We start from the raw sequence: 57435 nt of genomic DNA on the forward strand, positions 1-57435 counted from the left end.
CGGCTACTATCCGAGCCAACCGAACCTGTTGCATCGACAGCTTGAATCCAAGGGCCTTTCGGGCCGTCTCGGGGTCGGTTTTCAGGGAACTGGTCAGAAGCCAGCCGGTGCGTGGGGGGTGTAGTCGGCCTCGAGCCGTGCCTTCTCCTCCGTCGTGAGGACCACGTCGACCGAGGCGACGGCGTCAGCGATGTGAGCCGGCTTGGTCGCGCCGACGATCGGCGCGCTGACCGTCGGGTGGGCCGCGACCCAGGCCAGGGCCACCTGCGCCCGCGGCACGTCCCGCTCGGCGGCGATGGCGGCGACCGCGTCGGCGATCAACCTGTCGTCGTCGTGGTAGAGCCGCTTCCCGAACTCATCGGTCTCGCTGCGCGCGGTCGTGGCGTCCCAGTCACGCGTCAGCTTGCCCCGGGCGAGCGGGCTCCACGGGATGACCCCGACGCCGAGGTCGGCGCAGAGCGGCAGCATCTCGCGCTCCTCCTCGCGGTTGAGCAGGTTGTAGTGGTTCTGCATCGACACGAACGGGGTGAGACCGGCCGCCCGGGCCACGTACTGCGCCTTCGAGAACTGCCACGCCCACATCGACGAGGCGCCGAGGTAGCGCACCTTGCCCGCCTTGACGACGTCATGCAGCGCCTCCATCGTCTCCAGGATCGGCGTCGAGGGGTCCCACCGGTGGATCTGGTAGAGGTCGACGTAGTCGGTCCCCAGCCGCCGCAGGCTCTCGTCGATCGCGGTGAAGATCGCCTTGCGGGACAGGCCGGCGCCGTTGGGACCATCGGACATCCGCCCGTGCACCTTGGTCGCGATCACGATCTCATCGCGCGCGGTGTACTCCGCCAGCGCGCGGCCGACGATCTCCTCGCTGCTGCCGGCGCTGTAGACGTTGGCGGTGTCGAAGAAGGTGATGCCGGCCTCGACGGCCTGCTTGATCAGCGGTCGGCTCTGCTCCTCCGACAGCGTCCAGGCGTGGTTGCCCTGGTCGGGTTCCCCGAAGCTCATGCAGCCGAGGCAGATACGGGACACCTGGAGGCCGGTGGCGCCGAGATTGACGTAGTCCATGGCCGCCACCGTAGGTCCTCGGCCGAGCGCCGCTAGCGTGGCCCCGTGCCTTCCTCAGCCCCGCCCGGCCTTCGGTTCGTGCTCGCCTCGGCTTCGCCGGCCCGGCTGGCGACCCTGCGTGCAGCCGGGCTCGACCCCGAGGTCGTCGTCTCCGGGGTCGACGAGAGCGGCGTCCGGGCCGAGTCGGTCGCCGAGCTGACCGCGGTGCTCGCCCAGCTCAAGGCCGACGCCGTCGCCGCGACCCTGGACCTCGGCGGCCAGGACACCCTCGTCGTTGGCTGCGACTCGATGCTCGAGCTGGACGGCGAGGCGTACGGCAAGCCGGGGGCGCCCGAACGCGCGGTCGAACGCTGGCGCCGGATGCGCGGCCGGTCCGGGATCCTGCACACCGGCCACCACGTACTGCGGCTGACCGGCGCCGACCGCACCGTGGCGGCTGCGGTCGGCTCGACGGACGTGCACTTCGCCGACCTGACCGAGGAGGAGATCGACGCCTACGTCGCGACCGGGGAGCCGCTCCAGGTCGCCGGGGCCTTTACCGTGGACGGGCTCGGCGGCCCCTTCGTCACCCGGATCGAGGGCGACCACCACAACGTCGTCGGGATCAGCCTGCCCCTGCTGCGCCTGCTGCTGCTCGACGTCGGCGTCAGCTGGCCGTCCCTCTGGGCGACGCCCTGATCGCTGCGGCGTGTGCGCCCTCCATAGCCGCCGCGAGAGCAAGTACCGGCCGCAGGAGCTCCGGACGCCGCTCACGCGATGTCGTGGAAGTCGATCTCGAAGGTCGGGTAGTCGGGCTGTGGACAAGCCTCACCGCGGTGGCCGAGCCGTTCGTAGAACGGAGCGGACCGGGTCTCGTGCGCCTGCCACTCCAGGTAGCGGACGCGCTCCGCCGCCCACTCGGCCACCGTGCTCATCAGCGCCCGGCCCACGCCCTGCCGACGGGCGTCGCGACTGACGAAGAGGTCGTGCAGCCGTGCTGTCCGGTGCAGGTCGCCGTGGCGCAGGTGCGGTCCGTGGTCCTGGGCGGCGGCGTAGCCCAGCAGCGTCGACGCCGGCGAGGCCGCACCGAGCAGCAGCCACCGCGGGTCGGCGATCAGCGCGGCGAACCGGTCCCTGACGTCGATCTCGTCGCCCGTCGTCCCCATCTCAAGCAGGAAGGGCCACAGCTGGGGCCAGTCCGCCGACGTCAGGCGGCGCGTGTCGAGATCCACGATGCGACTCTCCCCGAGGCATCACTCCCCGGCAAGCGCTCGTGCCGACCGAAGGTGAGGTTGCCACCGCTCGAGCGGTGGCAACGCCACTTTCAGGAGGCAGGACCGACGATCCGGACCAGCGCCCGGCAGCCGCTGACACCTCCGAGCGACGGTCAGAGCCGCGTGGTCTCGACGGTGAACGCGTGGGACCGCAGCCGGACGGCCAGCGCCTCGCCCATGGCGGTCATCGGGGTCAGCACCCCGCCTCGGGTGGGCAGGGTGTCGAGGGCGAGGCTGAGCCCGGACTCACCGAGCATCACCGCCGTGGCGTGGTATCCCGGGTCGAGGTCGACCGCGACGACTGTCCGGTAGCGCGCGCCCGAGGACGTTCCCGCGTCGATCTCGAACCTGAAGCGACCGCCGGCCAGGGTCGCCTCCTTCGGGCCGGCACCCGGATCGGGCAGCACCCGGTCGAGCAGCGGCCGCGTCACCTGGTTGCCCATCGCCGCCACCAGAGCCGCCGTGCCGACCGCCAGCGCGGCCGCGCCCAGCACGCCGCGCACCCCCGTGCCGGTGTCGACGACCTCGCGGTAGCGGAAGCCGATGCCGTACCGCTGGCCGCTGAGGGCGTTGCTGCGCAGCACGATCTGGCGGTTGAACCCGCCCATCACGAACGGCGCCTGCCACCGACCGGTCGCGCCGTCCCGCTGTACAGGGCGGGTGCGCCCGGCGGGCCGCATCCGGGTGCTCGAGGGCCGGTCGACCAGCGCGTCGGCCCGGCCGACCAGCACCCGCGCCTCCGGGTCGCCGCTGGTCTCGATCAGCTGCTGACGCAGCGAGTCGATCGTGCTGCCGCCGATCCCACCCCGGCTGGAACGGACGTGCAGCACGGTGTCGGTGAGGGTGCCGGCGCTGTCTGCCTCGGCCCGGACGGCGGTCAGCCCCACGCCCAGGTCGGAGGGCACGGAGTCAAAGCCGCAGGCGACCACGATCCGCGCGCCCGTGGCGACCGCCCGTTCGTGCAGCGCCTCGACGGTCCGGGCGACGAAGAGGGTCTCCCCCGTCAGGTCCGCGTACGCGGTCCCCGCCTCGGCGCACGCCGTCACCAGCGGCGTGCCGTAGCGCAGGTAGGGGCCCACCGTGGTGAGGACGACCCGGGTGCTGGCCGCGAGCTCGGCGACCGCCGCCTCCTCGGCGACGTCGAGCACGAACAGCGGCCAGGTTGCAGCCGTACCGCCGAGCTCGGCCTGCAGGGCGCTCAGCCGTTCCCGTGAACGGCCGGCCAACGCGATCCGGAGACCGCTCGGTGCGTAGCGAGCGAGGTGCTGAGCGGTCAGCCGGCCGACCACCCCGGTCGCGCCGACCAGCACCAGGTCGTACCTGCGGGTGCTCACGAGCCGCTCGACTCCTCGTGCTCGGCGTCGCGGAGCGCCTTCGCCGAGGCCCGGTCGTTGGCCTTCTGCAGCGCGTCGACCAGCTCGGCCTTGGTCATCCGCGACCGGCCGCTGATCTCCAGCCGGGTGGCGAGGGCGTACAGGTGCTGCTTGGACGCGTTGGCGTCGACCCCGCCTGCGGTCTCGCGGTCGGTGTCCCGGTTGCCCGTGGCCTGGGCGTCGGAGGGGCCGTACTCCTCCTTGGGCTCCCAGTGGTCGCCCACCTTCTCGTGGGTGTGCTTGAGCGCCGCGAAGGCGACCTGGTTGGCCGCGCGCTCGTCGCCGTCGTAGGTCTGGAGCGCTGAGTCGTGGGTCTGGGCGTAGGTGTGCTGCGCCTTGTCCTCCGATCGCTGCAGCGTGCTCGGCAGCTCGTCGGGAATGACCTGGCCCGACTTCGTGGTCTTCGGCATGCCGCCTCCTGGGTGCTGGTTGCCCGGTGCTGCAGCCATCCTGCCGCGCCCCCGCGGTGGATCTCGAGGACGGGGGGGAGTAGAGAAGAGGGGAAGTCATCCCCCCGACGCAGAAGGAGCGCTATGACGACCACCGTCGACACGTCCATCGAGGTCAACCTGCCGGTGAGCACGGTCTACAACCAGTGGACCCAGTTCGCAGACTTCCCGCAGTTCATGAACGGCATCACCAGCATCACCCAGCTCGGCGACGACACGATGCTCTGGGTCGCCGAGATCGCCGGCGTGAAGCGCCAGTGGGAGGCGAAGGTGCTGGAGCAGGTACCCGACCACAAGGTCGCCTGGGCGGCCACCGAGGGCGCGACCAACGCCGGCTCGGTCACGTTCGACGACCTGGGCGGCCGCACCCGGGTCAACCTGTTCCTGGAGTACGAGCCCGAGGGCTTGGTCGAAAAGATCGGGGACAGGCTGAACGTCGTCGAGAACCAGGCCGAGGGCGACCTGGAGCGGTTCAAGGCCTTCATCGAGTCCGAGGGCTGGGCGACCGGGGCCTGGCGCGGGAAGGTCGGCGCCACCGGCCACGTGGGAACGCCGGGTGTCGAGCACGCCGCGACCTCCCGCGGCGACGACGGGCACGCCGGGGTGAGCGGCAAGGCCGTCGTCGCCGGGGTCGGCGCCACCGCAGCAGCGGCGGCCGGGATCGCGGCCGTCGCGGCGGCCAGCCTGCGCAAGAGCCAGCCGGCGGCCCCGCCGGTGACCCCTCAGCCGGTGGCGACCCCGCCGTTGCCCACGCAGCCGGTGGACACCGCCTTCGACGCGACGGAGGCCCCCGGCGGTCTGGTCGACGCAGCGGTCGCGGACCCGGTCCCACCGGAGCCAGTGATCCCGGCCGAGGTCGGAACGCCGCCTGAGCACCTCCCCCGCTGAAACGAACGTCCTACCGCACAGGGCGCCCGGGCAACCGGCCGACGGAATAGCCCCTCCGGCCGGCCGGTTGCCCAGGTCGTGACCACGCTGCAGACCCGACCGGAGACCACGACCACCGACGAGCGTCCGAGACGCTTCTCGGTGCTGGACCTGATTCCCGTCCGCTCCGGCCAGACGACCGCCCAGGCGATCCGTGCGACCGTGCAGCTCGCGCAGGTGGCCGAGGTCAACGGTGCGTACCGCTACTGGGTCGCCGAGCACCACAACATGCCCGCCGTCGCCTCGACGAACCCGCCTGTCGTGATCGCGGTGATCGCCGGCGCCACGCAGACGATGCGGATCGGGTCGGGCGGGGTGATGTTGCCCAACCACGCTCCGCTGGTGATCGCCGAGCAGTTCGCGTTGCTCGAGGCGGCCTACCCCGGCCGGATCGACCTCGGCATCGGCCGCGCCCCGGGCAGCGACCCCGTCACCAGCTATGCGCTACGGCACAACGGACCCGAGACCGCCGACGCCAACCGCTTCGACGAGGTGGTCGACAACGTCTTGGCCATGCTCGAGCCCGAGGGCGTCGGCCTGCAGGTGCAGGGCCGGACGTACCCGCTGCGCGCGACCCCGCAGGCGGCCGGCGTCCCCGAGGTCTGGCTGCTCGGCTCCTCGGACTTCTCCGCCCGGCTCGCGGCGGCCAAGGGTCTGCCGTACGTCTTCGCGCACCACTTCGCCGGTGACGGGACCGCCGCCGTCCTCGACCTCTACCGCTCGAGCTTCCGCTCGTCCGGGCCGGGCAGCCAGCCAAAGACCTTCCTCACCGTCAACGTTGTGGTGGCCGAGACCCAGGAGGAGGCTAAGCGCCTCGTCCGGCCGCAGCTGCTGGCGATGGTGGCGTTGCGCACCGGCGGCGAGCTGCGGCCGCAGCTGAGCGTCGAAGAGGCCGAGGCCACGGTGCTGGCCGAGTCGCACCGGGCGATGGCGGAGTCCATGCGGCAGCGCTGGGTCGTCGGTACGCCCGAGTCCGCCCTCGCCGAGCTCACCGAGCTGGCCGCCGCGTACGGCGTCGACGAGGTGATGGTCCACCCGGTGGCCGGCTCGTACGCCGCGGACCCGATCGACCGCTCCCCCGGCCGCGAGCAGACGCTGCGGCTGCTCGCCGGCGCCCTCGTCTGAGCCGGCACACGTCACGCTCGCCGACACGCGCCCCGAGCTTGTCGAGGGCCCCGAAGGGGTAGCGCTGGCTGATGCTGTGAGCAAGCGCAACCTCTTCGAGGCCAACGACCAAGCTTAGGGCGCGTAGGGCGAGGCTCAGCGGCGCCGCCGCCGGCTCCTGCCCCGCGGCACCGGTAGCGGTTGCTTGCGCCGGAGCGTCGACCAGCCCAGGAACGCCGCGATCGTGCCCGCGGTCCCCACGCCGGCCCCGGCCAGCGGGATCTGCCAGGCGCGGCGCCGGTCGGGATCGGCCGCGGCGAGCTCGACCACCCCCCGGACGACGGCCGCACCGACGATCCCGAAGACCACCCGCTTGGAGATCACGTCCAGCCGGTCGACGAGCGGGTCCAGCTCGGCGGCGCGGAGATGCACCTCGGGACCACCCTCGTCGAGCATCACCTGCAGTCGACGGAGCTGCACCGGCAGCTGGGTCGCGATCTCGAACGCATCGACGCCGGCGTCGCTCAGGTGGCGCCGCAGCGAGGAGAAGGAGTAGCGGCCGGCGACCAGCCGCTGGGCGTACGGCTCGAGCACCTCCTCGAGCTGGAAGTCGGGGTCGAGGGAGACCCCCATCCCCTCGGTCATGATCACCATCTTGAGCACCAGCGAGAACTCGCGCGGCAGCTGCAGGTGACGGCGGCGGAGCACCGACAACAGCTCGCGGATCATCTTGCCGACGGAGATCTCGGCGAGCGGCTTGCCGTCGTACAGCTCGATCACCGGTACGAGGTCGGCGCTCAGCTCCTTCAGGTCGACCTGGCTCGAGCTCGTCGACAGCTTGGCCAGGGCGGCCGCGACCCGGTGCGGGTCCTTTCGCGCCAGGGCCACCAGCAGCAGGCCGAGCCGCTCCCGCAGCTCGCCGTCGACCACGCCCACCATGCCGAAGTCGATCAGGCCGATCCGCCCGTCCGGCTCGATGAACAGGTTGCCCGGGTGCGGGTCGGCGTGGAAGAACCCGTCGTCGAAGATCATCTGCGCCACCACCCGGGTGGCGTGCGCGGCCAGCGCCGGCCGGTCGATGCCGGCGGCGTCGAGGGCCTCCAGGTCGTTCACCTTGTAGCCGCTCAGCCGCTCCAGGGTCAGTACCCGCGACGTCGTGGTCTCCCAGTAGACCTTGGGGATGTGGACGCCCGAGTCGGTCGCGAAGTTCTCGGCGAAGCGTTCGGCGTTGCGGCCCTCGGCCAGATAGTCCAGCTCGCCCCGCAGCGTGCGCGAGAACTCCTCGGCCAGTCCCGGCAGGTCGTAGTCGGCGGCCTCCAGCCACCGGCGGTCGGCCTGCGCGGCCAGGTTCTGCAGGATCTCCAGATCGACCTCGATCTGCTCGGTCGCTCCCGGACGTCGCACCTTGACCACCACGTCGGTGCCGTCGAGCAGGGTGGCGGCGTGCGCCTGACCGATCGACGCGCTGGCCAGCGGGGTCAGGTCGAACGTCGCGAACAGGCTCTCCAGCGTCCCGCCCAGCTCAGTCTCGAGCACCTGACGGATCACCGACTGCGGCACCGGCGACAGCGAGTCCTGCAGCAGCGCCAGCTCGCTCACGTACGCCGGCGGCAGTATCTCGGGCCGGGTGGACAACAGCTGGCCGAGCTTGACGAACGTGGGTCCGAGCTCCTCCAGCGCGAGCCGGACGTGCTGAGCGGTGGAATAGCTCTCGGCCCGGTGCGCGTACCGGGCGATCTGGCGGTGGAACGGGATGTAGCGCTCGATCCCGGACGCCCCGAGCAGCACGCCCAGGCCGTGCCGGGCCAGAGTCTCACCGATCACCCGGTAACGGTCCAGGTGCTGGATGACGGCCATGGGCCCCATCCTCTCAGCCGATCCGGCACTGATCAGACTGGAGCACTGTCCCCGACGGTCCGGAGCCGCCTTGAGCATCCCGCTGCGCATCGCCCGCAAACGTCTCGACGTGGGTGCCGCCGACCTGGTTGTCGCGCTCGGCTACTGCCTGCGTCGCCCCTCCCGCGGTCCGACCCTGGCCGCTCTCGAGCAGCTCTGGACGCCGGCGGACGCTGCGCTCGCCTGCCTGTCTGCCCGGAGCGGCTTCGACCTGCTGCTCGACGCGGTCGACTGGCCGCCGGGTTCGGAGGTGCTGTTCTCGGCGATCACCATCCCGCACCTGGCGACGCTGGTGCGCGCGCACGGCTACGTGCCGGTCGCGGTGGACCTCGACCCGGACACCCTCGCGCTCGACCCTGACGACGTCCGGGCGGCCTGCACCCCTCGGACCCGCGCGCTGGTGCACGCCCAGCTCCTCGGCGCCCGCGCCGACCTCGACGACCTTGCGCCGGTCACCCGGGAGGCCGGGCTGATGCTGGTCGACGACCGCGCCGAGTGCTACGACGGGACCGATCGCGACCTCGGACCGTTGGCCGACATCGCCCTTTACAGCTGGGGCACCATCAAGACCGCCACCTGCCTCGGCGGCGGCCTGGTCCTCGTCGGTGACCGCGACCTGGCCGCGCGGATGCGCGTCCGGCAGCGGAGCTGGCCCGTCCAGTCCTCGCGCAGCTACGGCGCCAAGCTCGTCCGCGGGGCCCTGATGGTGCTGATCGGCCAGGCCGCGGTCTACCCGACGTTCGTCCGGCTCGCGGACCGGTGGGCCGGCGACTACGACCGGGTGGTCCGGACGCTGAGCCGCGGGTACGCCGACGCCGAGCTGCTCGCCCGGATCCGGGTCCGGCCGAGCTGCGCGCTGCTGGCGGTGATGCTGCACCGACTGCGCCGCTACGACCCCGGCCGGGTCCGGGACCGCCGACGGGCCGGGGCGCTGCTGGCCGCCGCGCTCAGCCCGGACGTCGTCCAGCTGGGCGGCCGGGCGCCGCGGCACACGTACTGGCTGTTCCCGGTGGTCTCGCGAGACCCAGACGCCCTCGTCGCCGCCGGCCGTGTCGGCGGATTCGACCTCACCCGCGGCTCCTCCACGCTGGTCGCCCTCGACCCGCGCTGCCGTCGCGCCGCCGCCGCGATGGAGTGCATCGTCTACCTGCCCGCCTACGCCGGGATGACCGACGCCGACCTGCACCGCCTCGCGCAGGTGGTCAACGCGGCCGAAGCCCCCGTTCCCTAAGCCTGTCGAAGGGGCCCGATCCCCGAGCAAAGGGACGCCTGCGGCGCGTAGTGGTTGCCGAAGGATGTGAGCAGGCTCAGCCACACGCGCCCTGAGCTTGTCGAAGGCCTCGAAGAGGTTGCGCCGGGGTCGCTGACTGCACCGGCGAGTCCGGCCTCAGTGACGCCTAACGCCGCCCTGCCGACGAGCCTCGGCCTCTTGCCTGAGGTAGCGCTCCGAAAGGACTGTCACCACCCATCCTTCACGCTCGAGCAGGCACACGTCCGGCCGCTGATCCGGGTAGCCATAGCAAGTCCCCGGGTGAAGCAGAATGGTCATCCAATCCCTCGGCGCGTCCTCCCAGACGGCGTGAGAGGCCAGCTGCTGAAGCCGCTGGCGCGCACGCACCTGCGGGACGCGTTCGACACGCTCGCGGTAGCGGAGTACCGCGTGGTCTGAGACCGCGGGGCCGTCCCCCACGGCCCCGCGGAGTCCAGGGGTCCAGGCGAGCTGCTCGAGCTCAGCCCAGAGGGTGACGACGTCAGGCGACGTCATCGCGCACGGCCGTGACCGCGCCGGCCAGCGCCGTACGGGCCTGCGTCAGCAGGCGATTGAGCTCGGTCAGCAGTGCCTCCGCCTCGATGTCGATCGAGGATGCTGAGGCTTTGACCTGGCCGGCGCACTTACGGATCTTGCTAATGCGATCCAGCGTCTGCACGGCGGCGGCGATCCGCTCGTCAGCCACGGCCACCTCGCCATTTTCTGTTCGCACCGCAGCGGACAGAGCGGCCGTCCGGAGCAGCTGGACCACACAGCGCAACAGGTGCACGTCGTCGGTCTCGGGGTCGAAGACCATGACGACCCGGCGCGGACCCAGCGTCAGGACTGGTCCTCCTGGCAGCTGCGAGCCAGAGCGGACCAAGCCGAGCGCAGCCTGGGCGCCGCGGTTGTCCTCTGCCTCCTTGAGGTAGTCCGACCAGGACGACCGGGGCGAGTCCGTCATCTCGACGACGAGACGCGCCTCTGTGTCGGGCACCGTCAGAAGCCCGTCACCCTTCTTGCTCCGCGTCCGCAGACCGACCACGTTCCCGGTCTCCAAGTACTCGTCCCCGAGGCCAGCGGCGATCTGCGCGAGGAGCGCGTGGGTCTGCTCCTCGTAGGTCGCACCTTTGGCTGCGGTCCGCGAGAGGGCGAGACGCGTTGCCTTGGACGCCAGCAGCTCGCTGGTGAGCGCGTCGATCTTGTCGGTCAGGCCCTTCTGCTGTTCGGCGGCCTGGTCGGCGTACCGGGCCTGAGTGTCGCTCAACGCTCGCATCTGCTGCGCCATCGGTGAGGCCGGGTCCGCGGGGTCGAACTGCTTCGACACCTTCTCGACCAACGCCGTGGTCTGGCTCAGGCTGCGCTGCTCGAGCGTGCGGCTGAAGGTGTCCAGCAGGGGCTGGAGCCGGAGCAGCAGCTGCGGCTCGTCGCCGCCGAGAAGGCTGGTGACCTGCGCGAGGAGGTCGTCACGGGCGGCCACCACGGAGGCGGCGAAGGTCGTACGAGCGCTCTGTCCGGCATCGACCACAGCCGTCTTCGTCAGCTGCGATGCCTGCAGGAGGGCTTCGGTGGCCTGGTTCACCGCGGTGTTCGTACGCTCGGCCGCACTCGTCGCTGCCTGGCTGGCTCGCTTCTCCACCTCGGCCACGAGCGACTCGATGCCGTAGGTCTGCTGGACGCCGGCTGCCGCTGACATCGCGCTCGAGCCGATCGCTAGTGCGGCTTCCACGAACGCCGTCAGATCGGCCCCCGCCAGCTCGGCCAGCTCGACAGGCGTGCCGCGGCGGCCCTGCGACCAGTGCCGGCACTCGCTGAGCACGGTGGGGTCCTTGAGCTGCAGCTGCTCGATCACCAGGGCACCAGACTCGGGATCGACCCGAACAGCCTTTGCGTGGTTCATGATGGCTCCTTCCGCTGTGGCTGACGACGTGCCAGCCCCACCAGGGTTGAAGATCCCGCGGTTATGGTCGACTTCCAAACCCGAGAAGTTCCCTTATCGGTTTTATTGATGCGCCACTCCGGAGGGTGTGCTTGTCTGGAGTCATGGACGGAGGTAGCAGCACGACCACCGTCGCCCTCGACCCGACTCTGCTGTCGCTGAGCGACATCGCTCTGCTGGCCGGAGTCCGGAGGTCGTCGGTGACGACCTGGCGAGCACGGCACGCTCGTGGGCCGCAGGCGTTCCCCGACCCGCGGCGGCACGTTGACGGCCAGGAGCGGTTCGACGGGGACGACGTGGTTCGCTGGCTGCGCCTCACGGGCTGCGGCAACAACCCTGAGGCGGAGCAGGACGCGGTCGCTTTCAGCATCCCGGCGGCCGAGGTGGCGAGCGACGAGGTGCTGTTCGCCGGGCTCGGTGCGCTCATCTGTCTACGGGCTGCCACCGGCCCGCTGCCCGTCCAGGCCGACGAGCTGGTCGACGCCGCCGAGACCTTCGACGGCGACGACGAGCTGCTGTTCCGGGAACTGGAGGCGGTGGAGCCCGCGCGGCTCGTGACCCTCGCCCGGTACGCGGAGCTCCTGGTGGCGGGCGCCTTGGATCCGGCCGAGCCTTTCGACGAGCTCGTGCGTCGGCGTCAGGTGGCCACGAGCCGACCGCCGGTCCACCCGGCCCTGCGTCGACTCATCGCACGCGCGGCCGTCACCCTGGCCGACGAAGCAGGTTTCGCTGACCCGACCCTGGTGGTGCGGTCGGTGGACGACGTGGGTCTCGTGGTCGCAGCGGCGGTCCGGAGTGAGCAGCGTGGACCGGTGACGGTGGCCCTCACCGTGTCCGACGACGACCGCGACGCTGCTGACGCCCGCCTCGCTCGGCGTTGGGTGCACGTCCACGGGCTCGCGCAGTCCACGATTCGAATGGACGCTGACGGCACGTACGAGCTGCCGGACGAATCCGTCCTCGTGCTTCGCCTCCCCACCGGTGCGGACAACCGCGAGAAAGCCCTCGATGAGGTGAACAACCTGTGCCTCAACCTGTCCCCAGCCAACCGGGCGCTCGTGCTCGGCCCGGCGCACACCCTGACCGACGCGCTGATCGAACGGCGGGGTCCTGGTCGGCCGAGCGAGGACAGCACGCGCCTGTCCCCCGCTGGGCAGCACCGCTGTGACGCCGTCCGGACCAACGAGGTCCGAGCGGTCGTCCGGTTGCCCGCCGGCCTGTTCCCCGAGCAGTCTCGGACTCGCGCAGCGCTCTGGTGCTTGGGCCCGAGCCGGTCCACCCCGTCCCGCACGCTGTGCTCGGACCTCACCCGGCCGCTGACCGAGGACGTCTGTGACGATCTGCTCGTCGACCTGACCGCAGCGATGCGCGGTCCGGCGAGCGAGGTGGCCCATCAGCTGAGCACGGCCCGCTTCCGCCCGACGTCCGACCTCGCTCTGAGCACGAGCGACCTGGTGGCGCCCGTCGTCCGCGAGGTGCACCTCGGTCCGGCTTCGGTGATGACCGAGCTGGAGGCGTCGCTGAAGCGCCTCTCCGCTCCGGTCCCGGGCATTCCTCGGAGCACGGTGACGGCGTCAGCGCTCCCCGTTGCGCTGAGGCGAATCTCGCTCGACCAGGCGCTGCGTGAGCACAAGATCTTCCTCGTCCCGGGCGTTCGGGTGGAGGCGGCCGACACGGACCCTCGTGGGCCGGTACCCGTCGTCGGACACCCCCAGGAGCTCGACCGCCGAGAAGGTCTGCTCGGACTCAGCGCCCTCCAGCTCGCCACCACCTACGCCCACGCCACGACCACCCTGCCCGGGGACGTCGTCGTCACCACCGTCGGCGGCCCGGCCGCAGCCGTGGACCACCTCGGGGGTGCGGTGGTCGCGTTTCCTGCTCGTGTGCTGCGCTGCCACCGGCCACGCCCGTCGACCGAGCAGGAGCGCACCCTGCTGGCGAGCCGCGGCCAACACCCGCCCGACCTGGCTCCGCAGACCTTCACCCCCGAGGCCCTGGCCGCCGACATCAAGGCGCAGCCCCGAACGGCGACCGCCTGGAAGGCATGGCCGCTGACCGTGCTGCCGACCGACGAGGTGGCGACGACCGAGAGACTGTTGTCGGAGGTCGCCGAGCGGCGCCGCGCGCTGCTCGAGGCTCTCGACGACGTCGACACCGCCATCGTCCTCGTGACGCAGGCCGTCGGTTCCCAGATCTGCACCTTGCGCCCAACCCCGAGCAGCACCCCCGAAAGGATCGTCCTATGAGCACCCTCGTCCCGGACCCGCCGCGACGCCGCGGCCGGCCGAAGAAAGCAGCCGACACGGCGCCGACCACGATGAAGGAGCTGAAGGACACCCTGTGGAAGGCCGCGGACAAGCTGCGCGGCTCGATGGACGCCTCGCAGTACAAGGACGTCATCCTCGGCCTGATCTTCCTCAAGTACGTCTCGGACGCCTTCGACGAGCGCCGCGGTCAGATCGCCGCCGAGCTGCGGGCCGACGGCGGCTTCGACGAGGAGCAGATCGAGCAGCAGCTGGACGACGTGGACGAGTACACCGGCGCGGGCGTGTTCTGGATCGAGCCCGACGCACGCTGGCAGCACCTGGCCGACAACGCCAAGCAAGGCAACATCGGCCGCATCATCGACGAAGCCATGGACCTGGTCATGAGCGCCAACCTCACGCTCAAGAACACCCTCCCCAAGGGGTTCAACCGCGAAGGCCTCGACCAGAACCGGCTCGGCCAGCTGATCGACATCTTCAACAACGTCCGCTTCACCGGTGAGGGTGCCTCCAAGGCCCGCGACCTGCTCGGCGAGGTCTACGAGTATTTCCTCGAGAAGTTCGCCTCCGCCGAGGGGAAGCGCGGAGGTGAGTTCTACACGCCGGCGAGCGTGGTCCGGGTGCTGGTCGAGGTGCTGGAGCCGACGCACGGCCGGGTCTACGACCCGTGCTGCGGTTCGGGCGGCATGTTCGTGCAGACCGAGAAGTTCATCGAGGCGCACGGCAACAAGCCGCAGGCGATCTCGGTCTACGGCCAGGAGCTGAACGAGCGCACCTGGCGGATGGCGAAGATGAACCTCGCCATCCACGGAATCGGTGCCAACCTCGGACCCGTCTGGGGCGACACCTTCGCCCGCGACCTGCACCCCGACGTCAAGGCCGACTTCGTGCTGGCCAACCCGCCGTTCAACATCAAGGACTGGGCCCGCAACGAGAACGACAGCCGCTGGCGCTTCGGCGTCCCGCCTGCCGGGAACGCCAACTACGCCTGGATTCAGCACATCCTGAGCCACCTCGCCCCTGGTGGTCGGGCTGGCGTGGTGATGGCCAACGGCTCGATGTCGACTAACTCCGGCGGCGAGGGCCAGATCCGCGCCCAGATTGTCGAGGCCGACCTCGTCTCCTGCGTCGTCGCCCTGCCAACCCAGCTCTTCCGCTCGACGGGTATCCCGGTGTGCCTGTGGTTCTTTGCGAAGGACAAGAAGGCCGGCAAGCAGGGCTCGATCGATCGGACCGGCGAGGTGCTGTTCGTCGACGCCCGCAGTCTTGGCTATATGATCGACCGCGCCGAAAAGTCCTTTGCCGACGCCGACATCGCGAGGGTCGCGGATACTTTCCACTCGTGGCGTGGGGCCCCATCAGCCAGTGGAACGTATGCCGACCAGCCCGGCTTCTGCGCTTCAACCCGTCTCGAGATCGTCAGGGAGTCCGGCTACGCCCTTACGCCCGGACGATACGTGGGCAGTGAGACGGCCTTGATCTCCGACGGTGGGGTCGAGCGCCTTAGAGAACTTACCGACTCCCTGTACGAGCAGTTTGAGATAACGCAGCAGTTGAGCTTGGCCGTCCGACGCGAACTTGGTCGTTTGGGATGAATTGGACCGAGACAACCTTGGGCGATTTGTGCCGGTCAGGGAATGGCGGGATACAAACCGGTCCTTTCGGAAGTCAACTGCACGCTTCCGATTATATTGCAGAAGGTATACCCAGTGTCATGCCCCAGAATATCGGAGATAATCGCATCAATACAGAAGGGATTGCGCGCATCGGCCAAGCTGATGTCCAGCGCCTTTCTAGATATCTTTTGGCAGAGGGGGACATCGTCTATTCGCGCCGAGGTGACGTCGAACGCAGGGCACTAGTTCGTGCAGAAAATCATGGCTGGCTCTGCGGTACAGGCTGCCTCAGGGTTCGCCTCGGTGACGCAGATGCAGACCCCACCTTTGTTTCCTACCTCCTAGGTACGCCATCCTGTCGCACGTGGATTACCCAACATGCGATCGGTGCGACGATGCTCAACCTGAACACTTCGATACTGAGTGATATGCCGTTACGACTACCGCCGGTTTCCCAGCAATTGGATATTGCCGCCGTCCTCGGCACCCTCGATGATAAAATCGCGGCTAATGCTGCAGCAGGTCGCACTGCCCGTGAACTTGCACGCCTCCAATTCGAGTTGATTCCATCGACCAGCAAAGTGGCTATGAAGCTCGGCGATGTTCTCGATCTGAAGTATGGAAAAGCCCTACCCATCTCCGCTCGCATTGCGGGCACCGTCAGCGTAGTCGGCAGTGGTGGACCAACCGGGACACATCAGGAAGCCCTAGTACCCGGACCTTGCGTAGTGGTAGGCAGGAAGGGCTCGGTAGGGTCGGTCTACTGGATTCCCAAATCGGCGTTCCCTATCGACACGACGTTCTTCGTGGAGCCCAAAAGGGGCGCTTCGCTCATCTATTGCTACTTCTTGCTTCAGTCGCTCGACCTTGCCGGTATGAATTCGGACTCAGCAGTCCCAGGTCTAAATCGTCGCGAAGCGCTCGCCCTGCCGGTGACGGTGCCGCTCGAGTCGAATTTACGGGACGCAAGCGCTCGGGCCATCAGCCTGTTCAATCTGGCCGGACAGTATGACGAGGAGTGCCGAGTTGCAGTTGGCCTGAGAGACAGTATTCTTCCGGACCTCATGTCCGGCCGCCTGCGCGTTAAGGACGCTGAGCGCCACGTCGAGGACGCAGTCTGATGCCGGATCAGGACACGGGCTTCAGCGCGCCGTCGAGCCAGCCAGCTCGATGCCTGGCTGGTATCCAGAGCTGCTCGGATCGGTCAGTCGACACGTCTCGATCGGACGGCGGCGAGCGGTACGTGCCGCGAACCAGGAGCTTGTGCTCACGTACCGGCAGGTGGGACGCGAGATCCTCGAACGCCAGACGTATGAGGGCTACGGCACTCAGCTGGTCAACCGGCTGTCCGCCGACCTCAAGCATGCGTTCCCCGAATCGACCGGCTTCTCGCCGCGCAACCTGCGGTACATGAGGGCCTTGGCCGCGGCCTGGCCTGAGGTCGAGATTGTGCAGCGCAGCGCTGCACAATTGCTCTGGCGCCACCACCAGCACCTGCTCGACAAGCTCGAAGACACCGACAGCCGGCTCGGGTACGCGGCTCAAGCGGTCGAGCAGGGGTGGAGCCGTGATGTCCTGGCTGGCAGATCGAAACAGGGCTGCGCGAGCGCTCAGGCAAAGCGATCACCAACTTCGACACCGCGCTGCCACCCGAGCAGTCCGACCTCGCGCAACAGGCGACCAAGGACCCGTACCTCGTCGACTTCCTCGCCACGACGGAACCCTGGCTGGAGCGCGACCGTGACCGCAAGCTGCTCGAGCACGCCAGCGAGTTCTTGCTCGAAGCTCGGCCAAGGCTTTGCCCTCGTGGGGAAGCAGGTGCGGCTGACCCTCGGCGACGACGAGTTCTGGTGCGACTTGCTCTTCTACCATCGACCGCTCCGCCGTTACGTCGTTGTCGAGCTGAAGGCGGGCGCCCTGAAGGCCGACTTCGTGAGCAAGCTCGGGATCTATCTAGCGGCCCTCGACGACCTGCTCGCTCGCGAAGACGAGAAGCCGCCGAGAAGCCGACGATCGGGATTCTGCTGTGCAAGACCAAGAACGCGGTCGTCGCCGAGTACGCGCTTCGCGGCCACGCCGCTCCCATCGGCGTGGCCGAGTGGGCTGCTGCCTCGCAGGACAGGCTTCCCGCAGACCTGGCCGCCGGCCTGCCCAGCGTCAAGACGCTCGAAGCGGCTTTCGCACCTCGACCTGGATGGAGCGGACCGTTAAGTATCCGAGCAGGCGCCAGGCGGCGGCCGCCATACTTAACGCCGTGATTAAGTATGACTTCGAGCCTATCGAGGGCCTCCTGCTACTTAACGAGGCGTGGTGACCAGTTTCGGCTACGACCCCGTTGGGGACGCTGTGCAGCGGGTGCTGTCCTCGCTCGATGCGGGCGAAGGGCTCCCCGACCGGCCCGAGAGAGTGCACGTCGACCTCAAGGAGGAGGCGGGCAGGCGCAACCGCTACGGCCAGGTCGCCCCCGGTGAGCGCGAAAACGAACGCGCCGCCGAGCAAGTGGCGGGCGAGGGCGCGTGCATGGCCAACACGGAGGGCTCGGGAGCTCTCATCCTCGGAGTGGCCAACGACGGGGAGGTGGTCGGAACCAGCCTGGATGTCGATTGGCTGCGCGCGCGTGTCTTCGAGCTGACGGATCGCATGCTCACCATTCACGTCACCGAGGCACGGGTCTCAGGTTTGCGCGTGCTGGTCATCCGGCCCCCGCAGGCCGTCGAGGCCATTCGGTGGCACGGACGCATCACGTGGCGAGTCGACGACCGATGCGTTGAGGTCGATCTGGCCACCTGGCACGAACAACGAATGGTCCGCACCCACTACGACTGGTCCGCGCAGAAATCGGACGTACCCGCCACTGCGGTCAGAGGTCCGGCGCTCGAACTGGTCAGACGCTTCCTGCGCGACTCTGGTGAGCCTGCCTCGGCGGACCTCGCGAACGAGCCGGACCAGGCCCTCCTTCGTCGGTTGGACGCCGTGTCCAACGACGGCATGCTCACCAATGCAGCCGCGCTTCTGCTCCGCGGTCGTGAGGTTCCCTGCCTGGACTACCTCCACCGCGAGGTCGCTGGAGGCGACAGCACGGCGCGCGTCCGGCTCGCGGAACGGTCGCTGTTGGAGGAGCTGGACGCAGTCTTCGCTGCCGTAACAGCCCACAACGGGATTCGGCACGTCCCGCGCGGACTCGTCGTGGGTCAGGTTCGCGACGTGCCAGAACGCGCCGCGCGCGAGGCCGTGGTGAACGGCGTGGCACACCGGGAATGGTCATCCCCCGACCAAACCGTCGTTGAGCACATCGGTACAACGTTGCGTGTCACCAGCCCGGGGGGCTTCTACGGTGGGGTCACCGAGCGCAACATCATCACGCACCCGTCCCGATCGAGAAACCGCTCGCTGACGGAGCTGTTGAGAGCGCTTCGAGTAGCTGAGCGGGAAGGCATCGGCGTCGACCGGATGGTCGGCGACATGGTTCGCCTGGGCCACGAGCCACCATCCATCCGAGAGATCACCGGTCCCTTCGTGCGAGCGTCGCTCGTGGCCGATGTGCGCGACGAGGCGTGGACAACATGGCTCTCTGAACTGTCTCCGGTCAGCACGACCAACGACCTCAATGCCCTTCTGCTCCTACGCTTCTTGGTCGATCACCGGTGGTACGACGTTCAGCGGGTGATGCCGTTGCTTCAGCTGGATGAGCTCGAGACGCGGGGCGCACTCGCCCGGGCGCAGACGGTCACCATTGAGGGTCGTCCAGTGATCGTTGCCGTAGGCGGGCTCCCGGAGACGGGCGACCCGTCCTTCTGCCTGAGCCGTGAGGCCAGCGCCCGGCTGAGCACTTTGGACGAGCAGGTGGAGCGTCCCCGGGCGGCACCTACCCGCCGTGCTATCGCCCTGGGCTACGCGCGCGTCCGCGGACGAATCAGCTCGACTGAGCTCGCCAGCATCACCCAGTCACAACGGCCCAACGTCTCCGCTGTTCTCAAGGAACTGGAAGACGAGGGGATGCTCCGCGCAGCCTTTCCCAGCGGCCGGGGGAGGGGATTTCACTACCTCTGGGCCCAAGCTCCAACTGCTGACGCGTCGATCATGGAGGACGAGCGATGACCACCCATCCTGGCGCCGAGAGCGAGTGGGAAGACCTCGCGCTCGAGAAGCTGGCCGACCTGGGCTGGGTGCCGACGTCCGGCGACCAGATCGCTCCGGGCAAGGGCGAGCGTGACTCGTGGGACGACCTGCCGCTGCCGGGCCGGCTCCTGGAGGCGCTGCGGACCCTGAACCCGGGCATCCCGAACGACCAGCTGTTGCAGGCGCGTACTGAGATCCTCTCGCCGCAGTCCAACGACGCCATCACCGAGAACCTGCGGGCCCACGAATGGCTGACGCGGGGCTACCGGATCACCTACACCGACCCGCTCGGCGTCGAGCAGAGCCCGACGCTACGGGTTCTGAGCACCGAGCCCTCGGAGAACGACTGGCTGGCGGTCAACCAGGTCACCATCAAGCGGCCAGAGGGCACGCGCCGCTTCGACGTCGTGCTCTACTGCAACGGACTGCCCGTGGCGATCATCGAGCTGAAGAAGGCGGGGGCGCTCCACGCTGACCTGCCTGCGGCCCACGCCCAGCTGGCCACCTACCTGCGTGAGTTCCCCACCGCCTTTCGGTTCTGCGTGCTCACCGTGGTCAGCGACGGGATCCAGGCCCGTTACGGCACGCCGTTTACGCCGCTCAACCACTACTCCCCGTGGAACGTCGACGACGACGGCCGCGTCCTGCCCGCGGACGCCCTCGATGACGACCACCAGCCGCTCACAGCGCTGGAGGCCACGCTCGACGGCGTGTTCAACCTGGACCGGTTCGGACAGCTGACCCGCGGCTACGTGGCGTTCGACGAGGGCGACGGCGGGCTCGCGAAGCGGATCGCCAAGCCCCACCAGTACTTCGCGGTCAGCAAGGCCGTCGCCAGCACCATCGAGGCGGTCCGGACCGACGGCAGGGCCGGCGTGGTCTGGCACACCCAGGGCTCGGGCAAGTCGATGGAGATGGAGCTCTACACCAACCAGGTCCAGCGCCACCCGCTGCTCGCCAACCCCACCGTGGTGGTCATCACCGACCGCAAGGAGCTCGACGGGCAGCTGTACGGGGGGTTCCTGATCTCAAAGTTGCTGCCGGAGAAGCCCCGCCAGATTCGCACCCGCGGCGAGCTGCGCGAGCAGCTCTCCGGCCGGCAGAGCGGCGGCATTCTCTTCACCACGCTGCAAAAGTTTGGCCGCACGACCGACGAGCGGTTCAGCGGCTCGGACCACCCGCTGCTCTCGGACCGACGCAACATCGTCGTCGTGGTCGACGAGGCGCACCGCAGCCACTACGACGACCTCGACGGCTACGCCAAGCACCTGCGCGACGCCCTCCCGCACGCCACGCTGATCGCCTTCACCGGTACGCCGATCTCCACCGGAGAGCGCGATACCCAGCGCGTCTTCGGGGACTACATCGACGTGTACGACCTGTCGCGGGCCGTGGCCGACGGCGCGACCGTCCCCGTCTACTTCGAGTCGCGCCTGGTCAAGGTCGGGCTCGCCGACGGGGTGAGCCAGGACGACCTCGACGCTGCCGCGGACGAGGTGACAGAGGGGCTCGACGACGCCGAGCGAGCTCGGCTGGAGAAGGGTGTCGCCGTGATCAACGCCGTTTACGGTGCACCGGCCCGTCTCGCCACCCTGGCTGAGGACCTGCTGACGCACTGGGATCGCCGGTCGGCCGCGATGCTCGGCGACATCGAGGCGCCGGGCAAGGCCATGATCGTCTGCAGCACCCGCGAGATTGCCGCCCGCCTCTACGAGGCCATCGTCGAGCGCCGCCCCGAGTGGCACTCCGACGCCGTCGACTCCGGCGTGGTCAAGGTCGTGTACTCCGGCAGCGCGAGCGACACTCCGCCGATCAGTCGGCACGTCCGGCGCGGCAGCGAGAACGACGTGATCAAGAACCGGCTGAAAAACGTCGACGACCCGCTGCAGCTGGTGATCGTCAAGGACATGATGCTCACCGGCTACGACTCGCCGCCGCTGCACACCCTCTACCTCGACCGACCGCTCAAGGGTGCGCTGCTGATGCAGACCCTGGCCCGGGTCAACCGGACGTTCCGCGGCAAGGACGCCGGCCTCCTGGTCGGTTACGCCCCACTGGCGGACGACCTGCGCGACGCCCTCGCGGAGTACTCCGCCACCGACCAGGCCGAGAAGCCGATGGGCAAGGAGATCGGCGAGGCTGCCGAGTTGGCCAAGGTGCTGATCACTCAGCTCGACGAGACCACCGCCGACTACGACTGGCGCGGCAAGCTCCTAGCCAAGTGGAAGCACGTCAAGGTGACGACCGGGCTGGCCAACCACCTGCGCGCGAGCCGCCCGTCCGCGAGCAGCTCGGAGACTGATGGGGCCGTCGAGAGCAACGCCGACCGCTTCCGTCGGCTGAGCGCTCAGCTGGTCCGCGCGTGGGCGCTGGCCTCCGGGGCGGACACGCTGGCGGAGGCCTACCCCGTGGTGCGGTTCTACGAAGAGGTCCGGGTCTACATGGCCAAGTTCGACGCCGAGGAGCGTCGCGCCAGCGGCCGGCCCGTACCGGAGGAGATTCAGCGCCTGCTCGGCGAAGTGATCGCGCAGAACACCGTGTCAGGTGAGGTCATCGACATCTACGAGGCGGCCGGGATGCCCCGTCCGCAGCTGAGCGACCTGACGCCGGAGTTCCTGGAGCGCGCCCAGCGGTCCACCAACAGCCACCTCGCCATCGAGGCGCTGCGCAACACCGTGCTCCAGGAGTCGGCCCGGGTAACCAGGAACAACCTGGTACGCGAGCGCGCCTTCGGCGAACGGGTCGCCGAGCTGATGAACCGGTACGCCAACGCGCAGCTCACCGCCGCCGAAGTCATCGCCGAGCTCGTCGCCCTGGCCAAAGAGGTAGCGACCGAGGCCCAACGCGGCAAGTCCTTCGACCCTCCGCTCGGCACCGACGAGCTGGCCGTGTACGACGCCATCTCCGACAACGAGTCGGCGGTCGACGTGATGGGAACCGACGTGCTCGCCCAGATCGCCCGCGAGCTCGTCGCAACCATGCAGCGAGACGTGAAGACGGACTGGACGATCCGCGACGACGTCCGCGCCAAGCTCCGCTCATCGATCAAGCGACTGCTGGTGAAATACCGCTATCCGCCCGATCAGCAGGCCGGAGCCGTCAAACTGGTGCTCGAACAGATGGAGCGGCTGGCTCCAGGACATGTCACAGAAGGAAACCGAGGAACGGTCAATGACTGAGGTCAAGAACGCCCATCTCGCCATGAGCGAATACGAAGCTGCGGCCTGGACGAAGCTGATCGAACGGGTCAGGCGGCGGGAGCAGCGTCAGCAAGTCGCGCCGATCCGTAAAGCCGCCGAGCTCGGCGACGCTGCCAGCAAGCGACTGGAGACCTACCTTGACGACCACCAACAGGTGAAAACTGTTGCGGACTCCGTCCTTGCCCCGCTGACCGGACTCCAGAACCTACTGAGCAGGGCTGCGACTGCATCGGTATCCGATCGGCGCATCATCAAACGCGCAGGACGCCTCGATTCTGCCGTGACCAGCCTCACCGACATACGGAAAGCTGACCTCGCGGTTCCCGACCGGCTGTTGTCGCTCCACACCCTCACCTACGGAGTCGGGCTGGGGGTTGAAGGAGCGGCCACTTCGCTCCTGATCACAGGGTTCGTTGTCTCCAGCACCGTCTCGGGTGGTACAACTCTGGCCGCCGCAGCTGCCGCCGTCAGCACCGACGTAGCTGCGAACCTGGCTGCCGCATCGCGGCTGGTGGCGAAGGTGGCGATGTCCTACGGCTACGACACGCGCCTTCCCGAGGAGCAGTTGTACGCCCTCGGCGTCCTCAACTACGGCACAACTTTGACGGCCGGTGGAAAGGCCGCGAGCCTCGCGGAGCTGTCGCGGCTGGTGCAAACGATGATGCGAGGAGCGAACCACAGGGTCCTCGACGAGTTCGTCATGGTCCAGGTGAGCCGAGAGGTCGTGAAGCGGCTGGGCTTCCGCTTAACGCATCAGCGGATCGCTCAGGTCGTTCCTATCGTAGGTGCGGTCGTCAACGCCGGCACCAACGCCACAAGCATCACGATCCTCGGTCAGCGTGCGCAAGAGGCCTATCGACTGCGGTTCCTCACTGAGAAATACGACATCGACCCCCACTCCTGGTTGGGTGATCACGTTATTGGTGACGATGAGGGGGCCGAGGAACCCATCGATATCGAAGCGCTGGTAGAAGATGCGAGGAGCAACGAGCAGACCAACACCAACGCGAATGACAACGACAACCGCCCTTGACGCTGCTCGACGAGCGGTTTAGGTCTGAGGCTTGACCGGGCCTAAGCGCCGAACCGCTGACAGATGCTCCGCAGTTGCCCGAATCGGGGCGATAACCCCGCGGATCGGGTCTCCTCGGAGCATTGGTCAGCGGAGCGGGCGCAGCAGGATGCCGGTCGACAATGAGTCGGCGGTGACGCTGCCGGACCAGCCGTGGCCGGTGAATGTCAGCGTCGTCCTCCCAGGGTCGTCGGCCGTGACGGTGAAGCCGGCGGCGGGCAGGGCCTGGCGCAAGTAGTCGGTCACCTCCGCCGCCGACGGCGCGGAGAGCACGAGCGTCACGTTGTCGGCCTGGTCGACCGCGGCGGTGACGACCGAGGTGCGCGGCAGCGAGAACGCGTCCAGCGGGCCGAACTGGTAGCCGAAGTCCCGTAGCACCACCCCGTCAGATGGCACCCGGACAGCCGACGTCGCCGAGGCGGTCGCGGCCGGCGGGGTGGTTCTACCCGTCGCGGGAGTGCCGGCGGCAGCCCCGCAGCCGGCCAGCGCGAACACCACGACCACGCCAGCGCCGCAGGTGAGCCGACGTCCGCGCATGCGTCCCACCCTAGGAGGGCGGCGCCGGTTAGCCTTGAACACCGTGACCACCGACACGCGCGAGCTCGCGCTCAGACCCAGCCGGGTCCCGGCGGCCGTACGAGCCGTCCGGCCCCGCCAGTGGGTGAAGAACGTGCTGGTCTTCACCGCCCCCCTCGCCGCCGGTCGGCTGCTCGAACGCGGGGTGGTGATCGGCTCACTGCTCGCGTTCGTGTCGTTCTGCCTGGTCAGCGCCACGGTCTACCTGATCAACGACGTCCGCGACGTCGAGGAGGACCGGCTGCACCCGAAGAAGCGGTTCCGGCCGATCGCCGCCGGCGAGCTCAGCCCGGCGGCCGCGTTGCTGCTGGCTGCGGTCACCGGAGTGCTCGGCTTCGGTCTCGGCTTCTGGGTTTCGGGCGAGCTTGGTCTGACGCTCACGGTGTACCTCGTGCTGCAGGTCCTCTACTCGACCTTTCTCAAACACCTGCCCGTCGTCGACCTGGCCATGGTGGCCAGCGGGTTCCTGCTGCGGGCCATCGCCGGCGGCGTCGCGAGCGACATCCCGCTGAGCCAGTGGTTCCTGCTGGTCGCGGCGTTCGGCTCCTTCTTCATGGTGGCGGGCAAGCGCTACTCCGAGCTGAAGTCGGTCGGCGCGGACGCGGGCACCCGCCGCAGCCTGCTGCGCTACTCCGAGTCCTACCTGCGGTTCGCCTGGATGCTGGCCGCGGTGATGGTGCTCATCTCCTACAGCCTGTGGGCGTTCGAGAACCGGGGCGGCGGCCTCGGCGGGATACCCTGGACGGCCATCTCCATCGCGCCGTTCACCCTCGGACTGCTGCAGTACGCGCTGGAGGTCGACACCGGGAACGCCGGTGAGCCCGAAGAGGTCGTGCTCCACGACCACGTGCTTCAAGTGATTGGACTGGTGTGGCTCGTGACCATCTCCGTAGCGGTGACCAGGTGAACGACTTTCCCGCGTCCGAGGTCGCCGACGGTGCGCCCGCGATCGCCCCGTCGATGCCCGAGGCGCAACCGATGATCCCGCAACGGCTGGTCGAGCTGCACGGCTGGGGACGCACGGCGTCCTCGATGTCGCGGCTGGCCTCGATCGACTCCCTCGCCGACGCGGTGTCGGCACTGCGCACCTCCGAGGGCGGCCGCGGGGTGACCCCGCGCGGGCTCGGCCGCAGCTACGGCGACGCCGCCCAGAACGCCGGCGGCACCACCCTCGACCTGACCAAGCTGAACAAGATCCTCTCCGTCGACGCTGCCTCCGAACCGGCGACGGTCACGGTCCAGGCCGGGGTCAGCATGGACGCGCTGATGCGGACGCTGCTGCCGTTCGGGCTCTGGGTACCCGTGCTGCCCGGCACCCGCCAGGTGACGATCGGTGGCGCCATCGCCGCCGACGTGCACGGCAAGAACCACCACACCCAAGGCAGCTTCGGCAACCACGTCGTCTCACTCGACCTGCTCACCGCCGACGGTCAGGTGCAGACCCTCACCCCCGAGGGCGAGCCGGGGGTGAACGAGGGCGGCCGGCTCTTCTGGGCCACGATCGGCGGGATGGGCCTGACCGGCGCCATCCTCGGCGCCACCGTCGCTGTGCAGCGCACCGAGACCGCCTACTTCACCGTCGACACCGACCGGGCCTCCGACATCGACGACCTGATGGCCCGGATGAGCGATGGCGACGACGCGTACACCTACTCCGTCGCGTGGTTCGACGCCGTGACCCGGGGCAAGCACATGGGTCGGGCGGTCCTCACCCGCGGCGACAAGGCCGCGCTGGCCGACCTGACGCCCAAGCTCAGGCGCGACCCGCTGAAGTTCGTGGCTCCCTCGTTCGGCACCATCCCGGAGGTCTTCCCCAACCGGATGGTCAACGTGGCCACGGCCAAGGCGTTCAGCGAGTTCTGGTTCCGCAAGGCGCCCAAGCACCAGGTCGGCGCGCTGCAGAACATCACCCAGTTCTTCCACCCGCTGGACATCGTGGGCGAGTGGAACCGGCTCTACGGCCCGCACGGCTTTCTGCAGTACCAGTTCGTCGTGCCCTTCAGCGAGGGCGAGACCTTCCGACGCTGCTTCGAGATGATCGTGACCTCGGGCCACCTGTCCTGTCTCAACGTGCTCAAGCGTTTCGGGCCCAGCAACCCCTCGCCGTTGTCCTTCCCGATGCCGGGGTGGACGCTGACCGTCGACCTGCCGATCGAACGCGGGCTGGACACCCTCTGCAACGCCCTCGACGAGCAGGTGATCGGCGCAGGCGGCCGGGTCTACCTGGCCAAGGACTCCCGGCTCAGCGCCGAGTCCTTCCGGGCGATGTACCCCCGGCTGCAGGACTTCCTCGCGGTCCGGCAGGAGGTCGACCCGTCCGGGCTGTTCAACTCCGACCTGGCCCGCCGCCTCCACCTCTAGTGGCCTAGATCCCTTCCAGCTAAGGAACTTCTCCTTGATGAACGCGCTCGGTGCCCCCCAATCCCTGCTGCTGCTGGGCGGGACGTCCGACATCGCCCTGGCGATCGCCCGCCGCTACGCCCGACCGGGGCTGCGCGTGCTGCTGGCCGCCCGGCCGAGCGAGCGGCGGACGGCTGCGGCCGCCGAGCTGACGGGCCTCGACTGTGCCGTGACCGAGATCGACCTCGACGCGCGGGACGCGGCCTCGCACGCATCGACCGTCGACGCCGCGTTCGCCCAGGGCGACGTCGACCTGGCCGTGCTGGCGTTCGGGCTGCTCGGCGACCCCGAGCAGGACTGGGTCGACGCCGAGCTCGCGTTGGAGCTGGCCGAGGTCAACTACGCCGCCCCGGTCCACCTCGGCGTCCTGCTCGCCAACCGGATGCGCGCCCAGGCCCACGGCCGGATCGTGGCGCTGTCGAGCGTCGCCGGCGAACGCGTGCGTCGCTCGAACTTCGTCTACGGCTCGACCAAGGCCGGCTTCGACGGCTTCTTCCTCGGCCTCGGCGAAGCGTTGCGCGAGCACGGGGTGAAGGTGCTGGTGGTACGGCCGGGCTTCGTGCACTCCAAGATGACGAAGGGGCTGACGGAGGCGCCGCTCGCGGTGACGCCCGAGGACGTCGCCGACGCCGTCGTCGCCGCGGTGGCCGGGGGCAAGGAGCTGATCTGGGTCCCCAACGCGATGCGGGTGGTGATGTCCGGGCTCCGCCACGTGCCGCGGCCGCTCTTCCGGCGCCTGCCCATCTGAGGCACCGACTCCTCGACCGGTGACAACCGATCGGTCGCTGAGCGCGTAGGGATAGGTATGAGCGAGCGCGACGACGCCTTCACGACGTACGTCGTCGCCTCACGCCGGCGCCTCGTCCGTACGGCCTACCTGCTGTGCGGTTCGTGGGACCGGGCCGAGGACATCACCCAGATCGCCCTGGCCAAGCTCTACGTGGCCTGGCCGCGGGTCCAGCGGCACCGCGGTCCGGACGCGTACGTCCGGAAGATCATCGCCCGGACCACCGTGGACGAGTGGCGACGGCCGTGGCGGCGCGAGGTCGCCGCCAGCGACGACCTCGTTGACCTCGGCACTCCGACGCCGGCCGAGGACGGTGTCGAACGCCGAGACCTGCTGGAGGCGCTGAGCCGGCTGCCCGGCCGCCAGCGACAGGTCGTCGTGCTGCGGCACTACTGGGGGCTCTCGGTCGCCGAGGTCGCCGACGACCTGGGCATCTCCACCGGCAGCGTGAAGAGCCACTGCTCGCGGGCGGTCAGCCGCCTCGCCGAGCTCCTGACCACCGCCGAGAAGGTGTGACGCCATGACCGTGACCGATCCCGATCAGCTCGGCCCGCAGGACTTCGAGGACTGCTTCCGCGGCGAACCCGCCCTGCCGGACGTCTCGGCCGACCTCGCCCGAGGGCACCGTCGGCGGCGCCGGACGAGCCTCGCCGTCTCGGGTGGCGTGACCGCGGTCGCCGTGGCCGCCGTGCTCGGCCTGACGCTGGCGCCGTCCACCCAGACCGCCGTACCGGTCGCGCCGTCCCCCTCGGTCGACGTGCCGTCGAGCTTCCCGAGCTGGACGATCTCGACGGACCCCGACCCCGTACCGAGCGCCGGCCCCCCGAACACACCGCTGGACACCTATCCCGTGCTGTCGTACACGAAGGCGAAGGGGTATGCCGACCGTGACGGCAGCGTCTTCACCATCGGTCAGCGCACCCCCCCGTTCTCGGCGACCACGAGGAACACCTACGACCTGGTCCGGCAACACCTGGACCCCGACGGCGACCACCTCGGGCCGTACGCGAAGGACTCCTTCGCCGGTGGTGGGGGCGCGCACGGCGTCGAGCTCGGCCAGAAGCTGTCCTGGAAGGTCAAGGGCGAGCCGGGCGAGGGCATGCTGCTGGTCTCGGTGTCCCGGGCGACGCCCGGGGAGCGGCTGGACACCACGGGAGCAGAACGTGACGGCCTGTGCTCAGGTACGTTCGCCGACGGCAGCTGCCGCGCCGAGACTGTCGACGGCCGGTCCGTGTGGATCGACCGGCGCAGCGACGGGGGGTTCGTCGTCGACTACCTCCAGGCTGACGGCGAGCTGGCGGGCGCCTGGGTCGACCCCGTGTTCGCGAACAACACCGACGTGCCGCTGAAGAAGATGGGCGTGAGCCTCGCGGCGGTGCTCGACCTGCTGGCCGACCCCGACCTCGACGTCGTCGGCTGAGATCCTCGACGTCGTCGGCTGCGGTCCTCGACTTCGTCGGCTGCGGTCCTCGACTTCGTCGGCTGAGATCCTCGACTTCGTCGGCTGAGATACCCGTAGGATCGCCGCCATGGTGCTCGAGGTGGCTCTGATCGACGTGAGGGACCCGGCCGGCTTCGAGGCCGCGTACCGCAAGGCGAAGTCCATCCTGGTCGGCACCGACGGCTGTCAGTCGGTACGGATGACCCACGGGGTCGAGTCGCCGGAGCGGTTCGTGCTGCTGGTCGAGTGGGACTCGGTCGAGGCGCACGAGGCCAGCTTCCGCGGCACCGAGCGGTTCACCCAGTGGCGCGGCCTGATCGGGCCCTTCTTCGCCGGACCGCCGCGGGTGGAGCACTTCACCGACGTCGACTGAGCCGCGTCGACTGCGCGCTGGAGCAGGCCCGGACCGCCAAGAAAAGCTGCTCATCCGCGCACCCGATCCCGCCGATTGGGCTAGCGTGGCCGACCATGCGCACCCGTCTCGCCGCCCTGGTCGTCACCACTGCCGTCGCCGCCACTCCGCTGGTGGTGCTCGCCGCACCGGCCCAGGCCGCCACCTGTACCGCGCCGGAGGTGCTGGGCACCGAGGTCGCGCCGCACAACGTCGTCGTCGGCACCAAAAATGTGAAGGGCTTCGACGTCTACACCGACGTCCGCACGAACGGGTGCTCGATCAGCAGCGTGAAGGTGACAGTCCGCTCGCCGAAGCACACGGCCAAGAACCTCCCGATGAAGGTCGACAGCACCGTCGACGGGGTCACCACGTACGTCTACGGGATCGACCTCGAGGCGGCGACGCTGGAGAACGCGGAGGCCGGCAAGTGGACGGCCGCCTCCCTCACCCGGTGGAGCGGCGGCTCGATCACCTCCACGGACGCCTTCCGGGTGTTCCGCGCCGCCAAGCTCACCACGAACGCCAAGCCCGAGCCGGTCACCGCGGGCAAGAAGCTGGTCGTCACGGGCCAGCTGACGCGCGCGAACTGGCAGTCCCGTAAGTACGCGGGCTACACCAAGCGCAAGGTGACACTGCAGTTCAAGCCCACCGGTGGCTCGTACGCCTCGGTCGGTGCGACCACGAGCGCCAAGAAGGGCGCCCTGAAGAAGACGGTGACCGCGACCACCGACGGCTGCTACCGCTTCGTCTTCGTCGGCAGCAGCACCACCCGTAAGGTCACCAGCACCAGTGACTGCGTCGACGTCCGCTGACCCGGTCCGTCGCGCCTGACCCGAAGGACCCCGTGCGCTCTCCGCTGATCGCCCTCGCCAGCGCGACGCTGCTCGCCGTGCCTCTGGCCGTGGCGGCCGCGCCTGCCTCAGCCGCCACCTGCACGGCTCCGGAGCTGGTCAGCAGCTCGGTCGCCCCCCGGACGGTCGTCGTCGGCACGTCGCTGCCCAAGGGCTTCGTGGCGACCGTCGGCGTCGACCCGCACGGCTGCACCGTGACGCACGTCGACTCCGACTTCCTCACCCCGACCGGCGGGACGGAGACCTTCGCCATGGACGAGGAGGAGACCGTCGACGGCGTCACCACCTACGACGTCGGGATCCGGATCTCCCCGGGCGCTCTCCCGAACGCCGACGCGGGCCGGTGGACCTCGGCGGTCCACCTCAGCTGGGCCAGCAGCAGCACCAGCGCCGACGGCGCCAGCTTTCGTGTCCTCCGTGCGGCCACGCTCACCACGAACGCCACCCCCGAACCCGTACGTCAGGGCAAGACCCTCACCGTCACGGGCACGCTGAGGCGCGCGAACTGGGAGTCACGCACCTACGCCGGGTACACCAAGCGGCACGTCGTGCTGCAGTTCCGGACCCTCACCGGCTCCTACGCCGACGTCAAGACCGTCACCAGCCGCTCCCACGGCAAGGTGACGGCGAAAGTCGAGGCGAGACTCGACGGCTGCTACCGGTTCGTCTTCCGAGGCAGCGCCACCACCGCGAAGGTCACCACCAAGGGCGACTGCGTCGACGTCCGCTGACGTCAGTCCGTGACGACCTCGTCACCGACGCACCGAACGCCGGGCCCGTCGAGATGCTCAGGCCCACTCGAGCGAGGCGGCCCCGTCCTGCTGGCCGGTGACGTCCCACAGGTGGTGGACGACGTCGTGCAGGAAGTACTGCAGCAGGGTCGCGACGGTGAAGGTGGCGCCGTCGGAGCGGCGACCGGTGCGGGTGAAGTCGGCGGCCTGCAGCTGCTGGATCCGGCCCAGCAGGGTGGCGGCCGCGGCCTCGAGCTCGGCCGCGACCACCTCGGGGTCGGCCTCGGCGTAACGCTGCAGGACGGCCGTCTGGTCCTGGTCCCAGTTGGCGAAGGCCGGGTCGTCCTCGGTGAGCATCTGGTGCAGCCGGCCGTCGAAGATCCGGTAGACGTCGCGGACGTGAGCCGCGTACTCCAGCGGCGACCAGACGCCGGGCTCCGGCCGGGCCTCGACCGCGGGGTGCTCGCGCAGGATGTGCACCCACTCCTCCGCCGCCACCCAGGCCCGCCGGCCGACGGTCAGCGGGTCGACCTCGCCGGCTCCGAGCCCGCACTCCTCGCAGCGGCGGGTCAGCGTCCAGGTCCAGTCCTTCTCGTCCGGGGTCACCGGGTCCACCTCAGCCACGGGTCCAACCTAGCGGCGTGAAGAATGTGCGCATGGTCCCCGCCACCGACCGCCGCATCGACCTGAACGCCGACCTGGGTGAGTCGTTCGGCCGCTGGACCCTCGGCGACGACGCGGCCCTGCTGCCGCTGATCTCCAGCGCCAACGTCGCCTGCGGCTTCCACGCGGGCGACCCGCTCACGCTGCGTCGCAGCTGCGAGGGTGCCGTGGCGAACGGCGTCACGATCGGGGCCCAGGTCAGCTATCCCGACCTGATGGGCTTCGGCCGCCGTTTCCTCGACATCGCGGCGGACGACCTGACCGCCGGCGTGCTCTACCAGATCGGTGCCCTGGACGGGCTGGCCCGCGCGGCCGGCAGCCGGGTCCGCTACGTCAAGCCGCACGGCGCCCTCTACAACACCGCCGTCGAGGACGAGGGCCAGGCGGCCGCCGTGGTGGCGGCGGTCGTCGCGTACGACCCCGACCTGCCGCTGCTCGGGCTGCCCGGCTCCGCACTGCTGCGGATCGCCGCCGACCAGGGCCTCCGGGCCGTGCCCGAGTACTTCATCGACCGCAACTACACCCCCGACGGCCGGCTGGTCGACCGCCGCAGACCGGACGCCATGGTCACCGATGCCGACGAGGCGGCTGAACGCGCGGTGACCGCGGCCAGCGAGGGGCGGGCCGAGTCGATGTGCACCCACGGCGACACCCCCGGCGCCGTAGCGATGGCGACGACCGTCCGCGCCGCCCTGGTGTCGGCCGGCTTCCTGATCACCCCCTTCGTGGGCGCGCCGTGACCCGGCGGCTGCTCGACTACGGCGAGTCGGCCGTGCTGCTGGAATGCGCCGACCTGACGGAGGCGCTCAGCCTCGTCGGCCCGGTCGCCGGGCTCGAACGGGTGGTCGAGGTGGTGCCCGGCGCCCGGACGCTGCTGCTACGGCTGTCCGCGCCGCTCAGCGGGACCGACCGCGAGCGGCTGCTCACCCTCGGCGGCGAACCGCCGACCGCCGACGACACGCCTTCGCTGACCGTCGACGTCCACTACGACGGGGAGGACCTCGCCGAGGTGGCCAAGCTCACCGGGCTGAGCCCGGAGGAGGTGGTCGCCACCCACACCGGCCAGCTGTGGACCGTCGGCTTCTGTGGCTTCGCGCCCGGCTTCGGCTACCTGCAGGGTGAGCACGACCGGCTACGGGTGCCGCGCCGGTCCAGCCCCCGGACACGGGTGCCGGCCGGCGCGGTCGGCCTGGCCGACCGCTGGTCCGGCATCTATCCGCGCTCGGGGCCCGGTGGCTGGCAGCTGATCGGGCGGACCGACACCGCCCTGTGGGACCTCGACCGCGACCCGCCCGCCCTGCTGCAGCCCGGCGTCCGGTTGCAGTTCCGGGCGATCTGAGGTGGCTGGGCTGATGGTCGAGCAGGCCGGCCCGCTCGCCCTGCTGCAGGATCTCGGCCGGCCCGGCTACGCCCACCTCGGCGTCTCCCCGTCCGGCGCCGCCGACCGCGCAGCGCACCGGCTGGCCAACCGGCTGGTCGGCAACCCCGAGACGGCGGTGACGGTCGAGGTCACGATGGGCGGGCTGGTCGTTCGGGCCACCTCGGTCGCCTTCGTCGCGGTCACCGGTGCACCCACCTCGGTCACGGTCGGCGACCGGCCGACCTGCTCGCACGCCACCCTGGCCCTGCGTCCGGGCGACCGGCTAGGGATCGAGCCGCCGGCTGCGGGCCTCCGCAACTACCTGGCCGTCCGCGGCGGCATCCTCGCCCCGGCCACCCTGGGCAGCTGCGCCCGCGACGTGCTGTCGGGTCTCGGCCCCGAGCCGCTGCGTACCGGCGACGAGCTGCGGACCGCGATCCCCACCGAGCCGCTCCCCGACACCGACCTGGCGCCGCCCCGACCAGCAACGGACGTCCTGGAGCTGCGTCCTGGCCCCCGCCGCGACTGGTTCGACGAGACGGCCTGGACGACCCTGCTGGACGCCAGCTGGACCGTGAGCACCGACCTCGACCGGGTCGCCGCCCGGCTGGACGGCCCGACCCTGACCCGGCGGGTCACCGGCGAGCTGCCGTCCGAGGGTCTCGTCCGGGGCGCGGTCCAGGTGCCGGCGTCCGGTCAGCCACTGGTCTTCCTCGCCGACCATCCCGTCACCGGCGGTTATCCGGTGATCGCGGTGGTCACCGAAGCCTCCTGCGACCGGGCTGCTCAGCTGCGGCCGGGCGACCGGGTGCGCTTCCGGGGCTGACCGTCCACGACCACTAGACTCCCGCGGGTGCTGCGCCAGTGAGCGGCTCGAGTCAAGGAGGACACGTGGGGATTCGTAAGGTGCTCGTGGCGAACCGGGGTGAGATCGCCGTCCGGGTGATCCGCGCCGCGAAGGACGCGGGCCTGGGCAGCGTGGCGGTCTACGCCGACGCCGACCGGGACAGCCTCTTCGCCACCCTCGCCGACGAGGCCTACGCCCTCGGTGGCGCGACACCGGCCGAGACCTACCTGGATGTGGCCAAGCTCCTCGACGTCGCCGCCCGCAGCGGTGCCGACGCCGTGCACCCCGGCTACGGCTTCCTGGCCGAGAACGCCGGCTTTGCGGCTGCCGTCCTCGACGCCGGGCTGATCTGGATCGGACCGCCGCCGAGCGCCATCGAAGCCCTCGGGGACAAGGTGCAAGCCCGCCACATCGCCGAGCGGGTCGGCGCCCCGCTGGTCCCGGGCACGGCCGACCCGGTCGCGGACGCGTCTGAGGTCGTAGCGTTCGCCGAGGAGTTCGGGCTGCCGATCGCGATCAAGGCGGCCTTCGGCGGCGGTGGGCGTGGGCTCAAGGTCGCGCGCGAGCTGGCCGAGGTCCCTGAGCTGTTCGAGTCCGCGACCCGCGAGGCCGTCACGGCGTTCGGCCGGGGTGAGTGCTTCGTCGAGCGCTACCTCGACCAGCCTCGGCACGTCGAGACCCAGTGCCTGGCCGACACCCACGGCAACGTCGTGGTGGTCTCCACCCGCGACTGCTCCCTGCAGCGGCGGCACCAGAAGCTGGTCGAGGAGGCGCCCGCCCCGTTCCTGACCGACGGCCAGGTCGAGGAGCTGTACGCCGCGTCCAAGGCGATCCTGCGCGAGGCCGGCTACGTCGGCGCCGGGACGTGTGAGTTCCTGGTCGGCCAGGACGGGACGATCTCGTTCCTGGAGGTCAACACGCGGCTGCAGGTCGAGCACCCGGTGTCGGAAGAGGTCACCGGGCTCGACCTGGTGCGCGAGATGTTCCGGATCGCCGACGGCGAAGAGCTCGGCTACGACGACCCGGTGGTCCGGCGGCACTCGATCGAGTTCCGGATCAACGCCGAGGACGCGGGCCGCAACTTCATGCCGGCGCCGGGCACGCTGACGGCCTGGCGCGCGCCGTCCGGGCCGGGCGTACGGGTCGACGAAGGCTATCTCGCCGGGATGACCGTGCCGGGCTCTTTCGACTCACTCGTCGCCAAGATCATCGTCACCGGCGCCGACCGGACCCAGGCGCTGGCTCGCGCCCGCCGGGCCCTGAGCGAGCTCGTGGTCGAGGGCATGCCCACCGTGGTGCCGTTCCACCGCGCAGTCCTGGACGACCCGGCGTTCATCGCCGCCGACGGCGTCTTCGGGGTGCACACCCGCTGGATCGAGACCGAGTTCAGCGGCACCATCCCGCCGTACGCGGGTACGACCGGGACCACGGAGCCCGAGGAGCGCTCGACCGTCGTGGTGGAGGTGAACGGGCACCGGCTGCAGGTCGTGCTGCCCGCGGGGATCGGCGCGACCAACAAAGCGGCCAGCCCGGCCCGGGGGGCGCGTCCGGCCCGTCGTGGCGGCGGGGCGGCGGCCGCGGCGGCTCCCTCGGGCAACGCGCTCACCTCCCCGATGCAGGGCACGATCGTGAAGGTGGCCGTGGCTGAGGGCGACGTCGTCGCCGCCGGGGACCTGGTCGTCGTGCTCGAGGCGATGAAGATGGAGCAGCCGCTGACCGCGCACCGCGCCGGTACGGTCACCAACCTCACCGCCGAGGTGGGCGCCACCGTCACCAGCGGGTCCAGCCTCTGCGACATCGTTGACGAGTGAGGAGGATCGACACCTGGTCGGTCGCCCGCGGGTTCCCACGAGACTGGGGAGCCGGTGAGAAGTCGGTAAGAAGGGCCGGGTGAGCCCCCGACAACTCACTGCGCAGGGGGACTATGAAACTCATGGGTGAATTTCTGGTCCTGCTGCTGATCGTGTTGCTGGTCGGCGGCGGTGCGGCCGTCTACCGACGGCGGGCCATCGCCCAGCGGGAGGCGGTGCAGCGAGCCGAGCTCGAGTCTCAGCTGGCGACCTCCCGACGTGCGGCCGACGAAGACGTGACCAAATTCGGCGAGGAGCTGCAGCGGCTTGACGTCGACGTCGCCGGTCACCCGCTCGATGAACCCATGCAGCAGGACTACCAGCGTGCCCTCGACGCGTACGAGGACGCCAAGACCTCCCTCGACGCCGTCAAGAGGCCGGACGAGATCAAGCACGTCACCTCGATCCTCGAGGACGGCCGCTACGCGATCGCCTGCGTCAAGGCTCGCGTCGCTGGCCGCGCGTTGCCGGCCAAGCGTCCGCCGTGCTTCTTCAACCCCGCCCACGGACCCAGCTCGCAAGACGTGCAGTGGGCCCCCGAAGGCGGTCAGGAACGTTCCATCCCGGCCTGCCCGGCCGACGCCGAGCGGGTGCTCGCCGGGGCGGACCCGTACATCCGTACGGTCCAGGTCGGCGCTCAGCGCGTCCCCTACTGGGAGGGCGGTCCGGCGTACGCGCCCTGGGCCCAGGGCTACTACAGCCGGTGGAGCGGCAGCGACATGCTCTCGGGCATGCTGATCGGCAGCTTCCTCTTCGGCGGTATGGGCCCCGTCTTCGGCGGACTCGGCGAAGGTCTCGGCGGCATCGGCGAAGGCGTCGGCGACATGATGGGCGGAATCGGCGACGGCATCGGCGGTATCGGCGAAGGCATCGGCGACATGTTCGGCGGCATGTTCGACTGACCTGTCCTGCTCGCGCTCGGCCCCGGCCCCGGCCCCGGCCCGGCCTACCGGACTACCGGACTACCCCTGTCCCCCACTTCACAGGCTCAAGGGCGACCTCACAGCTGCGCGCGCACCTGTGAGGTCGCCCGCGACCCTGTGAAGTGACCGTCAGGCTGCGGCCAGGAGGTGGGCCGCGAGTCCGGTGAGCGTCTCGGAGCAACCCAGCTCGATCTTGAGCCTAGCCAGGTCGTCGCCCCGGGTCTGACCGCGGTTGATAATCACCGTCGGACGGCCGCGCTTGGTCTGGTAACGGACGAAGCGCAGGCCGGACATCACCGTCAGGGACGAGCCCAGCACCACCAGCACCTCGGCCCGGTCGACCAGCGCGTAGGCCTGCGCGACCCGCGGCTTGGGTACCGACTCGCCGAAGAAGACCACGTCCGGCTTGAGCCGGCCGCCGCAGACCTCGCAGTCGGCCAGGACGAAGTCGTGCCAGTCCTCCACCACGGCGTCGCCGTCGGGCCTGAGCTCTGCGTGCTCCAGGGTCGGCGCCTCGGTCAGCCCAGGGTTGAGGACGGCGAGCCGTTGCTGCAGGTCGAGCCGGGGACTGACCCGGCCGCAGTCGAGGCAGATCACGTCGGCGATCCGGCCGTGCAGGTCGATCACGGTCCGGCTGCCGGCGGCGGCGTGCAGCCCGTCCACGTTCTGCGTCAGGACGCCCTGCAGGCCGGCCGCCTCGAGCTGCACGAGCGCGCGGTGACCGGCGTTCGGAGCCGCCTGGCCGATCTGCCGCCAGCCGAGGTAGGACCGGGCCCAGTAGCGCTGCCGCGACGCGTGCGAGCCGACGAACTCCCCGTACTGCATCGGCGTCGCGCGGACTGACGTCGGTCCGCGGTAGTCCGGGATGCCCGAGTCGGTGGACAGGCCGGCGCCGGTCAGCGCCACCCACGGCCGGCCGGCCAGCAGCGCAGCGACCGCATCGACGTCGAGAGCCAACTCAACCGGCGATCGAACGGGTGCCGTGCAGCCGCCGCGCCGCCTCGGCGATCGAGCCGGTGAGCGAGGGATAGACGGTGAACGACTGCGAGACCTGGTCGACCGTCAGCCGCTGCTCGACGGCCATCGCGACCGGGTAGATCAGCTCGCTGGCGCGGGGCGCGACGACGACTCCCCCGACGACGATGCCGGTCACGCTACGGCAGAACAGCTTGACGAACCCGTCCCGGCTGCCCTGCATCTTGGCCCGCGGGTTGCCGCGCAGCGGCAGGGTCACCGACCGCGCGATCACCTCGCCCGAGTCGACCTGGGTCTGGGTGACCCCGACGGTGGCGATCTCGGGGGCGGTGAACACGTTCGAGGACACCGTCATCAGGTCCAGCGGCGCGACGGCGTCGCCAAGGGTGTGCCACATGGCGATCCGGCCCTGCATGGCCGCGACCGAGGCCAGCGGCAGCACGCCGGTGCAGTCGCCGGCGGCGTAGACCCCGCGGGCCGAGGTCCGCGACACCCGGTCGATGGTGACGAAGCCGGCCTGGTCGACCGCCACTCCGGACTCGGCCAGACCCATGTCAGCGGTGTTGGGGATCGAGCCGACCGCCATCAGGCAGTGCGAGCCGGTGACGACGCGCCCGTCGGCCAAGGTGACGACCACCGAGTCGCCGTCCCGGACCACCGACGCCGCCCGCGACATCGACAGCACGGTCATGCCGCGGCGGGAGAAGACGTCCTCGAGCACCTGCGCGGCGTCGGCGTCCTCGCCGGGCAGTACCCGCTCGCGGGAGGAGATCAGCACCACGTCGCAGCCCAGGGCGTCGTACGCGCTGGCGAACTCGGCCCCGGTGACGCCCGAGCCGACCACGATCAGCCGCTCCGGCAGCTCGGTGAGGTCGTAGAGCTGGGTCCAGGTCAGGATCCGCTCGCCGTCGGGCTTCGCGGTCGGGAGCTGGCGGGGTGAGGCACCCGTCGCGATCAGCACCATGTCGGCGTCGAAGGTCCGTTCCCCGGCCGCGGTCTCGGCGACCACCGTGTCGGGCCCGGCCAGCCGGCCGCGACCGATGACGAGATCGACGTTCTCGCGCTGGATCCGCTCGCAGATGTCCTCGGACTGCTTCTTGGCCAGCGCCAGCACCCGCGCGTTGACCGCCCCCAGGTCGATGCTGACCACTGCGTCGGCCTGTCCGGTCTCGGCGGCCCCGAAACGCAGCCCCAGCTCGGCGGACTCCCGGACCTCGGTCATCACCTCGGCGGTCGCGATCAGGGTCTTCGACGGGACGCAGTCGGTCAGCACCGCCGAGCCGCCGAGCCCGTCGGTGTCGATCAGCGTCACCTGACCGCCGAGCTGGCTGGCGACCAGGGCCGCCTCATACCCACCCGGTCCACCGCCGACGATCACTACGCGAGTCACCGAAGCATTGTTCCACCTTGTCCCAGTAGCCTCGCTACTGTGCTGTACGCCGCCTACGGGAGCAACCTCGACCCTGCCCAGATGGCGGAGCGCTGTCCGCACTCACCGCTCCGCAGCACCGGGTGGCTCCAGGGCTGGCGGCTGACCTTCGGCGGTGAGGGCTGGGACGGTGCGCTGCCGACGCTCGTCGAGGACGCCACCGAGCACGTCTTCGTCGGTCTCTACGACGTCACCGAAGCCGACGAGGCCACCCTGGATGAGTGGGAGAGCGCCGACTCCGGCCTCTACGAGAAGGTGCGGATCCGGGTCGCGACCCTGGACGGCGAGCAGGGCGGCTGGGTCTACGTGCTGCGCGACTTCGAGGGGGGCACTCCCAGTGCCCGCACCTTGGGCATCCTCGCCGACGCTGCCGAGGCCGCCGGTGCCCCCGACGACTACCTGGTCGAGCTGCGCAGCCGTCCCTGTACGAGCGGCTGGTAGAAACCCGCCACGATGTTGCGACATCGCGCCGCGAGTACGCGGCACCATGTCGCAACGTCTTTGGCCAGGGTAGCGACCACGGGAGGCGCGCCACCTATGCTGCCGCCATGGCTGATGACCCGTACGCCCTGGCCCGCGAAGCCGCCGCCGAGCTGCTGCGGCGGTTCGACCTCGAGTCGATCGAGCTCGCCTTCGTGCTCGGGTCGGGCTGGTCGGCCGCGGCGGACGACCTCGGTGAGGTGCTCGGCTCCTGTCCCCTCGCCGACCTGCCGGGCTTTGCGGCGCCGACGGTGGTCGGCCACGGCGGCGAGCTGCGGATCGTCCGGACGGCTGCCGGCAAGACGGCGGCGCTGTTCACCGGCCGTACCCACTACTACGAGGGACGTGGCGTCGCCCAGGTCGTGCACGGCGTCCGGACCGCGGCGGCGGCCGGCGTCTCGACGCTGGTGCTGACCAACGGCTGCGGCGGACTGAACCCCGCCTGGCCGCCCGGCACCGCCGTCCTGATCCGCGACCACATCAACCTGACCGCTGCGACCCCGCTGGTGGGGCCGACCTTCATCGACATGACCGACGCGTACGCGCCCCGGCTGCGCGACCTCGCCCGCACGGTCGACCCCACCCTGCCCGAGGGCGTCTACGTGCAGTTCCACGGACCGAACTTCGAGACCCCGGCCGAAGTGCGGATGGCCGGCGTCCTCGGCGGCGACCTGGTGGGCATGTCCACCACCCTGGAGACGATCGCCGCCCGCGAGGCCGGTCTCGACGTCCTCGGCGTCTCGCTGGTGACCAACCAGGCGGCCGGCATCTCGCCCACGCCGCTGCACCACGAGGAGGTCCTGGAGGCCGGCCGCGAGGCGGGGCCGCGGCTGCGCGTCCTGCTCGGCGGACTCGCGGGCGTGCTCTGAGGTGAGCACGCCCCTGCCGCCGGAGCTGCAGCGCGCCGTCGCCGGCTGGATCGTCCAAGATCCTGACCCGGGGACGCGGCAGCGGACGGCAGAGCTGCTGTCCCGCGCCGCCGAGGACGACGCCGAGGCCCGGGCTGAGCTCACCGACGCGTTCGCGGGCCGGCTGCAGTTCGGGACGGCTGGGCTGCGCGGCGCGCTGGGACCCGGCCCGAACCGGATGAACCGGGTCCTCGTCGGCCAGGCGGCGGCCGGACTGGCCGCCTACCTGCTCGACGCGGGCGCGACCGGCCAACGGGTGCTGGTGGGCTACGACGCTCGCCACGGGTCGGCCGACTTCGCTCGGGACACCGCGGAGATCATGGCCGCCGCCGGCTTCGAGACCCTGCTCACCCCACGGCCGACCCCGACCCCGGTCGTCGCGTTCGGCATCGGCCACTTCGGCTGCGCGGCCGCGGTGGTCGTCACCGCCTCGCACAACCCGCCACAGGACAACGGCTACAAGGTCTACCTCGGCGACGGCTCCCAGATCGTGCCGCCGGCGGACGCGGAGATCGCCGCTCAGATCGAGCAGGTCAGCCGGCACCCGCTGGCCGACGTGCCGCGCAGCGACGGCTACCGGGTGCTCGGCGACGAGCTCGAGCACGCCTACCTCGAACGGCTCGCCTCGCTCGTCCCCGCCGCCGCCCCGCGCGAGCTGAGCTGGGTCTACACCCCGATGCACGGGGTCGGCGGTGCGCTGGTCGAGCAGGTGGTGACCGCGGCGGGGTTCCCTCCACCGGCGGTGGTGGCCGTCCAGGCGGAGCCCGACCCCGACTTCCCGACCATCCCGTTTCCCAACCCCGAGGAGCCGGGAGCGGTCGACCTGGCCCTGGCCGAGGCTCGAGAGCTCGGCGTCGACCTCGTGGTCGCCAACGACCCGGACGCCGACCGGTGCGCGGTCGCCGCCGTGGTGGACGGCGACTGGCGGATGCTGACCGGCGACGAGCTGGGCAGCCTGCTCGGCGACGACGCGTTGCGCCGCGGCGTCCAGGGGGTCTACGCCGCGTCGGTCGTCTCGAGCACGCTGCTCTCGCGGATCGCCGCCGCGTCCGGGCAGCCCTTCGTGGCCACCCTGACCGGGTTCAAGTGGATCGGCCGCGTGCCTGGTCTGGCGTTCGGCTACGAGGAGGCGATCGGCTACTGCGTCGACCCGCAGGCCGTCCCCGACAAGGACGGCATCTCGGCCTTGCTGCGGGTGCTGCAGCTCGCCGCGACGCTGAAGGCCGAGGGCCGGACGCTCGCCGACCGGCTGGAGGAGATCGCGCTGACCTACGGGGTGCACGAGACCAGCCAGCTGTCGTTCCGGGTGTCCGACCTGAGGATCATCAGCGACGCCATGGCCGCGCTCCGCGCAGCTCCGCCCCAGCAGCTGGCCGGGACTCCGGTCGACGTTGTTGATCTTGCTGACGGCCATGATCATCTTCCGCCCACGGACGCCGTGATGATCACCAGCGAGTTGATCAAGGTCGTGGTTCGCCCGTCCGGTACGGAACCCAAGCTCAAGTGCTACCTAGAAGTACGGCAGCCGCCAGCACCGGATGTGGCCGCGGCCCGCGAGGAAGCCCGCGCCACGGTTGCTGCCCTGCGAACAGAGATCAGCGACCTGCTCGGGCTGTGAGCGTGCCGTCGAGGCATCGCTCAGCCCGAGCGAACCGGGCATTATCGAGACCGACGAAGCCCGCTTGCCTCGCGGAAGCCACTAGCCCGCCGAAATGAACTTCGCAGAGCCCCTGACCTTGAGGACTCTGCTGGCCGCAGGCGACGACGAGCGCAGCGAGGGCTCGGCCGGCTACCCGAGAAAGGCCCGTCATGCCGTCGTGGAGCTCCTACAGGGCCCGCTCACCGAGAACCCCCAACGGGTAGCAAAGCGGCGGGAACTGGACGGGAAGCACAGCGGGCGCCGGGGGAAATACCGAGTCAGCTAGGCGATCGCCGCTGAACAGATGCCGGTGCAGGTGCTGAGGATCGAGCACCGACGCGACGTGTACCTCCGCTGACCGTCAGGCCTTCGGCGCCTGGTTGATCCGGACGGTGTTGCCCGACGGGTCCCGGAAGGCGCAGTCACGCGGGCCCCAGGGCTGGTCGATGGGCTCCTGCAGGACCTCGGCGCCGGAGGCGCGGACCTTCTCGAAGGTCGCGTCGAGGTCGTCGGAGCTGAAGACGAGCATCGGCAGCACACCCTTGGTGAGCAGCTCCTGCATCGCGTCGCCGTCGGCCTGCGAGCGGCCGGCGTGCGGCGCCGAGAGCACGATCCCGAGGCCACCCTGGTCGTCGGTGCCGAGGGTGACCCAGCGGTGGCCGCCCGAGCCGACGTCGTTGGTGACGTGCAGGCCGAGGGCGCCGGCGTAGAAGGTGATCGACTCGTCGACGTCGTTGACGGTGACGTTGCAGTACTGGAGGTTGATCGTCATGACCGCCACGCTAGGCCGCGGCCACGCCGTTGGCTTCTTCGTTCCTGCTCGGTCTGCGGGCCGGTCGGGTGCGGACCTTGGCGACGCAGGCGGGCATCGCCAAGACCCCGTCGTGCTGCCGTCGCCGGTAGGTGCTCGGGGACTCCCCGACGATCTCGGCGAAGCGTGAGCTGAACGACCCGAGCGAGGTAGAGCCGACGGCCATGCAGGCGTCCGTGACGCTCATCCCGGACCGCAGCAGGGCCATCGCCCGCTCGATCCTGCGGGTCATCAGATAGCTGTACGGCGTCTCGCCGTACGCCGCGCGGAACCGGCGCGAGAAGTGGGCCGGTGACATCAGCGCCCGGCGGGCCATGGTGGGGACGTCGAGCGGCAGGGCGTAGTCGCGGTCGATCAGGTCCCGGGCGCGCCGCAGGTCAGCCAGGCTGGCGAGCTCCTGCGGGGTCATGCCCGGACGTTAGCAGTTTGCCGTGACTCGTGGGCCTTCGGCGCCCTCGACCGGCTCAGGACGCCGTTAGTTGCGGTGAAAGCCGCCTGACGCACTAATATCTCTAGTATCAGACGGTTCTGTCTGGATTATTGGTCGAGTCTGGAGGTCCTGATGGCCGAGCGTACCCACGTCTCCCCTGCCGAGGTGCACGAGGTGCTGGGGCGCCACGTCCTGACCGACGCCATGCTGCTGGTGCTCGACCTGCGGCGCAGCCGGGGCTCGCGGCTCGTCGACGCCCGGGACGGCACCACCTACCTCGACCTGTACACCTTCTTTGCGTCCGCCCCGCTGGGGATCAACCCTCCGGGGCTGTCCGACGACCCGACCTTCCTGGCCGCGCTGGGCGAGATCGCGGCCAACAAGCCGGCTAACCCCGACATGTACTCCAGCGCGTACGCGGAGTTCGTGGCCACATTCGTGCGGGTGCTGGGCGACCCGGCCCTGCCGTACCTCTTCTTCGTCGAAGGTGGCGCGCTGGCGGTCGAGAACGCGCTCAAGGCCGCGTTCGACTGGAAGAGCCGGCACAACGAGGCGGCTGGTCGCAGTCCCGAGCTGGGCACCAAGATCCTGCACCTGACCCGCGCCTTCCACGGCCGCTCCGGCTACACGATGTCGCTGACCAACACCGAGCCGAACAAGACGGAGCGCTTCCCGCAGTTCGACTGGCCGCGGATCGACGTCCCGGCGGTCCGGTTCCCGCTGTCCGAGCACCTGGACGAGGTCGTCGCGGCTGAACAGCACGCGCTCGAGCAGGCGCGGCGGGCGTTCGCCACCCACCCGCACGACATCGCTGCCTTCATCGCCGAGCCCATCCAGGGCGAGGGCGGGGACAACCACATCCGTCCCGAGTTCTTCGCCGCTCTGCGCGACCTCGTGCACGCCAACGACGCGCTCTTCATCTTCGACGAGGTGCAGACCGGCGTCGGCACCACCGGCAGCCCGTGGGCCTACCAGCAGCTCGGCGTCCAGCCCGACCTCGTCGCGTTCTCCAAGAAGGCTCAGGTGGGCGGCGTGATGGCCGGCGGCCGGATGGACGAGGTGCCCGACCACGTCTTCCGCGTCTCGGGCCGGATCAACTCCACCTGGGGCGGCGGGCTGACCGACATGGTGCGCTCGCGCCGGCTGCTGGAGATCATCGAGGCCGACGGGCTGATCGAGACAGCCGGACCCAAGGGCGAGCGACTGCTGACCGGGCTGCGGGACGTCGGCGCCCAGCACCCGGAGCTCGACAACGTCCGCGGCCGCGGGCTCTTCGCCGCGTGCGACCTGCCGACGCCTGAGCTGCGGAACGCGGTGGTGGCCGACCTGTACGACGTCGAGCACGTGATCGTGCTGCCCTGCGGCGTCCGGTCGATCCGGTTCCGGCCGGCCCTGTCCATCACCGAGGAGGAGCTGGACGAGGCGGTGGCCGCGCTCACGCGTACGGTCGCTCGCCTCACCGGCAGCAACGCCGTCCCCACCCTGGGGGCCTGAGCCCCGCACCGCCGGCAACCCCCGGGCCGGCTTCGTCGGCGACCCGGCGGCAGGCCCTTGTCTATCACCCCGGCCTGGCCGTCCCCAACAGCCTCACCGGACGAAGGTGACGCCCTTCAAGGTCTGGGTGTAGGTCGACCAGGTCTTCTTGCTGTCCGGGGCGTAGATCCGGGTCTTGATGGTCTTGGTCTTCGTGTCCACCGTCATCAGCCGGGTCGGGTTGGTCCGCGGGTCGTGGAAGGTGGTCAGGAACGAGTAGATCTTGTTGCCCTGGACGCCGGTGTCGACGCGGGCTTTGCGCGCCTTGCCCGTGTGGCCGGAGAACACCATCTTGACGTTCGGATAGCGGCTGACCAGCTGCTGCCACAGGTACGCGGGGCTGCTGTCGCCGTACCCCTCGTCGGTGGTGCCGATCTTGCCGCCACTGGTCAGGTAGTAGTGGGTCGACACGATCACGTTGTAGTCGGGGTGGGAGGCGACGACCTGCCGCGCCCAGGCCACCACCGACGCCCGCGGGCAGAACTCCAGGCTGAGCACCATCCACTTGAGACCGCCGGCCCGGTAGAGGGTGTAGAGGTTGTCCACCTTGCCGGTCTCGAAGACCCCGCCGACGCCGCGGAAGTCGTCGGTGGTCAGGGTGGCGTTCATCGTCGCGGTCTCGCGGATCAGGGCGTGGCTGCGGCCGGGGTCGCGGGCGCCCCCGCCCGGCCCTGTGGCGAGGGTGTCGTGGTTGCCGACCGCCACCGTGTACGGCAGCCCGGCCTGCTGCAGCGGAGCCAGACCGCGGGCGGCGGAGGCCCACTGGGCGTGGTCGTCGGTGTCCCAGTTGACGAGGTCACCGGTCTGGAGCAGAAAGCTCATCTTCGGCTGCTTCAGCACCCAGCGGGAACGGTTGACCAGCCGCGGGTCGGCGGCGCGCAGCACCTCGAGCTGGGTGTCGGGCACCACGGCGAACGAGAACGCGGTGCTGCCGGTCGTCGCGATGGGCCGGGTGCTGAGCACCTCGGGCGGCGGGCTGACCGCGGTCGCTCGCGCGTAGAACTGGACCCCTTCGCTGGTCCAGCCGTCGCCGCTGAGCGCCGCAGCGGTCCCCGTGAGCGCGAACCGGTGCCGTCCGTCCTTGACGTAGCGCTCGACGCCGCTCAGGCAGGACGCAGGCGTCACCGAGGCGTAGAAGCTCGCGGTCTGGTCGGCGTAGCCGGCCGCCTCGAAGCGGGCGATCTCGTCGGGGCCGGTGGCGTACACGTAGTCGCCGGTCCGGACGGCGTACAGCCGTCGGACGGCGACCAGGCCGAGGTCGGCCGTCCGGGAGGCTCGGAAGACCGGGCCGAGGTCGGCGGTGAAGCCGTACTTCGCGGCGCCGGCGGCTTCGCGCGGCCAGACCGTCAGCAGGCCAGACCCGGTCGCGGGGTCGACCCGCTGGAGGACGGGCTCGGAGAGGTCTCCGCAGATGACCACGGCCGCGGCCGCCGGCGAGGGCCGCAGGTCCGGCGCCACGAACAGCGTGGCGGCCACGGTCAGGCTGACGAGCGCGCAGAGCGGACGGGAGAGGGAGAAGGGCACGCTCGGGAGCTCCAAACTGATGCGTTCCCGAGGTGCGTCAGCCTATCCGAGGGCTGGGTCCGACCGGCCGTCGTCACCACAACGTGACCGGCGGTCCGCCGCATAGGATCGCTCGAGCGCCGAGCGAGGAGAGGGACGCAGTGACGTGAACCGCACGATGGTGCTGCTGGCGGGCGCTTCGGGCAGCGGGAAGTCCCGGCTGGCCGCGGTTGCCGGCTGCCCGCGGCTGAACCTCGACGACTTCTACCGCGACGTCGACCACCCGGGCCTGCCGCGGACGCTCGGCACGGTGGACTGGGACCACCCGGGTTCGTGGGACCTTGAGGCGGCCGTCACCGTGGCTGCGACGCTCTGTCGGACGGGCGCAGCAGACGTCCCGGTGTACGACATCGCGGCCAGCCGGCGTACGGGCTGGCACCGGGTCGAGCTGGGCGAGCACCGCGTCTTCGTCGCCGAGGGCGTCTTCGCCCCCGAGCTGGTCGGATCGGTGACGGCGGCTGGGGTGCCGTTGACGGCCCTCTACCTGGACCGTTCCCGGACCACCAACCTGGTCCGCCGGTTCCTGCGGGACGTGGTCGAGCACCGCAAGCCGTTGCTCTTGCTGGTCCGGCGCGGCTGGGCCCTGTGGCGCGAGGAACCGCGGATCCGGGCCCGCGCCCTCGCGGCCGGCTGCCGACCGGTGACGATGGCGGCGGCGCTGGCTGAGCTGCGCGCCGCGGGGGCCGCCGAGCTCTACCGGTGACCTGAGGGGAACAATGAGCCAAGAATAGGCCAGAAGGCGCATAGATCGGAGCCTTTAGGAGAAAAAGCGCCCGGAAATCAACGCGGCAAATCTGGGGTCAGGTATTTGCTGAGCAAAGCCGTTTTCGCGTACTGTCGTCATCACTGATGCGGCGCTGACTGCTTGCAGCCGGCCCGGTTCGGTGAGCATCGAGCCCGTCCGTCGCCAAGGAGATAACGTCGACCATGCCACCTGAGGAGACCCGGCCAGACGGCGGCCCAGCTGCCCGCCTGGAACGACTCGTCGAGGCCAACCGGCTGATCATGGCCGAGCTCTCCCTCGACGGTGTCCTGCGCCGGGTGGTGGAGTCGGCTCGCGCGATCGTGAGCGCGCAGTACGCCGCGCTCGGCGTCGTGGGATACGACGGCGGGCTGGAGCAGTTCGTCCACTCCGGGATGGACAGAGAGACGGTGCTCGCCATCGGCGACCTGCCGAAGGGTCGGGGTCTGCTCGGTGCGGTGACCGACACGGGCTCGACCGTTCGGCTGGAGTCCGTGGCCGCGGACGGACGCAGCTCCGGCGTGCCCTTGGACCATCCCGCCCTGACCTCGTTCCTGGGCGTCCCGATCCGGACGGCCGCCGGCGTCTACGGCAACCTCTACCTCGCCAACCCCGTCGGGCGGCCGGCGTTCAGCACCGAGGACGAAAACCTCATCCGCTCGCTGGCGAGCACGGCGGGCACGGCGGTGACGAACGCCCAGAACTACACCGAGGCGCTGCAGCGGCACGAGTGGCTGCGGGTCTCCTCCGAGGTCAGCCAGCGCCTGATGGCCGAGGACGAGGACACGGCGTCGATGCTGGCCGGCCTCGCCCGTTCCGCCCAGCAGATCGCCCGGGCCGCGGGTGTCTTGATCACGCTGCCGGTCGTGCGTACGCCCCGGACCCTGGAGATCGTCGCGACCAGCGGGGAGGGGGTCGAGCAGTACCGCGGGATCCGCTTCGACGCCAGCGGCAGCCTCTCGTGGCAGGCCATGCAGCTGGGTGAGCCCCTGGTGGTGCAGGACGTCCACGCGTACCTGAAAGAAGCCCCCCACCTGCCCCTGCCGATGCCGATCAACCACGTCATGGTCGTGCCGCTGCTCGGTCGCGACACTGTCCGCGGGACCGTCACCGTCGGTCGGACCAAGGACTGGCCGTTCACCGAGAACGACAAGGAGCTCGCCCAGGCCTTCGCGGTCCAGGCCACGCTGACGCTGGAGATGGCGGACGCCCGGGCGGACCAGCAGCGGATCGCGATGCTCGAGGAACGCGCCCGGATGGCTCACAACCTGCACGACAACGTGGTGCAGCGGCTCTTCGCCGCCGGGCTGACCATCCAGGGGGCGTCCGGACTCTCGACGGACCCGGCCGTCCGTCAACAGCTCGCCACCGCCGTCGAGAACCTCGACGAGACGATCCGCACCCTCCGGACGTCCATCTTCGACATCGAGCCGTCGGTGGACGCGGTGCCTCCGCTCGCGGGTCGGATCCTCGCCGTCGTGGTGGAGATGACCGCCATGCTCGGATTCACCCCCGTCCTGGAGGTGACGGGGTCGGTCGAGCTGGTCACCGACCCCGAGCTGACCTCCGACGTCGAGGCGGCGTTGCGAGCCGCGCTGATCGAGGTGGCGCAGCACGCCAACGCCACGTCGGTCCGGGTCGACGTCGACGTCGACGGTCTGATGCTGACTCTCATCGTCACCGACAACGGCTCGACTCCGCTGGCTTCTCGACCCTCGCCGGGTCTCGACGAGCTGCAGCGACGGGCCGAGGAACGCTCCGGAGCGCTGGCGCTGAGCGATATCGGCGGCGGTGCGCAGCTGTTCTGGTCCGTCCCGCTCGCCTGAGACGGCCGTTCGTTCACCGGCGACGACCGCTCAGGTCAGAGGATCAGGTGGACGCGACCCAGGACTGGAACGAGGCCACGGCCGCAGGCGGACCGGAGACCTGGACGTGTGCGGCGGCTCGCCGGCCGGTGACGTAGAGGGCGAGCTCGACGGGCTCACCGGTGATCACCACCGGATCGTCCCCCTTCTTGACCGCTGCACTGGCTCCGCCGGGCACGGCCAGCACGACCGGGACGGGTGAGCGGCGGAACGTCAGCCGCCCCATCAGCGACAGCTGCTTCCAGACCGCCTTCAGCTGGGCGGGGGGCAGCGTCCGGGGCTCGGCCGCGACGACCCCGCCACGCCGGACGTCCTCGTGGTGCACGACGTACTCGACCAGGTTGATCTGCTCGGACGCCCAGCTCATCGGCGACCAGCGGGGCGGCCCGGCGACGAACCGGTCGACGAGCGCCGCGTACCCCTCTGGGGTGCTGGCGCCGTCGGCGAGCCGACCGAGGTTCTTCTCCTGGCCGGGCTTCGGCCGGCTGATCGCGTCGCCGATCGAGCCGACCGCGTCCTGCTCCCGCTGCACCAGGTGCGCGAGCAACCGCCGGGTCGACCAGCCCGTGCACAGCGTGCTGGCGTCGGCGTCAGCCCGTCTCAGCGTGTCGACCAGTGCCTTCTTCTCCGTGCTCGCCCATCCCATGCCTGGCAACCTACCCGGCCGGCCGGCTCAGCTGTCCGCGGCGGTGAGGACGGCGGTCCCGAAGAAGCGCCCGGGCCACAACTTGGCTGGACGCGGGGGCCCGAACAGACACGAGAGCATTCCTTCCGCAGCGCCGACGGGCCACCCAGCCGCTTCGCCAGCAGGTGAGGACCTCGGGAAATCCTCGCCGGGTCGCGCCTTGCTGTAACGGGACGGTAAGGGCCCGCAACGCGATCGACTCATCCATGTGGCTAGGGTCACAGGAAGTTTCGCGCTGCGGCCCCGACGGGTAGCTCCCCCGCCACGTCGACTCCTCGAGGAAGATGCCCATGACCCAGACAGACACACAGCCAAACTCGCTCAATGCTGAGCAGGTCGGCTACAAGCAGACCCTGAACAGTCGGCACGTGCAGATGATCGCCATCGGTGGCGCCATCGGTACCGGCCTCTTTCTCGGCTCAGCCTCCCGGCTGCACAACACCGGACCAGCCCTCGTCATCAGCTACGCCGTCGTGGGCGTCATCGCCTACTTCCTGATGCGTGCCCTGGGCGAGCTGGTGCTGCACCGCGCAACCTCCGGCGCCTTCGTCTCCTACATGCGCGAGTTCTTCGGCGAGAAGTGGGCGTTCGTCACCGGCTGGATCTACTGGCTCAACTGGGCCCTGACCGGCATCGCCGAGCTGTCGGCTGTCGGTCTCTACATCCAGTACTGGTGGCCGAACATGCCGACCTGGGCCACGGTGCTGATCGCCTTGGCCGTCGTGCTGTCGATCAACCTGCTCTCGGCTCGGGCGTTCGGGGAGTTCGAGTTCTGGGCCGCGATCCTCAAGGTCGGCGCCATCCTGATCTTCCTGGTCGTCGGTCTGGTCGTCGTCATCGGCGGCTTCGACATCGGTGGCCACAAGGCCGGCTTCCAGAACCTCTGGAGCAACCCGGGCGGCTTCTGGCCGCACACCGGTGACTTCAACTGGTACGGCCCGATCCTGGTGATGTCCGGCGTCGTGTTCGCGTACGCGGCCATCGAGATGGTCGGGGTCGCCGCCGGCGAGATGGCCGACGCGGAGAAGGAGGTGCCGAAGGCGGTCAACGCGGTGATCTTCCGGATCGCGGTGTTCTACATCGGCTCCATCCTGCTGCTGGTCTCGATGCTGCCGACCGACCAGTACACGGCCGGCACGAGCCCGTTCGTCACGGTCTTCGAGAAGCTCGGCCTCACCTGGATGAGCACCGTGATCCAGGCCATCTTGATCGTGGCCGCCATGTCCAGCCTCAACTCCGGCCTCTACTCCACCGGCCGGGTGCTACGCAGCCTCGGCATGTCCAAGCAGGCGCCGCAGTTCACCCTCAAGATGAGCAAGTCGGGTGTCCCGTGGGCCGGCATCGTAATGACGTCGGTGGTCTTCGTCCTAGGCTCCGTGCTGAACTTCCTCACCCCCGACGCGTTCGAGATCGCGGTCGAGGCGACGTCGGTGATGATCCTGTTCACGTGGGGGACGATCTTCGCCTGCCAGATCCGGCTGCGGCAGCTCACCGACCGGGGCGTGATCCCGAAGGGTGCGTTCCAGGCTCCGGGTTACCCGTACACCTCGCTGATCGGCCTGGTCTTCCTCGTCCTCGTCCTGATCGGACTGGCCATCTCGGGCTGGCAGGCCTCTCCGTACCTGTTGCACAAGACGAGCTTCCTCGTCGTCGTGTTCGGTATCCCCGTGCTCGCCGCGGTCCTGGCGCTCAGCTGGCGCGTGGTCAAGCCCAAGGTGGTCGAGAACACCGGGAACAAGATCGAGTCCCTCTGGACCCTTGACGGCCCCCGCTACAGCGACGTCACGCCGGACGACCTCGACCCCGCCGACGACGCCTCGATCGTCTGAGATCGACGGAACAGGAGAACGTAGATGCGCACCATCCAACGACGGATCGCGGCAGCAGCACTGGCCGCCGTCACCGCCATCACGCTCGCCGGCTGTGGGTCGGGCGGCGAGGTGGGGACGCCGGCCCCGCTTCCCGGGGCGTCGGGCGGCAGCCTGAAGATCGGCATCTCCTTCGACCAGCCCGGGCTGGGGCTGAAGACCGGGGACACGTACACGGGGTTCGACGTGGACACCGCGACCTACGTAGCCGCCGCCCTCGGGGTGTCGAAGGACAAGATCACCTGGGTCGAGGCCAACCCGGCCGACCGGGAGAAGCTGCTCGAGGACGGGTCAGCCGACCTGGTCTTCTCGACCTACTCGATCACCGAAGACCGCAAGCAGGAGGTGGACTTCGCGGGCCCGTACTTCGTCGCCCACCAGACGCTGCTGGTCCGTCGCAACGAGGAGGACATCTCCAGCCCGGAGACCCTCAACGGCCGAACGTTGTGCTCGGTGACCGGGACCACGTCGTCGGCCTACATCAAGGACAACTTCAAGGGCAAGATCACGCTGAAGGAGTATCCCAAGTTCTCCGACTGCGTCTCGGCGTTGGCCGCCAGCACGGTCGACGCGGTCACCACCGATGACGTCATCCTCGCCGGCTTCGCCGCCACGCCGCAGTACAAGGGCAAGCTCCGGCTGGTCGGCAAGGGCTTCACCGATGAGCGGTACGGTGTGGGCGTCAAGAAGGGCAACACCGACCTGGTCACCAAGGTCAACGAGGCTCTGAAGCAGTACATCACCGACGGGTCGTGGAAGAAGTCGCTGCAGAACAACGTAGGCCCGTCCGGGTACAGCATCCCGAGCCCGCCGACGCCCGGGACCGCCTGACCGGAGTCACGCCCCCCGTGCCGGAGGACCTCGCAGCCCTGCTCGCCGGCTACGCCCCCTTCGACTCCCTTGACCCGGGGTCGTTGCGGGCCGTAGCCGGCGAAGCCAGGATCGAGCACCTGTCGTCCGGCGAGCTGATCTACGACGCCTTCACCAAGGCCACCGCCGAGGTGTTCCTGGTGATCGCCGGCCGGGTGGAGCTCTGGAACCTGGCCGACGCGCTGAACGAGCCGGCCGACCAGGTGCTCGGTCCGGGGGGCGTCTTCGGCTTCTCGGCCATGCTGACCGAACGTCCGGTCGGTCCGCGGGCGGTCGCCACCAGCGAAGTGACCGTGGCCCGGATGCCGGGAGCGGTCGTCGAGCCCGCCTTCACCTCGCGACGCGGCGCTCGCTACCTGGCCGAACAGATGGCGACGGCCAGTCGGCAGGCCGCCGCCGGGGCGCCGGCCTTCAGCACGGTCGACGAGCTGATCCTTCGGCAGCCGGTCGTCGTCGCACCGGACGTCCCGGCTGAGGAGGTCGCCCGCCAGATGACGGCCGGCAGCTCTGGCTACGCCGCCGTGCACCAGCTGGACGGCTCCTACGGTCTGATCACCGACGCCCTGCTGCGCCGGCACATCCTGGCCGGTACCCAACCGCCCACCGTCGCCGCGGGACAGGTGATGGACCCGACCCCGCCGGTCATCGAGCTGGGCAGCTCCGCAGCCGAAGCCCTGATCATGATGCTGGACGCCGACGCCGAGTTCCTGCTCGTCACCGACCGCGCCGGCCAGCTGCGGGGTGTCGTGGCCCCCCGGGACTTCGCCGTCTCGCCGACCACCGCCGGGGTCGCGCTGCACGAGCAGCTGCGCCGGGCCACGACGCTCGACCAGCTGACGATGCGGACGCGACGGGTGCCGGCGATGCTCGCCGACCTCCTCTCCCGCGGTCTCGCGGCCGACAAGGTGATCGCGGTGCACTCCGCCATCCGCGACACCGTGATCCGGCGGGCCATCGCTCTCGTCTTCGCCGACCACCCCGAGCTGTCGGTCGATGCCTTCACCTGGCTGTCCCTGGGCAGCAACGGGCGACGCGAGGCGGTGCCGAGCTCCGACGTGGACTCCGCCGTGGCCTTCGTCGACGAGCTGTCCGAGGCCGAGGCGGACGCCTACCGCACCGTCTTCGGCGAGGTCGAGGCCGTGCTGACCGGGGCGGGCCTCAGCAGCGACGCCCACGGCGCTACGGCGAAACGCCGACTCTTCGCCCGGACGAACGCCGACTGGCGACGCGTCGCCGGGCAGTGGCTCGCCAACCCGGTGGAGAACCAGGGCGCCATCATGACGTCCCTCCTCGTCGACGGCCGACCGATCCACGGCGACCCCGGCCTGCCCGCCGCCGCCGCGGTGTTCAGCGACCTCCGCCGCCACCCCGGCACCATGCGGCTGCTGCTGCAGGAGTCGCTGTCCCGCCGGGCGCGGATGCCCCCCAGCCGCGGGCTGCTGACCCGGCGTACGGGCAGCTTCGACGTGAAGGACCACGCCTTGCTGCCGATCGTCAACCTCGCCCGCTGGGCCGCTCTCAGCGTCGGGTCTGCCGCGCTGCCGACCACGGAACGGCTGCAGGCCGCCGCCGGCTCCGCGATGCTGCCGCAGGACCAGGCGCTCACCCTGGTCGAGGTGTTCGAGGTGCTGCAGCGGCTGCGGCTGCGCTACCAGATCCGCCAGCACCAGCGCGGCGAGACCCCGACGGACCTGGTGCAGCTCGACCAGGTGAGCCCGATCGACCGCAGCGTCCTCGCCCAAGCCGTCCGCGAGGTCTCGGCGGTGCAGCGGCGGATGGACAACGTGTCGCAGTACGTGCCCGCAGAGGGCTGGGCGTTGCCCGACGCGGACGCGTCGTCGCACCAACCGTGACCTCGCCGCGCCGGGTGGCGGTGATCGGCGACGTCGCCGGCCACCTCGAGGAGCTGGTCGGCGAGCTGCGCCGGCTGGGTGCCGACCCGGAGACCGGGACGCTGCCGGCCGACCTCGTCGTCATCCAGGTCGGCGACCTCGTGCACCGCGGGCCCGAGTCGGCCGCCGTGGTCGCGCTGGTCGACCGCTACCTCACCGACGTCCCCGACCAGTGGCTGCAGCTGGTGGGCAACCACGAGGCCCAGTACCTGCGCGAGCCGGTCTTCACCTGGCCCGAACAGCTGCCTGAGGAGGCCGCCGACACGCTGCGACGCTGGTGGGACAGCGGTCAGCTGCGGGTGGCGGCTGCGGTGGTCACCCCGGAAGAGCGGTACCTGATCACCCACGCCGGCCTGACCGCCGGCTTCTGGCGATCGGTGCTCGGCGCCCCCGGTGACGTCCGGCAGGCCGTAGCGGCCCTGAACGCCCTGCCCAGCGGCCGCGGCGACGCCGTCTTCCGGGCCGGCGAGCTGCTCGGGCGCCGCCGGGACTCCGCTGCCGGTCCGCTCTGGGCGGTCGCTTCGAGCGAGCTGGTCCCGAGCTGGCAGGACAGCCTGCTGCCCTTCAGCCAGGTGCACGGACACACGTCGGTCTTCGACTGGTCCCACCGGCGGTTCGCGCCCGGCCCGCCGGTCACCGCCGCCCTGACCAACCTGGACGAGGAGGCCAAGCACGCCGTCGTCACCTTGCGCGGCGGCCGGATCATCGGCATCGACCCCGGCCACGAAGAGAGGCCCCGCCGCCCCTGGCGCTCCTGGGAGGTGTCCGTCACCTGACCCACCCCTTCTGCCGACTTGTCAGAACTGAGTTGTCCTAGGGGACAACTCAGTTCTGACAGGTCGGGTCAGGCGGGGTCGATGGGCGCCCAGGAGGGGCCGGTCCGGCCGAGCTCCTCGTCCAGCTTGGGGAACAGCGGGGTGGGCTTGACCAGGGGCGTTCCGGGGACCAGCGGTCGACTGGCCCAGTGGGCCTGCTCGGCGGCGTAGTCGCCCATGATCACCGGATAATCCGGTCCGCTTTGCTCGCTGACCTGGCGGATCTCCGGCTCGGCGGCCCAGACGCCCTCGCCACCCAGGGCCGCGTGCACCTTCTGCGCGGCGTGCGGCAGGAAGGGCGTCATCAGTGTATTGACGTCGCTGACCACCTGCAGGGCCGTGTGCAGCACGGTGTCGCGACGTTCCGGGTCGTCCTTGAGCTTCCACGGCTCGGCGTCGGAGAGGTACTTGTTCGCCGCCCCGGCCACCCGCATCGCCTCGCTGATCGCGGCCTTGAAGCGGTTCCGGCGCAGCAGGTCCCCCACCACATCGAAGGAGGCCTGCGAGGTCTGCAGCATCGTCGCGTCCAGGTCGGTCAACGCGCCGGGGGTGGGGATCGCCCCGACGTTCTTGTGGGCCATCGACACCGACCGGTTGACCAGGTTGCCCCACTCGTTGGCGAGCTCGAAGTTGGTCCGGCGGACGAACTCGTCCCAGGTGAAGTCGCTGTCGGTGGTCTCGGGCCCGGCGACGGCGATGAAGTAACGCAACGCATCCGGCCCGAAGTCGCGGAGGAAGTCCCCGACGTAGATCACCTTGTTGCGGCTGGTGGAGAACTTGGCGCCACTCATGGTCAGGTACTCACTCGACACGACCTCGTCCGGCAACCGCAGCTCGCCCATCGGGCCGACCTCGCCACCGTGGTCGCCCTGGCCGTTGTGACCGAGCAGCATGCCCGGCCAGATCACGGAGTGGAAGACGATGTTGTCCTTGCCCATGAAGTAGTAGCTGAGCGCCTCGGGGTCGCTCCACCACAGCTGCCACGCGTCCGGGTCACCGGTACGGCGGGCCCATTCGACCGAGGCGGACAGATAGCCGATCACCGCGTCGAACCAGACGTACAGCCGCTTCATCGGCTGGTCGCGCCAGCCGTCCAGCGGGACGGGGACGCCCCAGTCGAGGTCGCGGGTGATCGCCCGGGGGCGCAGGACGGCGAGCAGGTTCTGGCTGAACTTGAGCACGTTCGGTCGCCAGTCGCTGCGGTCGCCGAGCCAGCGCGACAGCGAGCCCGACAGCGCCGGCAGGTCGAGGAAGAAGTGCTCGGTCTCCTGGAAGAGCGGTGTCTCGCCGTTGATCCGCGACCTCGGGTTGATCAGGTCCACCGGGTCGAGCTGGTTGCCGCAGTTGTCGCACTGGTCGCCGCGGGCGGTGTCGTAGCCGCAGATCGGGCAGGTGCCCTCGATGTAGCGGTCGGGCAGCGTCCGGCCGGTGGACGGGCTGACCGCGCCCATCGCCGTCTGCGGCACCACGTAGCCGTTCTTGTACAGCCCGAGGAAGAGCTCCTGGGTCACCCTGTAGTGGTTCTGCGTCGTGGTCCGGGTGAAGAGGTCGTACGACAGCCCGAGCCCCTGCAGGTCCTCCACGATCACCCGGTTGTACTTGTCCGCCAGCTCGCGGGTGGTCATCCCCTCGCGCTCGGCCTGGACCGAGATCGGGGTGCCGTGCTCGTCGGTGCCCGAAACCATCAGCACGTCGTGCCCGCTCATCCGCATGTAGCGGGAGAAGACGTCGGACGGGACCCCGAATCCGGAGACGTGACCGATGTGGCGCGGGCCGTTGGCGTACGGCCAGGCCACGGCGGTCAGCACGCGTGAGCTCATGAGGAGAACCCTATGCCGCGGGAGTCCGAGTCCAGCTACGTTCTCAGTCGGGCCGGCTCTAGGCAGGCGCAGCTCGACACACCTCGGCTCAGCGCCCGCCGTCCAAGCGCTGGCGGCTCGCCCTTCAAGCCCTTAAAAGCTGCGACCTCTGTAGGACGAGTGTTTCACGCTCGGTGGCGACAAACCGGCTTTGTGTACCGCGCTGTGGACCTGAGTTGCGGATCCGAAAGGGATTGTCGCGCCATCGGCGGACGGCCCACCAGGTCGGTTCCTCGCGTGAAGCACTTATGTCACACCGGCGGGTGACAACGTGGCGGGCCTTCGCGAACTACTGTGAGTTGGAATCAAAACCGTCAAGGAGAGGGCACCATCATGGCCTGCGTCCAAGCTGGGCACCCGCGATGCGCGTGGTGCAACGAAGCAGTTGTGAACGGCTTCAAGGATCACCATTGTCAGTGGGGTGCCTGCAAATAGCCTACGGCATCACTCAACAGGTAACGACTCATGGATTCTTCCGCCGCCTTCGTCATCATCATCCTTGGGATTATCGCGCTGGCTGTCGTCGGCAGAGTCGCAGGGGCGATGCTGACCTCACCAAAGGTCGTGAAACTCGGCGGCGACGTCCCGAACCCGGATCGATGGCTTCCGGAGGCGGCAGCGAAGTCAGCGATAGGATTCTCGTCGGTCAGATGGGAATCCCGCGCCTACATCGTTGATGACGCAGACGGACAGCCGTACGAGCACATCGGCCTCATTAGTGGCGC

The 57435-nt window shown here is 70.0% G+C and carries 50 protein-coding genes and 3 pseudogenes (1 of these 53 only partly in view); 37 read left to right on the forward strand and 16 right to left on the reverse strand.

Annotated elements, in window-relative coordinates:
• Positions 1–93: 93 nt before the first annotated feature.
• On the reverse strand, positions 94–1062 hold the full coding sequence (locus tag ACFE76_RS00005) for an aldo/keto reductase (RefSeq protein WP_375429675.1): 969 nt from the start codon (positions 1060–1062) through the stop codon (positions 94–96).
• A gap of 45 nt (positions 1063–1107) precedes the next feature.
• On the opposite strand from ACFE76_RS00005, the gene ACFE76_RS00010 reads away from it, so the two are divergent.
• Positions 1108–1740, forward strand: a complete 633-nt coding sequence (locus ACFE76_RS00010; RefSeq protein WP_375429676.1) for a Maf family protein — start codon at positions 1108–1110, stop codon at positions 1738–1740.
• A gap of 71 nt (positions 1741–1811) precedes the next feature.
• Here the strand turns inward: ACFE76_RS00010 and ACFE76_RS00015 are convergent, their stop codons facing one another.
• The 3 genes from ACFE76_RS00015 to ACFE76_RS00025 form a co-directional block, all read right to left on the reverse strand.
• Positions 1812–2273, reverse strand: a complete 462-nt coding sequence (locus ACFE76_RS00015; protein ID WP_375429677.1) for a GNAT family N-acetyltransferase — start codon at positions 2271–2273, stop codon at positions 1812–1814.
• Between the two features lie 155 nt (positions 2274–2428).
• On the reverse strand, positions 2429–3649 hold the full coding sequence (locus tag ACFE76_RS00020) for a saccharopine dehydrogenase family protein (RefSeq protein WP_375429678.1): 1221 nt from the start codon (positions 3647–3649) through the stop codon (positions 2429–2431).
• Positions 3646–4098, reverse strand: a complete 453-nt coding sequence (locus ACFE76_RS00025) for a ChaB family protein (protein WP_375429679.1) — start codon at positions 4096–4098, stop codon at positions 3646–3648. Before ACFE76_RS00025 ends, ACFE76_RS00020 begins: the two co-directional genes overlap by 4 nt.
• Positions 4099–4221: 123 nt before the next feature.
• Between ACFE76_RS00025 and ACFE76_RS00030 the strand changes: the two genes are divergently transcribed.
• Together ACFE76_RS00030 and ACFE76_RS00035 are read left to right on the forward strand one after the other, a co-directional pair.
• Positions 4222–5025, forward strand: coding sequence for an SRPBCC family protein (locus ACFE76_RS00030; protein WP_375429680.1), 804 nt, complete (start codon positions 4222–4224; stop codon positions 5023–5025).
• Between the two features lie 78 nt (positions 5026–5103).
• Entirely contained in the window at positions 5104–6189 is a 1086-nt protein-coding gene (locus tag ACFE76_RS00035; protein WP_375429681.1) for an LLM class flavin-dependent oxidoreductase, read from the forward strand.
• Between the two features lie 135 nt (positions 6190–6324).
• On the opposite strand, the gene ACFE76_RS00040 is transcribed toward ACFE76_RS00035, so the two are convergent.
• Positions 6325–8025 carry an ABC1 kinase family protein gene (locus ACFE76_RS00040; RefSeq protein WP_375429682.1) on the reverse strand — a complete coding sequence of 567 codons (1701 nt, stop codon included), beginning with the start codon at positions 8023–8025 and terminating at the stop codon, positions 6325–6327.
• Positions 8026–8095: 70 nt separating this feature from the next.
• Between ACFE76_RS00040 and ACFE76_RS00045 the strand changes: the two genes are divergently transcribed.
• Complete coding sequence (locus ACFE76_RS00045) at positions 8096–9295, forward strand: DegT/DnrJ/EryC1/StrS family aminotransferase (RefSeq protein WP_375429683.1); 1200 nt, start codon at positions 8096–8098, stop codon at positions 9293–9295.
• Between the two features lie 520 nt (positions 9296–9815).
• Here ACFE76_RS00045 and ACFE76_RS00050 read toward each other — a convergent pair.
• Positions 9816–11213 carry a Fis family transcriptional regulator gene (locus tag ACFE76_RS00050; RefSeq protein WP_375429684.1) on the reverse strand — a complete coding sequence of 466 codons (1398 nt, stop codon included), beginning with the start codon at positions 11211–11213 and terminating at the stop codon, positions 9816–9818.
• A gap of 143 nt (positions 11214–11356) precedes the next feature.
• Between ACFE76_RS00050 and ACFE76_RS00055 the strand changes: the two genes are divergently transcribed.
• From ACFE76_RS00055 to ACFE76_RS00070, 4 genes and pseudogenes are all read left to right on the forward strand, one after another.
• Positions 11357–13498, forward strand: coding sequence for a hypothetical protein (locus tag ACFE76_RS00055; RefSeq protein WP_375429685.1), 2142 nt, complete (start codon positions 11357–11359; stop codon positions 13496–13498).
• Positions 13495–15111 (forward strand): type I restriction-modification system subunit M, encoded by a 1617-nt coding sequence (locus ACFE76_RS00060; RefSeq protein WP_375429686.1) that lies wholly within the window; start codon positions 13495–13497, stop codon positions 15109–15111. Before ACFE76_RS00055 ends, ACFE76_RS00060 begins: the two co-directional genes overlap by 4 nt.
• Complete coding sequence (locus ACFE76_RS00065) at positions 15108–16253, forward strand: restriction endonuclease subunit S (RefSeq protein WP_375429687.1); 1146 nt, start codon at positions 15108–15110, stop codon at positions 16251–16253. The genes ACFE76_RS00060 and ACFE76_RS00065 overlap by 4 nt, the downstream gene beginning before the upstream one ends.
• Positions 16254–16302: 49 nt before the next feature.
• Positions 16303–16659: pseudogene (locus ACFE76_RS00070) on the forward strand (DUF1016 N-terminal domain-containing protein); the annotation flags it as partial.
• An 83-nt stretch (positions 16660–16742) separates the two neighbouring features.
• Here ACFE76_RS00070 and ACFE76_RS00075 read toward each other — a convergent pair.
• Positions 16743–16895 carry a hypothetical protein gene (locus tag ACFE76_RS00075; protein WP_375429924.1) on the reverse strand — a complete coding sequence of 51 codons (153 nt, stop codon included), beginning with the start codon at positions 16893–16895 and terminating at the stop codon, positions 16743–16745.
• Between ACFE76_RS00075 and ACFE76_RS00080 the strand changes: the two are divergent.
• The 5 genes and pseudogenes from ACFE76_RS00080 to ACFE76_RS00100 form a co-directional block, all read left to right on the forward strand.
• Positions 16873–17094 (forward strand): annotated as a pseudogene (locus ACFE76_RS00080) (PDDEXK nuclease domain-containing protein); the annotation flags it as partial. The gene ACFE76_RS00075 and the pseudogene ACFE76_RS00080 sit on opposite strands and share 23 nt — an antisense overlap.
• A 35-nt stretch (positions 17095–17129) precedes the next feature.
• Positions 17130–17390, forward strand: a pseudogene (locus tag ACFE76_RS00085) (PDDEXK nuclease domain-containing protein); the annotation flags it as partial.
• Positions 17391–17442: 52 nt separating this feature from the next.
• On the forward strand, positions 17443–19230 hold the full coding sequence (locus tag ACFE76_RS00090; protein WP_375429688.1) for an ATP-binding protein: 1788 nt from the start codon (positions 17443–17445) through the stop codon (positions 19228–19230).
• Positions 19227–22430: a type I restriction endonuclease subunit R gene (locus ACFE76_RS00095; RefSeq protein ID WP_375429689.1), complete on the forward strand. Its 3204-nt coding sequence runs from the start codon at positions 19227–19229 to the stop codon at positions 22428–22430. Before ACFE76_RS00090 ends, ACFE76_RS00095 begins: the two co-directional genes overlap by 4 nt.
• Positions 22423–23484, forward strand: coding sequence for an EcsC family protein (locus tag ACFE76_RS00100; protein ID WP_375429690.1), 1062 nt, complete (start codon positions 22423–22425; stop codon positions 23482–23484). Before ACFE76_RS00095 ends, ACFE76_RS00100 begins: the two co-directional genes overlap by 8 nt.
• Positions 23485–23610: 126 nt before the next feature.
• Here ACFE76_RS00100 and ACFE76_RS00105 read toward each other — a convergent pair whose 3' ends face one another.
• Positions 23611–24060 carry a hypothetical protein gene (locus ACFE76_RS00105; RefSeq protein WP_375429691.1) on the reverse strand — a complete coding sequence of 150 codons (450 nt, stop codon included), beginning with the start codon at positions 24058–24060 and terminating at the stop codon, positions 23611–23613.
• A gap of 43 nt (positions 24061–24103) precedes the next feature.
• Here ACFE76_RS00105 and ACFE76_RS00110 point away from each other — a divergent pair, with 43 nt between their 5' ends.
• From ACFE76_RS00110 to ACFE76_RS00145, 8 genes are all read left to right on the forward strand, one after another.
• Positions 24104–25006 (forward strand): decaprenyl-phosphate phosphoribosyltransferase, encoded by a 903-nt coding sequence (locus ACFE76_RS00110; protein WP_375429692.1) that lies wholly within the window; start codon positions 24104–24106, stop codon positions 25004–25006.
• On the forward strand, positions 25003–26460 hold the full coding sequence (locus ACFE76_RS00115; RefSeq protein WP_375429693.1) for an FAD-binding protein: 1458 nt from the start codon (positions 25003–25005) through the stop codon (positions 26458–26460). Before ACFE76_RS00110 ends, ACFE76_RS00115 begins: the two co-directional genes overlap by 4 nt.
• A gap of 37 nt (positions 26461–26497) precedes the next feature.
• Positions 26498–27247, forward strand: a complete 750-nt coding sequence (locus tag ACFE76_RS00120; protein WP_375429694.1) for a decaprenylphospho-beta-D-erythro-pentofuranosid-2-ulose 2-reductase — start codon at positions 26498–26500, stop codon at positions 27245–27247.
• Positions 27248–27304: 57 nt separating this feature from the next.
• The gene (locus ACFE76_RS00125) at positions 27305–27802 is read left to right on the forward strand and encodes a SigE family RNA polymerase sigma factor (RefSeq protein WP_375429695.1); all 498 of its coding nucleotides are present in this window, start codon (positions 27305–27307) and stop codon (positions 27800–27802) included.
• Between the two features lie 4 nt (positions 27803–27806).
• Positions 27807–28706: a hypothetical protein gene (locus ACFE76_RS00130; RefSeq protein ID WP_375429696.1), complete on the forward strand. Its 900-nt coding sequence runs from the start codon at positions 27807–27809 to the stop codon at positions 28704–28706.
• Positions 28707–28815: 109 nt separating this feature from the next.
• Positions 28816–29100 carry an antibiotic biosynthesis monooxygenase family protein gene (locus ACFE76_RS00135; RefSeq protein WP_375429697.1) on the forward strand — a complete coding sequence of 95 codons (285 nt, stop codon included), beginning with the start codon at positions 28816–28818 and terminating at the stop codon, positions 29098–29100.
• 95 nt (positions 29101–29195) lie between these two features.
• Positions 29196–29933, forward strand: a complete 738-nt coding sequence (locus ACFE76_RS00140; protein ID WP_375429698.1) for a hypothetical protein — start codon at positions 29196–29198, stop codon at positions 29931–29933.
• 32 nt (positions 29934–29965) lie between these two features.
• Positions 29966–30703, forward strand: a complete 738-nt coding sequence (locus tag ACFE76_RS00145; protein ID WP_375429699.1) for a hypothetical protein — start codon at positions 29966–29968, stop codon at positions 30701–30703.
• Between the two features lie 57 nt (positions 30704–30760).
• On the opposite strand, the gene ACFE76_RS00150 is transcribed toward ACFE76_RS00145, so the two are convergent.
• Complete coding sequence (locus ACFE76_RS00150) at positions 30761–31327, reverse strand: DinB family protein (RefSeq protein WP_375429700.1); 567 nt, start codon at positions 31325–31327, stop codon at positions 30761–30763.
• A gap of 32 nt (positions 31328–31359) precedes the next feature.
• Between ACFE76_RS00150 and ACFE76_RS00155 the strand changes: the two genes are divergently transcribed.
• From ACFE76_RS00155 to ACFE76_RS00175, 5 genes are all read left to right on the forward strand, one after another.
• The gene (locus tag ACFE76_RS00155; protein WP_375429701.1) at positions 31360–32106 is read left to right on the forward strand and encodes a LamB/YcsF family protein; all 747 of its coding nucleotides are present in this window, start codon (positions 31360–31362) and stop codon (positions 32104–32106) included.
• Entirely contained in the window at positions 32103–32705 is a 603-nt protein-coding gene (locus ACFE76_RS00160; RefSeq protein WP_375429702.1) for an allophanate hydrolase subunit 1, read from the forward strand. Before ACFE76_RS00155 ends, ACFE76_RS00160 begins: the two co-directional genes overlap by 4 nt.
• A 13-nt stretch (positions 32706–32718) precedes the next feature.
• Positions 32719–33552, forward strand: a complete 834-nt coding sequence (locus ACFE76_RS00165; protein ID WP_375429703.1) for a biotin-dependent carboxyltransferase family protein — start codon at positions 32719–32721, stop codon at positions 33550–33552.
• 65 nt (positions 33553–33617) lie between these two features.
• Positions 33618–35384, forward strand: a complete 1767-nt coding sequence (locus tag ACFE76_RS00170; RefSeq protein WP_375429704.1) for an acetyl/propionyl/methylcrotonyl-CoA carboxylase subunit alpha — start codon at positions 33618–33620, stop codon at positions 35382–35384.
• A gap of 122 nt (positions 35385–35506) precedes the next feature.
• Complete coding sequence (locus tag ACFE76_RS00175) at positions 35507–36325, forward strand: hypothetical protein (RefSeq protein WP_375429705.1); 819 nt, start codon at positions 35507–35509, stop codon at positions 36323–36325.
• 150 nt (positions 36326–36475) lie between these two features.
• Here the strand turns inward: ACFE76_RS00175 and ACFE76_RS00180 are convergent, their stop codons facing one another.
• The gene (locus ACFE76_RS00180) at positions 36476–37303 is read right to left on the reverse strand and encodes an NAD-dependent protein deacetylase (RefSeq protein ID WP_375429706.1); all 828 of its coding nucleotides are present in this window, start codon (positions 37301–37303) and stop codon (positions 36476–36478) included.
• A 1-nt stretch (position 37304) separates the two neighbouring features.
• Entirely contained in the window at positions 37305–38711 is a 1407-nt protein-coding gene (locus ACFE76_RS00185; protein WP_375429707.1) for an NAD(P)H-quinone dehydrogenase, read from the reverse strand.
• Positions 38712–38750: 39 nt separating this feature from the next.
• Here ACFE76_RS00185 and ACFE76_RS00190 point away from each other — a divergent pair, with 39 nt between their 5' ends.
• The 3 genes from ACFE76_RS00190 (at position 38751) to ACFE76_RS00200 (ending at position 41756) form a co-directional block, all read left to right on the forward strand.
• Complete coding sequence (locus tag ACFE76_RS00190) at positions 38751–39191, forward strand: gamma-glutamylcyclotransferase family protein (RefSeq protein WP_375429708.1); 441 nt, start codon at positions 38751–38753, stop codon at positions 39189–39191.
• Positions 39192–39298: 107 nt separating this feature from the next.
• Positions 39299–40099, forward strand: coding sequence for a purine-nucleoside phosphorylase (locus ACFE76_RS00195; RefSeq protein ID WP_375429709.1), 801 nt, complete (start codon positions 39299–39301; stop codon positions 40097–40099).
• A gap of 1 nt (position 40100) precedes the next feature.
• Positions 40101–41756: a phospho-sugar mutase gene (locus ACFE76_RS00200; protein ID WP_375429710.1), complete on the forward strand. Its 1656-nt coding sequence runs from the start codon at positions 40101–40103 to the stop codon at positions 41754–41756.
• Between the two features lie 382 nt (positions 41757–42138).
• Here ACFE76_RS00200 and ACFE76_RS00205 read toward each other — a convergent pair whose 3' ends face one another.
• Both ACFE76_RS00205 and ACFE76_RS00210 read right to left on the reverse strand, forming a co-directional pair.
• Positions 42139–42549: a VOC family protein gene (locus ACFE76_RS00205; RefSeq protein ID WP_375429711.1), complete on the reverse strand. Its 411-nt coding sequence runs from the start codon at positions 42547–42549 to the stop codon at positions 42139–42141.
• Between the two features lie 10 nt (positions 42550–42559).
• On the reverse strand, positions 42560–42997 hold the full coding sequence (locus tag ACFE76_RS00210) for a helix-turn-helix transcriptional regulator (RefSeq protein WP_375429712.1): 438 nt from the start codon (positions 42995–42997) through the stop codon (positions 42560–42562).
• A 153-nt stretch (positions 42998–43150) separates the two neighbouring features.
• Between ACFE76_RS00210 and lat the strand changes: the two genes are divergently transcribed.
• A complete protein-coding gene (gene lat, locus ACFE76_RS00215) occupies positions 43151–44512 on the forward strand; it encodes an L-lysine 6-transaminase (RefSeq protein ID WP_375429713.1) in 1362 nt (453 codons plus the stop codon).
• Positions 44513–44605: 93 nt separating this feature from the next.
• On the opposite strand, the gene ACFE76_RS00220 is transcribed toward lat, so the two are convergent.
• Positions 44606–46075, reverse strand: a complete 1470-nt coding sequence (locus ACFE76_RS00220) for a metallophosphoesterase (protein ID WP_375429714.1) — start codon at positions 46073–46075, stop codon at positions 44606–44608.
• A 145-nt stretch (positions 46076–46220) separates the two neighbouring features.
• Here ACFE76_RS00220 and ACFE76_RS00225 point away from each other — a divergent pair, with 145 nt between their 5' ends.
• Together ACFE76_RS00225 and ACFE76_RS00230 are read left to right on the forward strand one after the other, a co-directional pair.
• On the forward strand, positions 46221–46817 hold the full coding sequence (locus ACFE76_RS00225; RefSeq protein WP_375429715.1) for a uridine kinase: 597 nt from the start codon (positions 46221–46223) through the stop codon (positions 46815–46817).
• Between the two features lie 224 nt (positions 46818–47041).
• Complete coding sequence (locus ACFE76_RS00230; RefSeq protein ID WP_375429716.1) at positions 47042–48682, forward strand: GAF domain-containing protein; 1641 nt, start codon at positions 47042–47044, stop codon at positions 48680–48682.
• A gap of 43 nt (positions 48683–48725) precedes the next feature.
• On the opposite strand, the gene ACFE76_RS00235 is transcribed toward ACFE76_RS00230, so the two are convergent.
• Complete coding sequence (locus ACFE76_RS00235) at positions 48726–49367, reverse strand: TIGR03085 family metal-binding protein (protein ID WP_375429717.1); 642 nt, start codon at positions 49365–49367, stop codon at positions 48726–48728.
• 329 nt (positions 49368–49696) lie between these two features.
• Here ACFE76_RS00235 and ACFE76_RS00240 point away from each other — a divergent pair, with 329 nt between their 5' ends.
• Genes ACFE76_RS00240 through ACFE76_RS00255 form a run of 4 tightly spaced genes read left to right on the forward strand, consistent with a single transcriptional unit; the run spans position 49697 to position 54812 of the window.
• Positions 49697–51235 (forward strand): amino acid permease, encoded by a 1539-nt coding sequence (locus ACFE76_RS00240; RefSeq protein WP_375429718.1) that lies wholly within the window; start codon positions 49697–49699, stop codon positions 51233–51235.
• A gap of 24 nt (positions 51236–51259) precedes the next feature.
• Positions 51260–52105 (forward strand): glutamate ABC transporter substrate-binding protein, encoded by an 846-nt coding sequence (locus ACFE76_RS00245; RefSeq protein WP_375429719.1) that lies wholly within the window; start codon positions 51260–51262, stop codon positions 52103–52105.
• Between the two features lie 17 nt (positions 52106–52122).
• Positions 52123–53997 (forward strand): putative nucleotidyltransferase substrate binding domain-containing protein, encoded by a 1875-nt coding sequence (locus ACFE76_RS00250; protein WP_375429720.1) that lies wholly within the window; start codon positions 52123–52125, stop codon positions 53995–53997.
• Positions 53994–54812: a metallophosphoesterase gene (locus tag ACFE76_RS00255; protein ID WP_375429721.1), complete on the forward strand. Its 819-nt coding sequence runs from the start codon at positions 53994–53996 to the stop codon at positions 54810–54812. The genes ACFE76_RS00250 and ACFE76_RS00255 overlap by 4 nt, the downstream gene beginning before the upstream one ends.
• Before the next feature lie 68 nt (positions 54813–54880).
• Here the strand turns inward: ACFE76_RS00255 and metG are convergent, their stop codons facing one another.
• Positions 54881–56671, reverse strand: a complete 1791-nt coding sequence (metG, locus tag ACFE76_RS00260) for a methionine--tRNA ligase (RefSeq protein ID WP_375429722.1) — start codon at positions 56669–56671, stop codon at positions 54881–54883.
• Positions 56672–57175: 504 nt separating this feature from the next.
• On the opposite strand from metG, the gene ACFE76_RS00265 reads away from it, so the two are divergent.
• Positions 57176–57435, forward strand: the 5' portion of a protein-coding gene (locus tag ACFE76_RS00265) for a hypothetical protein (RefSeq protein WP_375429723.1). Its footprint extends 232 nt past the window's final position; 260 of the gene's 492 nt are visible here — the first part of the coding sequence; the start codon lies at positions 57176–57178; its stop codon lies off the right edge, out of view.

The sequence above is a fragment of the uncultured Friedmanniella sp. genome (assembly GCF_964244005.1).
In the GTDB taxonomy this organism is placed as follows: Bacteria; Actinomycetota; Actinomycetes; order Propionibacteriales; family Propionibacteriaceae; genus Microlunatus.

Coding starts and splice junctions, on each gene's coding strand:
- ACFE76_RS00005 (WP_375429675.1), bottom strand. CDS start 1,062: ATGGACTACGTCAATCTCGGCGCCACCGGCCTCCAGGTGTCCCGTATC.
- ACFE76_RS00025 (WP_375429679.1), bottom strand. CDS start 4,098: ATGCCGAAGACCACGAAGTCGGGCCAGGTCATTCCCGACGAGCTGCCG.
- ACFE76_RS00030 (WP_375429680.1), top strand. CDS start 4,222: ATGACGACCACCGTCGACACGTCCATCGAGGTCAACCTGCCGGTGAGC.
- ACFE76_RS00040 (WP_375429682.1), bottom strand. CDS start 8,025: ATGGCCGTCATCCAGCACCTGGACCGTTACCGGGTGATCGGTGAGACT.
- ACFE76_RS00050 (WP_375429684.1), bottom strand. CDS start 11,213: ATGAACCACGCAAAGGCTGTTCGGGTCGATCCCGAGTCTGGTGCCCTG.
- ACFE76_RS00055 (WP_375429685.1), top strand. CDS start 11,357: ATGGACGGAGGTAGCAGCACGACCACCGTCGCCCTCGACCCGACTCTG.
- ACFE76_RS00060 (WP_375429686.1), top strand. CDS start 13,495: ATGAGCACCCTCGTCCCGGACCCGCCGCGACGCCGCGGCCGGCCGAAG.
- ACFE76_RS00065 (WP_375429687.1), top strand. CDS start 15,108: ATGAATTGGACCGAGACAACCTTGGGCGATTTGTGCCGGTCAGGGAAT.
- ACFE76_RS00095 (WP_375429689.1), top strand. CDS start 19,227: ATGACCACCCATCCTGGCGCCGAGAGCGAGTGGGAAGACCTCGCGCTC.
- ACFE76_RS00100 (WP_375429690.1), top strand. CDS start 22,423: ATGACTGAGGTCAAGAACGCCCATCTCGCCATGAGCGAATACGAAGCT.
- ACFE76_RS00105 (WP_375429691.1), bottom strand. CDS start 24,060: ATGCGCGGACGTCGGCTCACCTGCGGCGCTGGCGTGGTCGTGGTGTTC.
- ACFE76_RS00120 (WP_375429694.1), top strand. CDS start 26,498: ATGAACGCGCTCGGTGCCCCCCAATCCCTGCTGCTGCTGGGCGGGACG.
- ACFE76_RS00125 (WP_375429695.1), top strand. CDS start 27,305: ATGAGCGAGCGCGACGACGCCTTCACGACGTACGTCGTCGCCTCACGC.
- ACFE76_RS00130 (WP_375429696.1), top strand. CDS start 27,807: ATGACCGTGACCGATCCCGATCAGCTCGGCCCGCAGGACTTCGAGGAC.
- ACFE76_RS00135 (WP_375429697.1), top strand. CDS start 28,816: ATGGTGCTCGAGGTGGCTCTGATCGACGTGAGGGACCCGGCCGGCTTC.
- ACFE76_RS00140 (WP_375429698.1), top strand. CDS start 29,196: ATGCGCACCCGTCTCGCCGCCCTGGTCGTCACCACTGCCGTCGCCGCC.
- ACFE76_RS00155 (WP_375429701.1), top strand. CDS start 31,360: ATGGTCCCCGCCACCGACCGCCGCATCGACCTGAACGCCGACCTGGGT.
- ACFE76_RS00165 (WP_375429703.1), top strand. CDS start 32,719: ATGGTCGAGCAGGCCGGCCCGCTCGCCCTGCTGCAGGATCTCGGCCGG.
- ACFE76_RS00175 (WP_375429705.1), top strand. CDS start 35,507: ATGGGTGAATTTCTGGTCCTGCTGCTGATCGTGTTGCTGGTCGGCGGC.
- ACFE76_RS00195 (WP_375429709.1), top strand. CDS start 39,299: ATGGCTGATGACCCGTACGCCCTGGCCCGCGAAGCCGCCGCCGAGCTG.
- ACFE76_RS00205 (WP_375429711.1), bottom strand. CDS start 42,549: ATGACGATCAACCTCCAGTACTGCAACGTCACCGTCAACGACGTCGAC.
- ACFE76_RS00210 (WP_375429712.1), bottom strand. CDS start 42,997: ATGACCCCGCAGGAGCTCGCCAGCCTGGCTGACCTGCGGCGCGCCCGG.
- lat (WP_375429713.1), top strand. CDS start 43,151: ATGGCCGAGCGTACCCACGTCTCCCCTGCCGAGGTGCACGAGGTGCTG.
- ACFE76_RS00230 (WP_375429716.1), top strand. CDS start 47,042: ATGCCACCTGAGGAGACCCGGCCAGACGGCGGCCCAGCTGCCCGCCTG.
- ACFE76_RS00235 (WP_375429717.1), bottom strand. CDS start 49,367: ATGGGATGGGCGAGCACGGAGAAGAAGGCACTGGTCGACACGCTGAGA.
- ACFE76_RS00240 (WP_375429718.1), top strand. CDS start 49,697: ATGACCCAGACAGACACACAGCCAAACTCGCTCAATGCTGAGCAGGTC.
- ACFE76_RS00245 (WP_375429719.1), top strand. CDS start 51,260: ATGCGCACCATCCAACGACGGATCGCGGCAGCAGCACTGGCCGCCGTC.
- metG (WP_375429722.1), bottom strand. CDS start 56,671: ATGAGCTCACGCGTGCTGACCGCCGTGGCCTGGCCGTACGCCAACGGC.